The following is a 50,222-nucleotide window of genomic DNA, read 5'->3' on the forward strand; positions in this document are numbered from 1 at the left end:
GCCCAGCAGCGCCTGGCCGTCGTCGGCAAGACGATCAACGACCTGTTCGGCGCGGTCACCATCGTCATCCCCGGCGGCTCCTACACCCTGGCCACCGAGCACAGCCCCTTGCCGCTGGCGCTGCACAACGGCCTCTCCGTCCCCATCCGGGTGCGGCTGCAGGTGGACGCCCCGCCCGGGTTGACGATGGTGACCGCGCCGAACAGGTCGTTGATCGTCTTGCCGACGACGGCCAGGCGCTGCTGGGCCATTCCGTTGCGGGTGTCGGGCGGTTCGGATTGGCTCAGCGCGCGCAGCATGTCTTCGCGCAGCGGCGCCGTGTACTGGATGCCGGTCAGCCCGGTGCGCTCGTCGGTGCTCAGCGCGGAGGTCAGGCCCCACAGCCTGCCGACCTGGCCGGCCACCGCGGCGGTCACGTCGTCGCCGAATCGGCCGCGCGCCGAGGTGTAGGCCCCGGCCGGCTCGGACTGCTCGGCGCGGGTCGAGGCCTCGGTGATTACCGCCGGCAGCGGTCGCGGTACCGCAAGACCGGACCGGATGGTGGTGGTGAGCGCGGTCAAGATCACGTGTGCGTCGTCGGCCTGCAAGTTCCACGTCGCGGGCGGGACCAGGATCTGGGTGCGGGGCGCGTCATCGTGGCGCAAGGCGTGCCAGAACATGGAGCCCAAGGCGTCCTGGCGGCGTGCGGTCACCGAGTCATGCGCGAGCCGAACCGTCAGCGACGAGTCCAGGTAGGTGGGGACGGCGGGGGAGCTTCCCGCCCCCGCCAGCGCGGCGCCCACCGCCGGGTCGAACGGCGCGACCACGACTTGGGGGGACAGCCGTCGCGGCGCGGTGTCGACGGTGGCCTCGGCGGAGCCCTGCGCGTCCGCGGCGGACAAGTCGGCGGCGGCGATGGCGACGGAGCTTTCGTTGGCGCCGATCAGGTTGACCGCGCGGTTGGTCAGCGGGCCGTCTGGCAGCAGCGTGGCGCCGCGGACGGAGGCCACGTCCAGGATGCGGTCGACGATGCTGTTGACATCGGTGGTGGCGGTGGCGCTCAGGCCTCGGTCGTTGACGCGTTGCAGGGCGTCCAGGTCGGCTTGCGCGTAGGGAAGCGGCGCCACGCAGGTGCGGTGCGCGAGGGCGCGCAGCCGGTTGAGCCACTCGGCCGCGGCGGCCTGTCCGGCGCCCGGATGGGTCGGGGTGCCCGGAAGTTGCGCGGGGCCCTCGGGCGAATCGGACACCACGTAGCCCGCGGTCATCGCGTTGACGGTGACGAGCAGGTCGGGGTCGACGGCCAGGCACAGCGCCCGGCCGACCGCGCCGTCCGGGTCGACGTCGTGGCTGGTGGCGACCTCGGCCGCGGACAGCAAGATGTCGAGCCGGCCGCCGCTGGCCAGGGAGGTGGCCAGGTCGTCGTCGACCAGGCGCACGGGAATGGTGCCGCCGGGCACGCCGGGCGCCAGCCGGGGCCGGTCGGCCAGCGGCCACAACATGGTGATCCACACGGGTTTGGAGGTGTCGGGCGCGACGGCGGAGCCCAGGTCGCCGGCCTGGTCGGGGGGCACGCCGACCACGGGCAGTAGGAACCGCGCGTTGTCGAGGCGGGCGGGGGCGCCGTAGTCGGGTGTGCCGTTGACGTTGACCAGGACCGGGTAGATGCCGGGCTTCTCGATCCCCAAGGACTGTTTGGTCAACGAGCGCAGCGGCGCCGACAGGGTGAAGCCGGCTTCTTGCCCGCGTTGCAGTTCGGGAGCGACCGTGAGGAAATCGGCGGCCGGTTGGTATCCGTCGGTGTCGCCGTCCAGGGTGGTCCGCAAGCCCGTGGACGCGGTGATCGCGCCCGCGTGTTCGAGGCGGACCATGACGTCGCGGACGGGGCGGTCGCCGATGTTGGTCACCATGCCGCTGACGGTGACGACGGGTTGGCTGGACGTGGTGACCACGTCTGGGGTGACTTGGTCGATGCGGACGCGCACGAACGGCGTCACGCCCGGCTCGCCGGCAGCCGCGCGCGGCATGACGGGTGCGGTGAGCATCGCGAACCCGGCCACGATGCCGATCACCGCCGCGAGGCGTAACAAGCAGAGTCGCGGCGCCGTCACGGCCCTGGCCCGTGGCCGTTCTTCCGGCTGGTCGCCGGCTTGTCGGCATGCCGGGTGCGCGAGTGCGTCTGCGGGCGGCGCCGGGGAGAGGTGGGTGGCAGCGGTGGCAGGGCGGCGGGGCCGTGGTTTTGCAGTTTGTCGATCAGCTCGTGGGCCACTCGGGCCAGCCGACGTTCGTCGGCGTAGGCCAGCTTCGACGGCAGCTCGTGCATCGGCACCCAGGCCACCTCGGCCACTTCGAGGTCCTCGTCGGACAACTCGCCGCCGGAGAAGCGCATCAAATAGTGGTGCACGGTCTTGTGGACCCGGCGGCCGTCGGTGACGAACCAGTAGTCGATGCGCCCGAGCGCGGCCAGCACGCTGCCGCGGATGCCGGTCTCCTCGGCGACTTCTCTTATAGCGGTCTGCTCTGCGGTCTCACCGAGCTCGATGTGCCCCTTGGGCAACGACCAGAGCATCCGTCCCCGGCGATCGATGCGGCCGATGAGCGCCGCGACCTGAGAGTCACGGGGCCCGTCGAGGCCGTCGATGACCAGTCCTCCGGCGGAGGTTTCGTGCACGGTCCGCAGCCGGTCCGGTCCGCGGCGAGGCGACCGGGATCGGCGCGATTTCGTCGGCGTCGAGTCGGCGGGGGCTTGGCCGTTAGTGTGGTTCTCGGTCGAACTCGCAGCGCCACGACCGCGCCGCCGCCCCCGGCGCCTGCGTGGCTTGCCTTGTTCGCCGTCCGACACCCAAGCGATAGTAGCTGGCACGGCATCCGCTCCCAGGACATACTCGCCGCTAGCGGGGCGCGCGATGGCTCAGGACCGAGTGTGTGTGGTCAGAGTGGGCCGATTGCGTGGGCGATAACAAAAGCGGCACCAAAGATAAGCAGTGAAAGTGGTCCGGACAGGCTGCCGATTAGCATGCCACGTCCGACCTGACCGCATCTGCCCGATGCCCGTGCGATGAGGGCGCTGACGCCGATGTATGCCAGCGTCACCGGCAGAACGATAATCACCAAGGGCCACATGGGCAGAACGAACAGCCACGTGACCAGGTCCACGACGAAGATGTGGGCTATGGCTACCGCGAAAGTCAACGGCCCATAGTGACTGGATGCGCCGACTCGACGTTGCTCTGTCATCGGCGGCCTTCAGCGCAGGACCAAGTATGCGAAAACCGTTCCGCCGGCAAGCACGACGACCGAACAGCTCAGAACGCTGATGCCGAGGCCGCGACTACGGGGTGAAGTCGACCTCAGCAACGCGGCGCCAATCAGCAGCGACGCCAACGTCGTCAGGACGGTGGCGGTCAGCATCCATGCGCGCTCACCGGCGTATGCGCTGTGGGTTTCGAACGGCCACTTACCCAGCAGCCACATCGCGATGAGCAGCGCGGCCAGAATCAGTTGAACGACGAGTGGCGCCGACCATGTCGCCGTCCGCCAAGCGCGGGCATCGAAGAAATTCACTTGCTCAGGACTCGACATACTGTTCGCCGACCGCTTTGCAATGTGCCGCATTGCCCCAACGTTCCACCCTTCCCGTGGCGCGTAACGCTACTAGCGCCGGCCGGCCGGTCAATTCACCTCGGACGCGTGCGAGGCTCCTCACACGGGCTGTTGGGCCCCGGCCGACTACGCTGATCGAACGTGTCCGAAGCCGATGTCGAGCTGCTTGCCGCCGCCGCGGTCGCCCTGAACCAACACGCGCCGATGCTGCGCGAGCTGGGCGCGGCATTCGAGGCCGCGGGCCACGAGTTGTACCTCGTCGGCGGCTCGGTGCGAGATGCCGTGCTGGGCAGGCTCAGTCCCGACCTGGACTTCACCACCAACGCCCGCCCCGAGCAGATTCAGCAGATCCTGCGGCGCTGGGCCGACAACTTGTGGGACACCGGCATCGACTTCGGCACCGTCGGTGTGGGTAAGGGCGACCACCGCCTGGAAATCACCACGTTCCGCGCCGACGCCTACGACCAGGTCTCGCGCAAACCCGCGGTGCAGTACGGCGAACGCCTCGAAGACGATTTGGTGCGCCGCGATTTCACGGCCAACGCGATGGCCGTGCGCATCACGCCCGACGGGCCGGGTGAATTCCTCGATCCCCTCGGCGGTTTGGCGGCGCTGCGCGACCGGGTGCTCGACACCCCGGCGGCGCCGTCGGTGTCCTTCGGCGATGACCCGCTGCGGATGCTGCGCGCGGCGCGGTTCGTCTCGCAGCTCGGCTTCGCCGTCGCCCCGCGGGTGCGCGACGCGATCGAGGAGATGGCCCCCGAGCTGGCCCGGATCAGCGCCGAGCGGGTGGCCGCCGAGTTGGACAAGCTGCTGCTCGGCGACGACCCGGTGTCCGGCATCGACCTGCTGGTGCAGACCGGCATGGGCGACGTGGTGTTGCCCGAGGTCGGTGGCATGCAGATGGCCATCGACGAACACCATCAGCACAAGGATGTGTACCAGCATTCGCTGACCGTGCTGCGGCAGGCGATCGCCCTGGAGGATGACGGCCCGGATCTGGTGCTGCGCTGGGCCGCGCTGCTGCACGACATCGGCAAGCCGGCCACTAGGCGGCACGAAGCCAACGGCGGCGTGAGTTTCCACCACCACGAAGTGGTCGGCGCCAAGATGGCTCGAAAGCGGTTGCGGGCGTTGAAGTATTCCAAGCAGATGGTCGACGACGTCTCTCAGTTGGTGTATCTGCACCTGCGGTTCCACGGGTACGGCGAGGGGAAGTGGACCGATTCCGCGGTGCGCCGCTACGTCACCGATGCCGGGCCGCTGCTGCCACGGCTGCACAAGTTGGTGCGCGCCGACTGCACTACCCGCAACAAGCGCCGGGCCGCGCGGCTGCAGGCCAGCTATGACCGGCTGGAGGCGCGGATCGTCGAGCTGGCCGCCCAAGAAGATCTGGCCCGCGTGCGTCCCGACCTCGACGGCAACCAGATCATGAAGCTGCTCGACATCCCGGCCGGCCCGCAGGTCGGCGAGGCGTGGCGCTTTCTCAAAGAGCTGCGCCTGGAGCGCGGGCCGTTGACGGCCGACGAGGCGACCGCGGAACTGCTGAGCTGGTGGCAATCACGGGGGAACCCGTAGCGGCGGTCTCACGTCCCATCTTTCGTGGACTACTGCATGAGTGGCGACGACGGCACGGCGGACATGTGGCACCGCGACCTCGACCTTGACCTGGACGGCGATGGTCGGCTGGATGCCTTCGGGCTGGACCTCGACGGCGATGGATTGCGCGACGACGCGCTCGCGGATCTCGATGGCGACGGCATCGCCGATCACGCGGTGCTCGACCTCGACAACGACGGCACCCCCGAGGCGTACTTCACCGACGACGGGTCCGGGACGTGGGGGATACCCACGGACCAGGGACGCCAGCTCCGGTGGTTCGGGCTCGATGGCGTCGAGCACACCGGCGGCCCGCTGGTCGATTTCGACGGCCATGGCCGCGCCGACGACCAGCTCTTCGACATCGACGGCGACGGACTGGCCGACCGGGTGTTGTGCGCCGACGAAGGCGGCGTCACCGGATACGTCGACACCGACGGCGACGGCAAGTGGAATGTGCGGCTGAGTGACAGCGATGGGGACGGCTTGGCTGACGGTGCTAGTGCGCTATAGGGGGTGACCGCGCCAGCGGTGAATTGACCAGTTCCGCCGGGCTATTTAGCCTGGTCAATAGTGGCGCGACATGCGATTGCGTCTCGCCGAATCGGATTCGAGAGGGGTGGCAATGTTCGTCGACACAGCGTTATTGCACTCCGGAGGCAACGATTCGCATCGCGCGGGGGGACACGCGCAAGAGGGAGCCGACCAGCTCGCGCGGGGACCGCTGGGGGCCGGGATGTTCGGCGACTTCGCCGCGGCCGATTCGTTCCATTCGGCGATCAGCGCCGCGCACTCGCAGCACGTGCAGACCCTGCAGGGCCACAAGCAGACGCTGACCGATGTCGGCGCGAAGGCCCATCACGCGGCCAAGGGGTTCACCAGCATGGACGAGAACAATGCCGGCGATATGCAGGCATTGCGGCCGGGGGCCGGTACTTCAGCGCCGCGCATCTGATCGCTTCAGCCACCGGTGGCCCGGTTGCGGGGAGCACTGTTACCGCAAGGGGATCGTATTGATGCGGTCTCTTTGGTGTTGGTCTGCAGTGCACGTGGATAATTCAACGGAACGGCTCGTATGGGCTGCGGCAATGTGGGGAGGGTTGCATGGGGGATCTGCCTCCAAACTTCGGCGGGGAACCGCCAATTGCCCCGCCGCCCGCTCAGTGGCAGCCGCCCTATCCGCCTCAACCTTCGAAGCGTCCACGTATATGGCCGGCGATTGCACTGGCATCCATCGCCGTCCTATTGGGCGCTGTCGCCCTAGTTGTGGCGGCGACACGGTCTACGAATGACTCCGCGCCGGGCTCACCGACCACGTCAGCGGCACCGACGCACACTGCGGCGGAGTCGGCTGCCGCGCACAAGAAGCTCTGCGACGTCTACAACGTGGCCGCGCGTGCCGTCCAAATCGATACCAACGGCGATAATCCGGCTTTGGCTGGCGTGGCCACTGTTAATGCAGCACTAATGCTCGAACAGGCGATCGACTCAGCTCCGGCCTTAGCTCCCGGCGATCGTGTAGCCGCTCTGACACTCGCTAGCGCATACACAAATGCCACGGCCATGGGAAGCCAACTGCAGCGCACCGACCCCGCCTGGCAGGCAGTAGTCGACGATGTCAATGCAAAGGACGCTGCGATGAAGAGGGTTTGCGGTGGCGGGTAACCACGTCCTCAGATGCACCAATAGCTAGCTCGGCTTCGAGGCGCAACGGGCCTATTGGGTGTTCACGTCGAATCGTAGCCGTAGCCGGACGGAGAGCCGTCCCAGTGGCCTTGTCCGATTGACCGCCCACCGGGCTAGAGCCCAAACGGGCGGCCCGGCTCAGCGATGAGGTAGAGCATGAGCGCTTTGAAACATGACCGCCCTGGTAGCCATCACGATTCATCGCCGCTGACCGAACCGTGGGCCTTAAGACGCGACATCTCCGTCAACTGGTGAATTGCTCGCCCCGTGGTTTGCCTGTTCCACTATGGAGTGGAAAGGGGCATACACAATCAGGGAACCGTGACCATTAGGTTCCGTTGACTTCGAGGAGCGCCGCATGGCGGGGAACCAGACTTGGGGGCCTGGTGAGGGTCCGGCAGCCCAGCCGCCCATTGCGAATTGGCCGCCGAACTATTTGGGCAGACCAGCGTCCCGGTCGCACCCCTGGCTGGCGATCGCCGTGGCGTTGACAGGTGCTACAGCTATCGCCGCTCTAATAGTGGCCCTTGCGCGACCGACCGCTACGAGTCCGTCGGCAGCCGCTACAGCACCAACACCTGGCCCTACGGAAGTCGCCGCCGCTCAACAGCAACTATGCAACGTCTACAAACTGGCGGCTCAGGCCGCCCAGGTCGACACGGCGGGAACAGATAAGGCGCTAGCACGCATCGCAACAACCAATGGCGCCCTGCTGCTTGAGATGGCGGCGGCTAATCCTCTTCTAGACACCAAGCACCGGGACGCGGCGCACGCTCTTTCGATGGCATACGGAACCCTAACAGCGAAGGGCAGCGCCGGAGTTGCGACTGATGTCGATTATCAGGCGGCACTTAACGATGCAATTGCGAAGGATGCCGCTATGAATAAGGTATGCAGTGGCGGTTGACCTTCCGCCTGGTAAGTGGACCGCGGCGTTGATTGGGCCGTGGTGGCCGATGCCGTCAACAACCCTGCGCGGCGCCGCTCAGCATTGGAACCAGGCATGCTTGGAACAGCAATGGTTTTCGGAAAACCTGCGCGGTCAGTGGATGACGGTAGCGGCACATAATCAGGGCCGTACGGCGGACGATCTCATATCCAGATACCAGGATGGCGAAAAGTTTCACCTGGACCTCGCCGAGAAGTACCAGGCGAAATCGGGAGCCTTCAATTCGGCAGCTGATGCCATCGACTATCTACGAAGTCGGTTGGCAGACATAGCGAATGCGGGCAACAAAGAGATCGACGAGATCCTCGCATCGAAGAAGCCGCTGCCGGAGCAGGTCGCAGAGGTGCAGGCCGTTCAGTTGCGCTGCAACGGCGATGCGGCGAATGCCAGCCTGAACGCGGTCGACAAACTCACGACGGCGACTCAGAAGATTCTCGACGCTGAAGGTGTCGGTGGCGACGCGCGAACTTGGGCCGGTGAACACGGCTTCAGCATCGAGAGCCCTTCATCGCCGCGCCCGCTTAGCGAGGGGGACTTCGGAGCGCCGCAGCCCGGATCGGGATTCGGCAAGGGCGTCGGGCATGCCGGACCGGTGTCAGGTGGTGACGGTCCGATGGCCGCAACGCCGGGGTTCGGCGGTGGTTCCGGTCACGGTGGCCCGGTACCCGGTGGAGGCGGTCCGACAGCGACACCGGCAGGGTACGGGACTGGGTTTGGGCACGGAGGTCAGGTAACAGGTACGAGCGGACCGGTCGTCTCGCCTGGCATGGCGACGGTCACTAGTCCGGCGCCGGGTGGTCCTTTAATGAATGCGCCGATTTCCGGCGCCGGCAACATGTCACCCGCCGGACTTGGGCAAGGAGCGCCGCCCAACCTGGCGCAATCGTTCGCGTCCGGCATGGCCTCGGGGCAGCCGGCCGGGGCCGGCGCGCAAGGGATTTCGTCGGGCGCAATAAACGCGATGGAATCCGGGGCGGGTACGCCTCCACAGACCGGACCACCGGCAGGGACGCCGCCGGTGGCGCCGACCGCACCTAGCGCCGGTGTCTTCGTTCCGACGGGCACTCCGGTTGACGCCCCCCCGCCAGCCGCTCCCGCACCGCCGACCACTGGGGGCGCCACCCCGGTAACCCCAGTAATGACGGGGGGATCTTGGTCGGGATCGGCAGCGCCGGTCGCTGGCGGCCCAAGCGTCCCCGCTGGACCGCTGCCCGCCTACGGCTCCGATTTGCGCCCATCAGTCGCGGCCCCCTCTGCAATGCCGTCAGCCCCGACGGGACCCGTCTCGGGCGCGCCGGTCGCACCGTCCCCGGCGTCGTCCCCGTCCGCGGGCGGACCGGTGGTTTCACCGGTGGAACGCGCGGCTTCAGGAGCCGCCGCCGGGCAGGCGGGCGCGAACTCGTCGGGCATGGTCAGCGCGTCAGCAATGTCCGCGGCAACCGGTGCGACCGCCGGCGCGGTATCCAGTAGAGCGGCCGAGCAGCAGCGGCTGCAGCGGATCGTCGATGCGGTGGCCCGCCAGGAGCCGCGACTTTCGTGGGGGGCCGGACTGCGTGACGACGGCACCACCAGCCTGTTGGTGACTGACCTCGCCGGCGGGTGGATCCCGCCTCACGTCCGGCTTCCCGCCCACGTGACCCTGCTCGAGCCGGCCGCGCGCCGCCGCGATGCGACCGTGGTGGACTTATTGGGGGCCGTAGTCGTCGCTGCCGCTCACGAGCACAACACCTACGTCGCCGAATCGGACCCCGAGGCTCCCACGCTCAGCGGTGATCGACCGGCCCGATCAGCCGCCCCGCGGGTAGACGAACTCGGACCAGCCCTGGTGGAAGCCGTGCGTCGTCGTGATGGCCTACCGCGAATTGCGCAAGCCATTGCCGCGCCGGCCGTACGGAAGACCGGCGTACTTGAAAAGGAAACCGAACTCCTGCGCAACTGCATGGTCGAGATTCAGAATTCGGTGCTCACGGCGTACCCGGATTACGCCCCGGCCGCTGTCGGGGATTGGATGCTGCTTGCGGCAATCGAGGCTCTGATCGACGGGCATGAATACCTCGCGAATTACCACATGGCGTGGTTCGAGGTAATCAGCCATCAGGCTGGCGCATAGGGCACCGAGGGGCATCCGGCCTCCGACGTGAATACCGATCCGAGCGCGGTGTGCCAAAATGGTGCAATAGCCAATCAGGTGCGGCAGTTGGCACCAGGCGGTTCTACACGGGGCGGAGGTGACAGGCAATGACCGGCGATGGCACCGTCAAAAATGCTCCAGCCGTAGTGGGGGGCTTAGTCGGCATGCCTGAAGCGCCAACGCCGATGCCGTTTCCCCAGTCAGTCGGTGGAACCAGCCCGACCGATGGTTGGCGGGGAATCGTTGAATCCGCCGCGAACGCCGGCGTTCCCAAGGACGCGGCAGACGCCGCAGCCGCAGACGCAGACCGCCGCGCCCACGCCGCCGATGCGGCCGCGAAATTCCCTGCGAACGAAGCTGAATCACAGCAGCAAATGCAGAACATCGGTCAGCAAGCCCCGCAGATGATGCAGCAGATGCTGCAAAGCATCACGGGCGCCCTCGGCGGCGCGGTCGGTGGCATCATGCAGCCGCTGACGCAGCTGCCCCAGCAGGCGATGCAGGCCGGCCAGAGCGCCATCCAGCCGCTAATGAGCGCCGTGCAGGGCGGCGCTCACGGAGCCGGGCTCGCGAGCGACGCGCATCTCGTCGACAGCGTCGGCCCGGGCTCCGGGGCCGGCGGCGGCGCAGGCCTGGGCGGTGGTGGCGGAGGCCTCGGCGGTGGTGGCACCACCCCCGCCAGCTCTCTGGGTCCGCCACCCGTACCGACGTCGTCCCCGCCGACGACCCCCGCAGGGGCGGCCAAGCCGGTCATGACCCCGCCGGTCAGCGGCGCCCCGACCGCTGGGGGCCCGACCGGCATGGGCGGCATGGGAATGATGCCGCCCGGCGCGATGGGTGCCCACGGCGAAGGCAGCAAAGAGAAGCCGCCGGAGAAGCGGATCTCCGCGCCGGGCGTGCCCAACGGCCAGCCCGTCAAGGGTCGCCTGACGATGCCGCCGACCCCGCCCGGGCCCAAACCCGGTGAGGACAAACCCACCGTCGTCACCAACCGGCCGAATCGCCGAATCGTGATCATGCCAAGCGAGGACGAGGCAAAGGAATAGGCGGCACCGCAAGCCATTCCCACTCGGGCGAAAGGTGAGTGGTCGGCCTACGCGCCCGGCAGTAGGGTCGCTACGTAATCGCTCGTTATTGACAGCGCGACTGCCTATTCGTGCATGCTATTGAGTACGGATTTCGCCGGGCAGAGGGTGTGGGAAAAAGGGGACCAGGGTGGGGCAGTCGTCGACTGATCCGCTGACGATGCACGCGGTGGCGGTCTTGGCCCGTGGCCATGGCCTGTTCGCCGGTGACACCATCGCCGCTCCGGTCCACCCCCCGCGGGAGCACGCCCGGGTCAGAACCGAGGGCCTCCCGAGACCTGCGGCGACGAGGTCGGCGAACACCCTGGACGAAGCCCGCCGCTCCGGCGACACCGACCGGGAGCTGGCACAGATCCTGGCGACCGCGCGGGCCGACCACGCGCAGGCAAGCACGGCGACCCGCGCGGTCTTGGAAGACGCGAAGGCCGACGCCACGCCCGCCGATACCCCGATGGCCCGCCGCGAGGCGATGGCGCGGATGGCCGCGAGGTTGCGGACCCAGCACCGGCACATCGCTGGCTCGCGCCGGCGGGCACGACTCCTGGCGCTGCGGCTAAGGCGGCTGCGCTACCGACAAAGGCGGGCGGCGATGCGAGGGGACCGGGGAAGCGGGCGGGCGGCGGTCCTGGCGGCGATCCGTAAAGCCTTGGATATCAAGGGCATTCACGACCCAGCGGCGCGTGCCCGCTGGGAGCGCGGCATGGATCTGGTGGCGCGCCGCGAGTCCAACTACAACGCCAACGCTGTCAACGACTGGGACTCCAACGCGGCGCGCGGGACGCCGAGCAAGGGCGCCTGGCAGTTCATCGGCCCCACCTTCGCGGCGTATCACCAGCCGGGAACGTCCCGCGACATCCACAATCTGGTGGCGCAGGCGTGCGCGTTCATCAACTATGCGATGGGCCGCTATCACGTCGCCGCGGACGCGTCGAACTTGGCCGATCGGATTCAGCAGGCCGATCCACGCCGATCACCTAAGGGGTATTGAGCATGCCGCTGAGTTTGTCGAACCGCGACCAGAACTCCGGTCACCTGTTCTACAACCGACGGCTGCGCGCGGCGACCACCCGGTTCTCGGTGCGGATGAAACATGACGACCGCAAGCAGACCGCCGCGCTGGTGTTGTCAATCTTGTTGGTGACGATCGGCGCCGGTTGGATGATGCTGCTGAACGTGCTCAAACCGACTGGCGCAGTGGGTGAATCGGCGATCATCGGGGACCGCGATTCCGGCGCGATCTACGCCCGCATCGACGGCCGCCTCTATCCCGCCCTGAACCTGACGTCGGCCCGGCTGGCCACTGGAACGGCGAACCCGCCGACGTGGGTCAAGCGCAGCGAGATCGCCAAGTATCCGACCGGCCCGCTGATCGGCATCCCGGGTGCGCCGGCGGCGATGCCGGTGAATCGCGGCGGGATTTCGGCGTGGGCCGTCTGCGATACGGCGGGGCGCCCGCGCAGCGGTGAGAAGCCGGTCGTCACGTCAATCGCGGGCACACTCGACGGCGGCGGCCGCGCGGCCCCGCTGGCCGACGATGCCGGCGTGCTCGTGACGTTCGAGGGCAACACGTATGTGATCTGGGGCGGCAAACGCTCGCAGGTCGATCCGGCCAGCCGGGCGATCACCCTCAGCCTGGGCCTGGACCCCGGAGTGACGTCGCCAGTGGAGATTTCGCGCGCGCTCTACGACGGACTCCCCGCGACCGAGCCGCTGCGTGTCCCGGATGTGCCGCAGGCGGGCGCACCGTCGACGTGGGTCTCGGGGTCGCAGGTGGGCGCGGTGTTGCAGGCTCAAACCGCCGGCGGCGGCAAGCAGTTCTACGTACTCCTGCCCGACGGGGTGCAGAAGATCACGAGCTTTGTCGCCGATCTGCTTCGCAGCGCGAACTCCTACGGGTCGACGGCGCCCCGCGTGGTAACCCCCGACGTCTTGGTCAACATCCCCCAGGTCAATTCGCTGGCCGTGGACTACTACCCGACAAAGCGGCTGAATTTCGTTGACACAGCGGCGAATCCGACCACCTGCGTCGGGTGGGAGAAGGGCTCCACGGATCCACAGGCCCGCGTCGTGATCTATAACGGGCGGGGTCTTCCGGTGTACTCGTATCTGGATGACCGGATCGTGCACCTGGTGCGCGACGACCGCGACCCGGCATCGGTGGTCGCCAACCAGGTGCTGGTGCTGCCGGGGGCGGCCAACTTCGTCACCTCGACCAGCGGGGTCGTCACGTCCGATTCCCGCGAATCGTTGTTCTGGGTCTCCGATAACGGCGTGCGGTTCGGCATCGCCGCCAACGACGACACGATGCGGGCGCTCGGGCTCGATCCGGCTTCCGCGGTGCAGGCGCCGTGGCCATTGCTGCGGACTTTCGCTGCGGGCCCGGCCTTGTCGCGCGAAGCGGCGCTCGTGGCGCGTGACACGGTGCCGGCGCTGGGCAAGGCGGCCGTGGTGACGACATCGAAGGCGGGAGGCTAGGGGATGTCCAAGAAAGCGTTTCCCATCAACCGGGTCAAGCTCGAGCCGCCGAAACCCGTTCGGGTAGCACCGAATGCGCCGATCGCCCTGCCCGAGCGCGAGCCCCGCAACATCTGGGTGATGATCGGGGTGCCGGCGCTCATCGTGGCACTCATCGGCACCATCGTCATGCTCTACGTGTCAGGCGTCCGCAGCCTTTCCACGGGGTTCTTTCCCTTGATGGGTATCGGCGCGTTCAGCATGTTGGCGTTCTCCGGCCGCTTCGGACGCGCGCGCAAGATCACTTGGGGCGAAATGGAAAAGGGCCGCCGCCGCTACTTGCGCGACCTCGACACGAACCGCGACGAGATCCAGACCGCGGTGTGCGCGCAGCGGGAATGGCAGAACGCGCTGCACTCCGATCCGCGCGGGCTCGGGGCCATCATCGGTGGGCCGCGGATGTGGGAGCGCGGCCGCGGTGACGTGGATTTCTTGGAGGTGCGGCTGGGCACCGGGGTGCAGCACGCGCCGGACTCGGTGTTGTCGGTGACGTGGCCCGACATCGCCTCCGACGAAGAGCTCGAACCCGTCACCGGACAGGCCCTGCGCGATTTCATCTTGGAGCAGCGCAAGATTCGCGATATTGCCAAGGTGGTTAACCTGCGCTCGGCGCCGGGTTTCAGCTTTGTCGGCGACGACCTGGACCGGCTGCGGTCGCTGATGCGTTCGGTGTTGTGCTCCCTGGCGGTATTCCACAACCCGCGCGACCTCAAATTAATGGTGGTCACCCGCAATCCCGAGGTGTGGTCGTGGATGGTGTGGCTCCCGCACAATCTGCACGACGAGCTGTTCGACGCGTGCGGCTGGCGGCGCCTGGTGTTCACCACACCTGAGGAGCTCGAGGAGACCCTCGGGGCCGAGCTGCACATGAAGGGAAAGCGGGGCGCGTGGACGCCCCCGGCGCCGGCGAGCCCGACCGCGATGGGATCGGCGCTCGAAACGGGCGCCGACACGGTAGATCTGGGACCGCACCTGGTGATCGTCGACGACAACACCGGCAGCCCCGACGCATGGGAAAGCGTGGTCGGCCAGGTAGGCAAGGCCGGAATCACATTGCTACGCATCGCATCCCGAGTCGGCACCGGCGTGGGTTTCGCGCAGGACCAGGTGTTCGAGATGGGCGAGCGGCACAGTGCGCCCGTCAACGGTGAAGTCAAACTCGGCCGCAACGGCTTCGACGCGGACGGTGAGGACGGCCGCCCGGCGCCCCTGCTGCGGGTGCGCGACAAGTTCTTCGCCCACGCCGACCAGCTGTCGATCCACCGGGCCTACCGGTATGCGCGCGCGATGGCGCGGTGGTCGCCGACCACGCGTAGCGAGATCGCTGATTCGACCGGCGGCGCCACCGAGCTCCTGCGGGCGCTGGGCATCGTCGATCCCCGCCAATTGGACGTCGACCGGTTGTGGGCCGAGCGGCGTGGCCGCGGTGACGAGAGATGGTGTGAGATCCCCGTCGGTGCGAAACCCACCGGCGAGCTGCAGAACATCATCATTCGCGCGAAAGACTTCGGCGGCTTCGGATTTCACTCCGTGGTCATCGGCACCAGCGGCTCGGGAAAGTCGGAGTTCTTCCTGTCGCTGGTCTACGGCATCGCGCTGACACACTCGCCGGAGACGTTCAACGTGATCTTCGTCGACATGAAGTTCGAATCGGCGGCCCAGGACATCCTGGGCCTTCCGCATGTGGTGGCCGCCCTGTCGAACCTCGGCAAGGACGAGCGGCACCTGGCCGAGCGGATGCGCCGGGTCATCGACGGCGAGATCAAACAACGCTACGAACTGTTCACCTCGGTGGGCGCGCGCGACGCCAACGACTACGAAGAGATACGGCTGGCAGGACGGGACCTGCCGCCGGTGCCGGTCCTGCTCGTCATCGTCGACGAGTATCTGGAACTCTTTGCCAATCACGAGAAGTGGATCAACCTGATCATCCACATCGGTCAGGAAGGCCGTGGCGCCAACGTCTTCTTCATGCTGGGCGGGCAGCGGCTGGACCTGTCGTCGCTGCAGAAGGTGAAGTCGAACATCGCATTCCGGATCGCCCTGCGCGCGGAGTCCGGTGACGACAGCCGTGAGGTGATCGGATCGGACGCCGCCTACCACTTGCCGTCGAAGGAGAACGGCTTCGCCCTGCTGAAGGTGGGGCCGCGCGATCTCGAACCGTTCCGCTGCTTCTATCTCTCGGCTCCCTTCGTGGTGCCGAAGGGCAAGGAGGTAGCGACGACCGTCGACATGACCCTGACCAAGCCGCGGCTGTACAACTGGCAGTTCCAACCGCTGGAGGAATCCGACGCCGCGGCTCTGGAAGCGGCTGCCGCCGCGGACACCGAGCCTGACGAATTCCTCTACCACGATGACGGTTTCAAGCGGAAGAAAATCGTCGACGTCCTGCGCGAGTCGTTGCACGACGTTCCACACCGGTCGCCGCGCCGGCCATGGCTGGAGCCGCTGGAGGACCCCGAGCCCGTCGACGTTCTGGTGTCGGCCTACCGCGGCAAGCCTTGGCATGTCGACTACGGCCAGAACGCAGGCCTGATGTTCCCGGTGGGCGTCATGGACATCCCCGAGGAGTCCAAGCAGATCGTGCACGCCGTCGATGCGCTGCGCAGCAACGTCATCGTGGTGGGTGCCAAGCAACGCGGCAAGACGACCACCCTAATGACGCTGATGTGTTCGGCCGCAACGATGTACAGCCCGGCACGCGTGACGTTCTTCTGCATCGGCGGCGCGACCCTGGCTCAGGTGGCGTCACTGCCGCACGTCACCGACATCGTGTCGCCGAAGGACGCGGAGGGCATCGAGCGGATCTTGAGCAGCATGGACGCGCTGATCGACGCGCGTGAGGACTCGTTCCGGCGGCTGAAGATCGACCTCGACGGCTTCCGCGAGCGCCGGTTCGCGCCGGGCAGCGACGGGCTGGGCGGGACTGATCCCAACGATCCCTTCGGCGATGTGTTCGTGGTGGTGGACGACTACGACGACGTGTACTCGAAAGACACCGTCCTGGGCGACCGCATCATCTCGTTGAGCAGCCGCGGTCCCGAGTACGGGGTCCACGTGATGTGCAGCGCCGGCGGCTGGATCCACGGGCAGCGGCAGAGCCTGTTGCAAAACGCCACGGCGCGAATCCAATTGCGCCTGGCCGACCCGAGCGAAAGCCAGATGGGGCATTCGTCGCTCGAGTCGCGCGACGCGGCCCGGCGGACGCTGAACCGTCCGGGCTTCGGTCTGACCGACAGCCTGCACGAGCTGCGGGTCGGGGTCCCGGCGCTCGCCGATCCGGCCACCGGCGCGCCGGTGAGCATCGTCGATGTCGGCGCGCGGATCGCCGACGTCGCGGGCGTGACCAAACATGCTACCTTGCAACGGCTTCCGCAGCGGGTCGAGTTGCGGGCGATTCTGGAGTACGACGCCGCGCATCGCGGCGCTGACGACCTGTCGATCGCATTCGCAATCGGTGAGCGCCACGAACTGGGCCCGGTCCCGCTCAAGCTGCAGGAAAGCCCGGGCTTGATGATTCTGGGCCGCCAGGGCTGCGGGAAGACACTGTCGCTCGTGTCCATCGGTGAGGCGATCATGAGCAGGTTCGGCCCCGAGGAAGCCCAGCTGACGCTCATCGACCCGAAGACGGCCCCGCACGGTCTGCGTGATCTCAGCGGACCTGGCTATGTGCGCGCGTACGCCTATGACCAAGACGAGATCGATGAGGTGATCACCCAACTCGCACAACAGATCCTGCTGCCCCGGCTGCCGCCCAAGGGTTTGAGCCAGGAGGAGCTGCGCGCGCTCAAGCCGTGGGAAGGTCCCCGGCATTTCGTGCTCATCGACGATGTCCAGGACCTGCGCCCGGATCAGAGCTACCCGCCCAAACCTCCGGTGGGGGCGGCGTTGTGGAAGCTGATGGAACGGGCGCGGCAGATCGGCCTGCACGTGTTCACCACCCGCAACAGTGCGAACTGGGCGACGCTGCAGATGGATCCGTGGATGCGGTTCCAGAACTCGGCGAAGGTGGCGCAGCTCTACATGGACAACGACCCGCAAAACCGGATCAACCGGATGGTCCGCGCCCAGGCGCTCCCACCGGGACGGGGCCTGATGGTGGGCGCCGATGGCGACGTCGAAGGCGTGCTGGTCGGGCTTCCATCTACGGTGATCCAACAGCAGTAGCCAGCGGAACCGGCTGCCGTTCAACCACTTCCGCGTCGGAGTCGGCACGAGGACGGGGCGAACGCGGCCACCAGAACCAGCGGCCCAGCAGCGCCACGATGGACGGCACGATGAACGCCCGCACGACCAGGGTGTCCAGCAACAGCCCCACCGCAATAGTCGTGCCGATCTGGGCGATGCTGAGCACGCTGCTGCTGAGCAACGCCAGCATGGTGAGGCCGAAGACGATGCCGGCAACGGTGACCACACCGCCGGTGCCGCCGAAGGCGCGAATGATGCCGGTCTTCAAGCCCGCTGCCGCTTCCTGTTTGATGCGCAACGCCAGCAGCAGGTTGTAGTCGGCGCCGACCGCGATCAGGGCGATGAACGCGATCGGGGCGACGGCCCAGTGCAGATCCTGATGCAGCAGGTGCTGCCAAATCAGCACGCTGGCACCGATAGCCGAAGCGAACGAGGTGACGACGGTCCCCACGACAACCAGGCCCGCGACCGGGCTGCGCAGCATCGCCGTGACGATCAGAAAGATGAGCACCAACGCGGCGCCCACGAGCAACTTGGTGTCACCGGCGACGAAGCGCTGCAGGTCAGCCGTCACGGGGCCGACGCCGGCAAGGTCGACCTCCACCGGCGTGAGGGTGCCTTCCTTGGTGGCCTCCTTGATGGCGGTGCGTACCTGGTCCGCCCGCTTGGCTCCGTCGCCGCCCCACTCCGACCCGTCTCCGTAGACCAGCAGGTAAGCGGCGCGGCCGTTCTCGGAGATCAGGTGACCCAACGCGGCGGTGTATCGCGGATCGGTCAACGCGCGCTGCGGCATGTAGAAATCCGCCGCCGCACTGCCCTGAAATTGCGTCGCTATCTCGTTCAGGTAGTCGGTCAGCTGACGCATCTGCGGCCCGAGAGTGTCGGTCAGGCCCAAAAGGTCGTGGGTCGCCGAACGGGCTTGGCCCAGCGCGTCTTTCATCGAGCTCACGCTCCGCGGCAGGCCGGCCATCGCGGCGGCGGCCGTGCTGGAGCCGCTGGTCAGTTTCGCGGCGCCGGCATCGAGGCGCGACGACGTCTCGACCAGGCTGTCGACCGGCTCGAGCACGCGGTCCACCGTCGAGCAGATCGGATTGGCGGCGCAGTCGGGCGTCCGTCCGACGAAGTCCCGTAGCGGGTCGAGGTAACCCGACACCGTTGTGACGTTGCGCCGCAGCCCGTCCATGCCGGAACGCATGTCGTCGGCGGCGCCCGACATGTCCGTCAACCCCGCACTGCCACCGCGCAATCCATTCCCGAGGCCGTCGACAGCGAGCTGTGTCTGAGCCAGGGCGGCGTCCAGCTCGGAGACCCGCTTCAGGCGCTGTGTCAGCGAGTCCATGGTGTCGTCGAACTGATGGCCGAGGACACCGGCCTGATAGCTCAACGTCGCCTGTTCGGGGACCTTGCCGTCGGGGCGGCTGGCGGACTGCACCGCACGTACGCCCGGTACGGCCATGATGTGGCGCGTGATTCGTTCGATGGCGATCAGGCCGGCCGGGTTACGCAGGTCGTGGTCGGCCTGGACCGCGACAACGTCGGGCAACAGGGAGTTGGCGGCGAAATGCCGGTCCGCGCTGAGATAGCCGCGGTTGGAGTCGGTGGCGGACGGCGTGGCGGCGGGTTCGTTGAAGCCGACCCGCATGCCGGTCAGCGGTAACGCGATCAGCAGGGTCAACCCGCCGGCGGCGACCAGGATCGGCCCGGGCCAGCGCGCCACCGCCGTCCCCACGCGGCGCCAGCGCCGTGCCGTCTTCGACGGGCGCGGTTCGAGATAGCCCCGGCGGATGGCCAGGCTCATGAGTGCGGGCGTCAAGGTCAGCGCCGCGACCATGGTCGCCAAAATGCCGATGGCACAGGGCAACCCGGCGCTCCGGAACGAGCCCACCTGGGCGAACACCAGACAGGCCAGTGCCACTGACACGGTCAGCGCCGACCCGATCACCACAGGCGCGGTTGACCGGTAAGCCTCGGCTAACGCCCGGGTCGTCGCGACGCCGCGGCGGCGGCTCTCGTGGTAGCGGCCGACCAGGAAGATCGCGTAGTCGGTGCCGGCACCCAGGGTCATGGCGGCCATCAACGCCACCGAAAACAGCGACACCTCAACCACATTGGACTGGCCGAGCGCGGCGACGACGGCGCGGGCCAGCGCCAGGGCGAGCCCGACCGACACCAGGGGAATCGCGGCCGCGATCGGCGACCGGTACACGGCGAGTAGCAAAAGCAGGATGAGACCGATGGTCGCGGCGGTGATGCCGAGCATCTGTCGATCGATCGCGGAGAACTCGTCGACGATCGTGGCGCCGGGCCCGGTGACATGGACTTCGAGGCCGGCCGGGGGTGAGAGCTGGTGGACGGTGGCGCGGACGGCATTCACCGAATCGCGCGCCTGGGCGGTCCCGAGCATTCCGGCCAGCCGCACCATGACGCTGACGGCGCGCCCATCGGAACTCTGCGCGCCGGCGGCGGTGGCGGGCTGCGACCACAGGTCGGTCACCGCGTACACGTGTCGGTGATCGGAGCCAAGCGCCGTCGTCAGCGCGTCATAGAACTGACGGTCGCCGGGTGTCAGCTTCTGATTGCGTTCCAGCACAACATAAACGAAGTTGTTGCTGGGTGTCTGATCGAACAGCTGGGCGGCTCGCGAGGCGGCGACCGCGCTCGGCGCGTCCGTCGGCATGAATGACCTGGCGTGTGAATCGACGACTCGCTCCAGTTGCGGGAACGCCAGGTTGGCGGCCGCGGCCGCCAGGACCCACAGGCCGACGATCAGAACCGCGTAGCGGCCGGTGAGCCGGCTCAGTAATCCCCGTCCGTCATGCAACGGTCTGCCGATCGCCGGTCGGTCCGCCGAAAAGGCCCACGGCGACGTGCTCGCCCCGGGTCAGGGAGCGTACCCGCAGCGACCTGCGGGAGCCGACCCGTAGCAGCGCGTGCAGACCAGGCTCGGCGGCCTCGAGATCGGCCCGCACCTGTTCGGCCGCCAAACCCTCGTGCGCCGCCTGATCGAGCTTGGCCACCAGCATGGTGATCCAGCGCTGTCCCAGCGAAAGGAGCAGCCCCTCCTCGTCACCGAATAGCCGGGCCACCTCGGATGAGTTGGCGACCAACGCAAGTGCCCCCTCGGGGTCGGCCTCCGCGGCCTTGATCACTTCGGCCATGAAGGCCATCCGGTCGTGCAGCAGTGTCCATGTCATGACTGAAACGCTAGGAAAGCGGTCGCCCGCTGCGCGTCGTGCCGAAGTGCAGTCTTCGCCTCCTACCACGGGCGGAGGCGATTGCCGCCCACGGCATGATGTGGTCGGGCGGCGCGCTCTCTTAGGATTGGACAATGTTGCGTACCGCAACGGGGTACTTGCGCGAACAGCTTCGCCGGCGAGGCGAGCTCATTCCCGTCGGTCTCACCTGGACGTCGTTCATCGCCGTCGATGTCAGCCATATCGGCGGCGCGGTGATCGCGATCCTGCAGCGCCCGTCCGGCGACCTCCCCGTCGGACTGGCCGCGTTCGCCGTGTCGATCGCACCGACGCTGGTGTTCTTCTTCCTGAACACCAAGCTCAGCCCGGTCTTGATGTGGGCGACCTGGATGACCGCCACCGCCATGATGCTGTTCGCTACGTCGACACCGATTCACGCCGATTTCGCCCCGGCTCTCCTGGTGCTGCTGGTGTTGTCTATTGCCACATTGAGCTCCATAGCGGTCGGCTTGTTGTCCGCCGCGTCGGCGGTGGCGTTGCTGCTCGCCGCCTCTGGACTGCACCGCCTGGACGCGGTGGGGCTGTACCTGGCTTTCGTCGGGGCCGGGTGGCTGCTCGGTTACGTGATGCGCAGTCAACGGTTGCTGCTGGCCGAACAGATCGAGGCGCAGAAGATGCTGGCCGAGCACGCCGCCGCCGACGAGCGCCGGCGCATCGCCCGCGAAGTGCACGACGTCATCGCCCACTCGCTCAGCATCACCTTGCTCCACGTGACGGGTGCGCGACGTGGACTGCAGGAGGACCGTGACGTCGACGACGCGGTCGAGGCGCTCGAGCAGGCCGAGCGCCTGGGCCGGCAGGCGATGGCCGACATCCGGCGCACCGTCGGACTGCTGGACGGCTCGCCCACGAAACCCGCGCAGACCACCCCCGAACCCGGCATCGACGACGTCGGCGTCCTCGTCGCGGATTTTCAGCGCGCCGGCCTGGACGTCGCGCTGCGCGTCGAGGGTTCCGCTGAACGCGTCTCGCCGGCGGTCGGTCTCGCGCTGTACCGCATCACCCAAGAATCGCTGACGAACATCGCCAAACACGCGCCGGACTCGAAATCCACAGTGGCGCTGAGTGTCTCGGTAGCGTCGGCGAGTCTCGCGGTCGACAACCGGTTACCGGTGGCGATCGCCGCCCCGCGTTCCGCCGAGGGGCGCGGGTTGCGCGGCATGCGCCAGCGCGTCGAGCTGCTCGGCGGGGCCATCGATGCCGGCCCGACCCACGACGGGTGGTCGGTGCGCGCCGACATACCGCTGCACGAAGGTGACACCGGCTGGCACCCGTGGTGGTGCAAGGCGTGATCCCACATACCCCGGAGACCCCTGAGGTCAGCGTCCTGCTCGTCGACGACCAGGACCTGGTGCGCTCCGGGCTGCGCCGGATCCTGCGTCGCAAGGACGGTTTCGTCATCGTCGCGGAATGCTCCGACGGTGACGAGGTGCCTGCCGCGGTGGCCGAGCACCGGCCCGACGTGGTGGTGATGGATCTGCGCATGCGCCGGGTCGACGGCATCGAGGCGACACGCAGGCTCGGGGGCGCGCCGCCGGTGCTGGCGCTGACCACATTCAACGAGGACGAGCTGCTGTCCGAGGCGCTGCGCGCAGGGGCGGCCGGCTTCGTGCTCAAGGACTCGTCTGCCGAGGAACTGATCCGCGCGGTGCGTGCGGTCGCCAAAGGCGACAGCTACCTGGATCCCGCGGTCACCGCTCGCGTGCTCACCACGTACCGCAAAGCCGCCCCGGGTCCGCGTGGCACCGCGATCGGGGAGTTGACCACCCGCGAGCTCGACGTCCTGACCTTGATAGGCCGGGGCCATTCCAACGCCGAGATCGCCGACCAACTTTGCATCTCCGGCGTCACGGTCAAAAGCCATATCGGCCGGATCTTCGGGAAACTCGACCTGCGCGACCGCGCCGCGGCGATCGTCTACGCCTACGACAACGGCATCGTCGTCCCGCGCTGAGGGATCTAGAGCGGCGCGCCCTGCTCGGCCAGGTTCAGCAGGCCGTAGGCCATGCACATCAGGAAGTTCAACACCACGAGGACCAACCCGGCGAACATCAGCGAGCGGGTGCCCTGCCGCTTCAGCCGCTTGTACCGCGCGGTGCGTGTTTCACGCTCGAGCCGCAGCGCGATCAGCGCGAAATGGATGTCCATCGCTTCGTGAGCCGCCAGGGGCGCACCCGCCAGCATCTCCCGCACGCGGTCGGGCGCGGCTCGGACGCCGACGCGCTCCAAGTTCTGGCACATTCGCCGCGCGCGTCTTCGCGCGAGCGGTTGATATCGCATCTGTAGCTGATGCGCGAGTTGCCCTCGGTCGTCCCCCCACGGGTTTGACGGGGTCATCACGAAACGGATTCTAAATCGCATCGGACCGATTACGGCGTGTCTACACGAATTATGTTGGCGGCGGTTGATCCGTCGGGCCGCCGGTCATTCGCTCCGACGCGGGTAGGTCCAAATAACGCTCAAGGTTGCGGTGCATGTTGATCACGCGCCGTTCCTCGCTGGACAGCACCAGATGGGTGAAACCCGGCTGATGCATGCCGCGCTGCAGGCCCGCGAGCACCTGGATGTCCTGGGTGAGCACCACGCCGGGCTCGGCCTCACCGGCGGTCACCCGGACATCGGTCGGCTTGGCGCGTGCGGCGCCGGGCGGCATCCGCGTCATCAAGAACATGACCAGCTCGCCGTGATCGGGGTCAGGTCCGGGCCGGGAGCACATCACTGTCAGGTGGTCCGCGTTGGCGAGCAGCGTCATGTTGGGGAAGACGTTGTACTGGTGCAGGCGGGTGATCCGGTCCGTGTCCGCCCAGTCGAGGTCCACCCCGCGGGTGGCCGCGAACGCCCGGGTGTGTGCGGCGATCAGATCCTGCACGGTCTCACCCGCTTGGTGTCCGGGGAAGGGGGTGCCTTCGGCGGCCCCCATGAGCGCGCCCTGCGTGTAAACGTAAGCGTCCCAAACCTCTTCGTCGCTCAGCGCGCCGTCGAAGCGTGGGCTCTGCACCCCGTAGGGCTGGTCTGATTTTCCGGTGTGACCCCAGATTTGTTGTGGCGCATGGATGTCGTCGACGCAGCGCAGCAATTCCGGGTGCAGCGTCTGAATGTGGTAGGTCTCGCTGTAACCGTCGGCGATCGTCTTCCAGTTCGCGTCGACCTCCACGGTCAGCGTGGCATAGCAGCGGAAGTCGCTCAGCCGGCACCACGCGATGTCGTCGGGCACCGCCTCGAGGTACTCGAGCAGCGGCATCGCGTCGAGGTCGGGATTGACGAAAACCAGTCCCTCCCAGGTGTCCACCCGGACCGGCACCAGCGGGAAGTCGGACATCTTCAGCGACCCGAAGCCCTTGCGGTTGGGTACCCGCCTGAGCGTGCCGGCCAGGTCCCAGGTCCACCCGTGATAGCCGCACTTGAGCTCGCGCAGCCCCGAGCCCGATCCCACGCACACGGAGTTGCCACGGTGGCGGCAGGCGTTCTGGAAGGCCCGCAGCGCCCCGTCGTCACCGCGTACGATCAGCACACCGTATGGGCCGCAACGGTATTCGAAATAATCACCCGGCTCGGCGACGTGGTCGACCATGCACGCCAGCTGCCAGACCTTCGGCCACATCCGCTCGAACTCCAGAGCGGCGAACGCGGGGGAGTAATACCGGTGCGCGGGCACCCGGGCCGGGCTTTCCGGCGGGGTGCCGATGGCGTCCTCGTCGCGGGCGCGGGTTGGATTGCCGGCGGACGCGTTCATGCGTGCAGCCTTAACGCGCTCCGCGCACCAAGCGGCCGGGACGCGCACCGGTGTCGACGTCGTGGCGCCGGGTCACGGTCCCGCTGACGATGGTGGCCGCGTAGCCGCTCGCCCCCTGCAGGATTCGGTTGCCGCCGGCGGGCAGGTCGAAGGCCATGGCCGCGGGATGCAGAGTCAGGGCATCCATGTCGATGACGTTGATGTCGGCCTTCTTGCCCGGCTCGATGGTGCCGCGATCGGTGAGGCCGAACAGGTGGGCGGTGTCGCGGGCCTGCTTGCGGATCACGTACTCCAGCGACAGCTTTTCGCCGCGGCGCCGGTCCCGCGCCCAGTGCGTGAGCAGGAACGTGGGATACGAAGCGTCACAGATCATCCCGCAGTGGGCGCCGCCGTCGGAGAGACCGAGCACGCCGGCCGGGTGTAGCAGCATCTCCCGGATCGCGTCGCAGTTGCCGTCGGCATAGTTGTACAGCGGCAGCATCAGCATGGCGGTTGCGTCCTGCTCGAGCATGAGGTCGTACAGGGTGGACAGCGGGTCCTCGCCGCGCGCCTTCGCGATGGCCGCGACGGTACGGTCCGGGGTGGGCTCGTAGTCGGGCGGGTTGCCGAGTGCGTAGAGGCGGTGCAGGGAGTGCTGCACCAGGGCGAACATCCCGTCGAACAACAGGGTCGGGTCGGCGGCCAGGTCGTCGTCGGCCAGGATGGCGGCCTTGACCGCGGGATCGGCCAGGCGTCGCGCGAGTTCCTCGCGGCTGCATTCGGCGGCCAGACGGCGATAGGTGGGCCGGTGGCTGAAGCCGTGATGGCCCTGGAATCCGATCATCATGCCGAACGGCCGGGCCGCGACCTGCGGGTACAGCCGGGCACCGCCGGCGTGCGCGTCGGCGGAGAGGTCGAGCATCTCGCGCCACAGGTTGGGGTCGGCGTCCACTTGAATAAGAGCGAAGGAGACCGGCCGGTCGATCTCGGCGCTCAGTCGGCGCATCCAGTCCAGTTCCTTCTTGGGGGCGACGATGTCCTCGCCCGCGGCGCCTTGCGGTGCCAGCTCGAAGACGGCCTGACCGCCGGTGGCCATGGCGCGCCCGAGGCCGAACAGCTCGTCCTCGGCGGCGTAGGTGCCGGGGACCGGTTCGCCGTCCATCGCGCGGTGCCCCATCGTGCGGGAGGTGGAAAATCCGAGCGCGCCGGCCTCGATCGCTTCCCGAACCAGCCGGCCCATGGCCTCGATGTCCTCTGGGGTGGCCGGCTCGTTGCGCGCCCCCCGCTCGCCCATCGCGTAGGCGCGAACGGCGCCGTGGGCGACCTGGCTGCCGACGTCGACGGCGAACTTGTGCTTGTCGATCGAGTCCAGGTATTCGGGATAGGTTTCCCAGCCCCAGGTGATGCCCTCGGTGAGCGCTGTGCCGGGAATGTCCTCCACGCCCTCCATCAACTCGATCAGCCACTTCTCGGTGCCGGGGCGCACCGGCGCGAAGCCGACGCCGCAGTTTCCGGTCACGATCGTGGTGACGCCATGGCCGCTGGACGGCTCGAGCAGGCTGTCCCAACTCACCTGGCCGTCGTAGTGGGTGTGGATGTCGACAAAGCCCGGGGCCACCACCAGGCCCGTGGCATCGATGGTTTCGGCGGCCTCACCGCCCATTTCGGGTTGATCGGTGCCGCGGCGGACCACATCGACGATCTTGCCGTCCTTGATGCCGACGTCGGCGCGATAGCGCTCCGCGCCGGTGCCGTCGACGACGGTGCCACCAACGATCTTCAGGTCGAACATGAGACTCTCCTTGCCGCCAGCGGCTGAAGACGCAAAAGACCCGCAGCATTACGCTACTGGAAGTAGCGTAACTCTTGGCGCGGTCACCGCAATAGGTTCGGCGAAACTCGCTTGCCCTAAAGCGAACTCTTTAGCGCCGCGACCGTTTCCAGATCGTCGAGCGCTTCTACACCGCGCCGCAGCCCTTCCATGGCAACCTCTTCGGCCTGCAGGCCGCCCAGGCCCGCGGTGATCAGCGGCGCGACGTACGCGTACAGCGCGGCCTGGCGAAAGCGCAGCCAGAGTTCGTCGCGGTCCAGTTCGGGCCCACCCGCCGCGGCGAGCGAGCGGCGGTAGTCGTCGAGCAGTTCGCGCTGGGTCGTCTGGCGGTCTTCGGGCGTCAGGCTGGTGATCAGCGTGTAGGCCAGTTCGCGTGACGGGTGCCCGCGCCGCACCGCCTGCCAATCCAGCAATCCGGCCTTACCGCCGTGGAAGTACATGTTGCCCGGGTGCGCATCGCCATGCATGACGGCGTGTGGGGGAGTGTCGATGAGGGTGGCGACGGCCCGGTAGTTGTCGGCGATGAAGCGGCCGCTTTCGAGGGGGATCTCGGTGCGCTCGGCAAGGCGCTTGATCGAGGCGCGCATCAGCGATCCGGTCAGCAGGGAGGTGACGTCGCCGGACGGCGTGTAGAGCCAGCCCAACGGGCCGCGCCCGTCGCGCGGGAGTCGGTTCCAGAACGTGGCGTGCAGGTCGGCGAGCAGCTCGACGATCAGGCTGGCCTGCTCGGGCGAAAGCGGGTGCAGGGTGTCGGGGAACTCGCACGAATCGGCGGGAAGGTCCTCCAGCACCAGCAGGTAGCGCCCCGTCCACGGGTCGAACGCCGTGCCATAGGCATACGGGGTCCCGACCACCTGCGGCGCGAGCTGGCGGTAGAACCGCACCTCGGTGTGTCCGAGCCGGCCCAATTCACCCATCAACCGGGTGGCCGCCGTCTTCGCCGCGAGCTTGACGAACACCGAGTCCGGGACGTTCTTTCCGGTCAGCACCAGCCGCGCCCGCGACGACGTCCCCGCGTCGCTGTCCAGGACGCGGACCGTCCTGACGGCGGTGCCCATCACCTTGGAGAGCACTGCAGCGTCGAGGTCCCGCACTCGCCGGGGCAACCCCAATCGGCCGCCGACCACCGCGTCGGTGGCGACCCGGCCCACGCCGCGGCCCAGGTGAGCGGCCAAGCCGGCAGCCGAAATCGCCCGCGTCACGGGGTTATTCATATTTTTCGTTTCTTGGTGCGGACGTGTCACCCGCACCGCGAGTCGTTCGGACATCGCGGCACGGGGTCAGACAAAAATACCCGAACGTCTGGGCATCAGACAATAAGGCGTTATTGTCTGATCTCCGGTACCAGGGCGCGCACCACGAATTGGTCGACGAACTCGCGTTGGTCGGCGACCGGGCGGTACCGCCAAGAGGGCGCCAGGAGAAACATGGTCGCCGTGTGCAGCCATTGGACAACCGACCGTGGGTCGAGATCGGCGTGCAGACGGCCGGCCGACTTCCAGCGATCCAGCAGCGGTTGGTAGTGCCGCAACAGCGTCTCCACGATGGGCTCCGAACCCTTCTGGAGCGCCGTCGCCACGGCCGTGCTCTCGGCGGCGAACAGCGCTTCATTCAGTGGATCGCCGTCCACCGACTCGACGCGGGCCAGCACCATCTCGGGCACCGACCGCACTGGATCGTCGGGGGCGGCCAGCGAGCGGACCAATTCGCCGAGCGCATGGTCGACCCGTTTCAGGATCAGGGCCAGCAAGACGTCGTCGCGGCCGGGGAAATACCGGTAGACCGTGGATCGCGACACGCCCGCCTCGTCGGCCACCTCACCCATCCGGAACTGAGTGTTGCCGCGCCGCGCGATGCAGCGGCCCACGGCATCCAGGATGCGCCTGCGGGCCTCCTCGTCATCGAGGATCGCGCGGTCGTCGCCCCACCGGCGACTCGGTTCCATGGCGCAGATGTTACGGGGTCAGTTCCCCATGACAACGAATTCCATTGCGGACCAAGCACATCGGATGCAAGTCGGGGACCGCGGGGTCAAGCGTTCCGGCGTTGCGTCAGATCGGTCCAGGTCAAGGTGACGCGGGTGCCGCGCGGGGTGCGGTCGATGGCCACGTCGTCGGCGAGTGTCTCCATCAACGGGATGCCGCGTCCGCGGCGTTGCTGCTGGTAATGGGCCGGAAGTTGCTGACGCCAACGGCCGCGATCGTCGACAGTGACGGACAAGGTGTCGGACTGCCGGTCATAGGCCGCGCTCACGTCCAGCGTCCCGCGCCGGGAAGCCTCGCAATAGGCGAATTCCGCGGCGTTGGCGATGGCTTCGTTCACCGCCAGCAGGACGTCGCTGAACCGGTCGGAACTGAGCGTGGAATGCGTTTCGAGCCAGATCCCGAACTCGGCTCGGGCGCGAGCAGCGCTGCGCGGGTCAGCGGCGACGCGATTCCGCGCGAAGCGGGATCGGTCATCGATATTCGACACGTCATGCGGTTGAGGATCAGAGCGCCCCATCGTTCCCAGTTGTGCCCCCATCTCGAGGTTCACCCACCAGCAATGCCGCTCAGTGCGTCGTCTAGCGAGCTGTAGAGCGCGAGCACGCTGTCGATTCCCATCAGTTTGATCGGTCTGCTCGTCGCCGAGCCGTTGGCGACGACCGCGAATTGTGTCGGCGGCTCGGTCTCCGCCTGCGCGGTCACCAGAACGGTCATCCCGGCTGACGCCAAGAAGTCCACTTTCGACAGGTCAACGATCAGCGCGGCGGGTTTGGTCGCCAGCGCGGTCTGGATGGCCTCGGCCAGATGCGGCGAGCTGAGCATGTCCACTTCACCCGAGACGGTCAGCACGACCGCCTGATCTACCTGCTGTTTTCCCACTGAGAAAGCGGTCGGATCGATTGGATCACCAGTAAATTCGCCCATGGTCTATCACTCACATTCGGTCCCTGGTGGGACACCGTTAGCTCTTAAAACAGCCACTGCCAACACCGGGGGCTGCTTGTTCAACCCCACGGAAAGCGCTTGCCCTTCGGAGGAGACACACTCCGTTGATTCGCGCTCTAGCTACAGATGCAGCCGCAGATTGTTTATTCGATGGTATGACACGCGGGGAACGACACCCAAAACGAGTGAACGAATCGCGTCGGCGCGCCGTCCTGTGAGTGTGTGCGACGCCTCCCGCAGAAGTTGCGCATGGCATTGGCCCATGCGTGAATTGCCTGTACCGGATTCGTGTCCAGCTCGGGCCCACTGGCCTGCCCAAACGCGGAAGGACGGTCGGCGTGGAGCCCGGTGATCGCGGTGGGGAGCCAGACGACCTCGAGCCGGCCGGCGCCCGTCCCGACGCGGTGACACGCCGGCGCGCACTGCTGGGCATGGGGGCGGTGGCCGGCATCGCCGCGGTCGATGTCGGTGGCTTCGCCTACGCAGGCGGTTGGCTGCGACCCGGCGCTCTGACACCGCCCCGGTTCGCCGACCGCTTCGAAAACGTCTACGGGCGCCACGACGGTTTTCGCCGGAATCACGCCAAGGGGCTCAGCGCGGTCGGAACATTTACGAGCACCGGGGCGGCGGCGGCGATCTGCCGGGCCGCGGTCTTCCGGCCGGGAACCGTGCCGGTGATCGGCCGGTTCTCGCTGTCGGGTGGCCTTCCGGATCAGGCGGACGCGCCGACCACGGTGCGCGGACTGGGCTTGCTCTTCCAGGGCCCCGATGGCCAGCAATGGCGCACCGCGATGGTCAACATCCCCGTCTTCCCGGACAGCACGCCGCAGGGCTTCTACGACCGGTTGCTCGCGTCCAAACCCGTGGCGGCGACGGGCAAGGCCGACCCGGAGAAGATGGCCGCCTTCCTCGATCGTCATCCCGAGACGGTCGCGGCGATGAAGGTCATCAAGCAGGCCCCGCCGAGCGCGGGGTTCGCCGACAGCGCGTTCCACGGCCTGAACGCGTTTCATTTCACCAACGGCGCCGGGGCGACCGTTCCGGTGCGCTGGGCCGCCGTTCCGCAGCAAGCGCCGGCCGCGCCGGCGTCACCGGCCGGCAAGGACTACCTGTTCGACGACCTCATTCGCGCGCTTGCGCAGCGACCACTGAATTGGCGCCTGGTGCTCACCGTCGGCGAACCCGGTGATCCGACCCACGACGCCACGAAACCCTGGCCGCGATCGCGCCGCACCATCGACGCCGGCACCATCACCGTCACGGCGGTGCAGACCGAGGTGCCCGGCAACGCCCGCGACATCAACTTCGACCCGCTGGTGCTGCCGGACGGCATCACCGCCTCCGACGACCCGCTGCTGGCCGCGAGGTCGGCCGTCTACGCCCGCTCGTTCACCCGCCGCGCGGAGGAACCCAAGACGCCCAGCGCGGTCGACGTTTCCCGGGTGCTCCGGTGACGGCCGGGGCCGCCGCGGCACGGTTCGCGCTCCCGTCCCGCCTGCTGCACTGGCTGATGGCGCCCATGGTCATCGCGCAACTGCTCATCGGCGTCACCATGGTCGCGGCGCTGAGCTACTACCCGCTGCTGCTGGCCATCCATCGGCCGCTGGGCGTGCTGATCCTGGCGTTCGCCGTGGTGCGGCTGGCGAATCGGCTCAGGCACCGGCCCCCACCGTTTCTGGCCACGATGAGTCGCGCCGAACGGCGCATCGCGACGTGGTCGGAATACCTGCTCTATGCCCTGCTGCTGGTGCAGCCCCTCACCGGGTGGGCCATGTTGTCGGCGGCGCGGTTCCCGGTCACGCTGGTGGGGCCGCTGCGGCTGCCCGGCATCGCGCCGCACAGCATCGACGTGTTCGCGGTGCTGCGCGAGTGCCACGGCGCTCTGGCATTACTGCTGTTTCTGACGTTCACCGCCCACATGTGCGCGGTGCTCTTTCACACGCTCGTGCTGCGCGACGGGCTGCTTGACCGCATGGCGCTGTGGCGCGCCAGGCCCGCCCCGGCGCGGCCAGAGCAAGCCGAGCTGTAACGACCTGCCTCCCCGGGCTGCGATCGGCCGAATATGATCGGCACGATTAGCGCAGGGTGCTGGGCACCGCGGGCGCCGTGACCATATGCCGACCACGAAGGAGTGGGGAACTTCCATGCCGAACGAGAAGCAAGCGGAGCGGATGACGTCGGGCAAGGGGTTCATCGCCGCGCTCGACCAGAGCGGCGGCTCGACGCCCAAGGCGCTGCGGCTCTACGGCATCCAGGACGACGCGTATTCCTCCGAAGAGGAGATGTTCGACCTCATCCATCAGATGCGCTCGCGGATCATCACCTCCCCGGCGTTCACAGGGGACCGGGTCCTGGCCGCGATCCTGTTCGAGCAGACCATGGACCGCGAGATCGAGGGCACCCCGTCCACCACCTATCTGTGGGAGACCAAGGGCGTGGTGCCCATCCTCAAGATCGACAAGGGCCTGGCCGAGGCGTCAGACGACGTGCAGCTGATGAAGCCGATCCCGGGACTGGACGAGCTCCTGCAGCGCGCCGTGAGCAAGGGTGTCTTCGGTACCAAGGAACGGTCGGTGATCGGCGGCGCCAACGCCAAGGGCATCGCCGCCGTCGTCGCCCAGCAGTTCGAGCTCGCCCACCAGGTGCTCTCGCACGGTCTGGTGCCCATCATCGAGCCCGAGGTCACCATCTCGATCGCGGACAAGGCCGACGCCGAGCGCATCCTGCGTGACGAGATCACCAAGCAACTCGAGAACGTGCCCGACGGGCAGCGCGTGATGCTCAAGCTGAGCCTGCCGACCGAGGCCAACTTCTACCGCCCCCTGATCGACCACCCGAAGGTGATGCGAGTGGTCGCCCTTTCCGGCGGCTACTCGCGCGAGGAGGCCAACGAGCTGCTGGCGAAGAACCACGGGCTGATCGCCAGCTTTAGCCGCGCGCTGACCGAAGGGCTCACCGTCGACCAGTCCGACGAGCAGTTCAACGCCACGCTGGACAAGGCGATCCAATCGATCTACGACGCGTCGGTCGCCGGCTGAGCCCACCGATGGCGGCGACCCGCGTTCGCCCGGCTTCGCCGCGCTCGCGATCGCCGCTAGTAGCGGTGGTCGGCCATCCGGGGCGGGCCGTCGCCGGCGTCACGTTCGTCCGACACCACGGCGGGCACCATCTCGCTCGTCACCAGCCCGTCGTCGCGAGTCAATTCGTCGATCACGTCAAAGGATTCGGCGATGTTGGCCGGGGTGTCGACGACGATGGTCACCACCGGGACGCGTCGGCGTAGCGAGAGGAACTTGTCCCCGTGCGGTCGATGATCACCGTGGTAGCCCCAGATGCCCCGCACCACCGTCGCGCCGTCGGGCGCGTTTCGTTGACGAAGCCGCTGCACGATCGCGCGGTGAATCGGCACCCCGTCGCGTAGGGCCGACTCGGACGTGTAGACCGTCAACTTTTGGAACAGTGGTAGACCCCGTTCGTCGACCCCCGGGAGCGCGTGCGGCCGTTCCAGAAGTTCGCCGTCGCGTTTGCACACGCGGATCCGCTCGAGCGTGACCATGGGTTGCCGAAGCAGCCCCATCAGCTCCGGCAACACCTCGCCGATGCGCTCGCCGGATCCGACCGCGACGATCATCATCGGGACGTTGGCGTTGCGCCCGAAGAAGCGCGCACGGTGCCGCTGCCCATCGGTGACGCCGTCGACGCCCAGCAGCACCGATGCCCCGGCTATCCGGCGCCGGTGCAGCACATCGCAGATCGCGACGTAGGCGGGGGCGCCGTTGACGCGCTCCTTGCGGCCGACGTAGACGGTCAGCTTGACGGCTTCCCGCAATTCGCCGGGAAGCCGCAGCGCCCCGTCGTCGCGTAGCAGCCGCGCCCGCTCCAAGGTGACCAGGCCCCGCTGCTTGATGGCGAGCACCGGGTCGAGCAGGGCCTCGATCTTCGTCCTGGTATCGACAGCGACGATCGCGACGGGTGGGTCCTCGGACAATGTCAGCGACTCGTCGGTTCTCAAGTGGCGCCCGGAACCGAAGCCTCCGATGCCACGCAACACCACGCCACAGGCGATGCGTTGCCGGGCATAGAGATCGAGCAGCACATCGGACACAAAGCCCTCGTCGGTCCGCCGCCGCTCGGCCAGGTAGGTGGTGAGCTTCAGGCAGTCTTCGTCCATGTCCGCTCCAGTCGCTTTGCGGCGATCCTACTAGGTTGGGACCTCAAGCGCCGCAACGGTGTTCGACGCTGTTCGGCTCACCGCAGGGTTTCGGTCGGCACCGCGTAGCGGTCCTGGTAGGCGCGCACCCGCTCGCGGACCTCGTCGGCCTGCAGGCCGGTGTCCGACCAGGTGTAGCGGCCGCGCCCGCCGTCACCGGGGTGGGCGGCAAGGAACTCACGCATCTTCTGCTCGGCGTCGGGTCGCAGCTCGCGGTCGAGCCGCTGGTAGATGTCTTTGATCGTGGTCCACGGGTCGTTGATGAAGTCGGCGTACTGCACGTCGATCACGCGGTCCGCCGGCACCGCCCCGCAGTCGCGCAGGGCCATCTCGCGCTCCAGCCCGACGACGATCTCCTCGTAGGACTGGGCCGCGCACTCGGCGATGCTGGACTCGTCGCTGCACATCCGGCGCAGGTGGTGGGTCAGTGCGGCAATCGACGAGATGACGTTGAGCGGGTCGCGATGGGTCTGCACGATCAACGCGTCAGGGTATTCGCCCAGCAGCGTGTCGAGCTGCCACAAATGTGCCGGGGACTTCAGCAACCACTGTCCGGGAACGCCGGATTGCAAGTGCTGCAGGAAGATTCGGTGAAACCGGTAGGCGCCCGTGTGGTCGGCCTCGTAGAGCAGCCAGCGGTAGTAACCGGGCAGGCGGTACTGCACCGAAAAGATCATGCTGACGAACTCTGCGGCCGTGATGCGCACGCACTCCTGGCCGACGAGGGCGCCCATCGGATGAAAGGCCAGAAACCCCGGCATGATCTGCTCGGACATCTCGATGGCGGCCTGCGCCTGCGCGATGCGCGGATCGTCGTGATAGGTCTCCGGCTGCGGAACGGGGCAGGGCTCGTCGACCTCCCAGGTCAACGGGGCGCGCAGCGCAGGGTCCTGGGCGAGCAGGTCGTAGAGGATCGTGGTCCCGGTGCGCGGCTGACCGACGATGAATATCGGTGCCGCAACCGGTTTCGTCGCGACCTCGGGATGCTGCTTGCGCCAGGCGATCACGCCCAGGCGATTCTTGAGAGCCCGCATGATGTCGAGGTAGGCGATTTCCACACCGATGTCCGACAGCCGCGCGTCGTTGATCAGCCCGTCGGTGAGGCGGTGGAGGCCTGGCCGCCACCCCTCGGCGCCGAAGTCGTCGCTTCCGACTTCCTCGCAGGCGGTGGCGATCAGCCGTTCGGGGGCGAATCGGTCCTTCAGTGTCATACCGGCTCCTCACATCGGCGCACCGCCACTGCCACGTCGGGAGGGCTTGGGTTGTCCAGCCAGCGCAGGACGACAAAGCCGCGGTGGCGGCCACCGGTGTCGAGCCAGTGGCCCACTCCGAAGTCCTTCGCGGAGATCGCGATTCGCACCCGGCCGTCCCCATCGGGTGCGACGCCGCGGTTCGTCACCGAGCCGTGCCGGGCACGCGGTTCCAGGCACTCGTGCCAGATGCTTTCCAGCGTGACGTTCCAATAGCGGGTGTCGGGGGGAGCGATGTCGAGGACCAGTGCCTCGTCCGGTTCGAGCCGGTAGGTCCCGATCATGTACAGGTTGTCCGGGGTGGTGTCAGCGGCGCCGAGGTTGGCGGCCTCGGCGGTCAGCAACGTGTTCGGCAAGTCGAGCAGTTCCGGCTTGATGGTGCGGTGCAGCGTCGCGAGCTTCATCAATGACCACGCCATTGCGGTGAACTGGTCGGCGAGCTCGCCGTCCGTCAGCGGCGCGAGTGGGCGGGGGTTCAACGCCTCGATCCGCAGCGTGGCCAGCTCTTCACGCGCGCGATCACCGATGTACTCCCGCACCACCACCGACGAGGCGTCCTCGGGAATCTTCACCCATTGCGCACCGGCGAGATCGTCCGGTTCGTCCGCGGACAGCACGAGCGCGAATTCGCCTGCGTCGAGGGCCAAGTCGACGTCGCTGACGTATGCCGCCATGCGGCGCGGCGTCAGCCCCGTCCCGGCCAGGATTTGCAGCCCGAGGTAGGCGCTGGTGCCCCGGGATCCGGTGATCCGGTAGCTCCGGTCCCCACGAATCATCGCCAGGTAGTAGTTGCCATCGGGGTTGGGACCGCCGACCATGCGGTTGTCCGAACACATATCGAAGAATGAGGGCCGCTCGGCATCCGACTCGACCGACATCTGCGCGCACAGGGAAGCGACGCGGGCGATCAGCCGGAGCCCTTCGAGCAGTTCCCGCTCGGACTCGGCGTCCTCGGTCACGACCTTGGTGACGTCAGCAAGCATCTGCTGGACGAACTGCCAAGCGGCGCGCGCCCGCTGACTGGACGAATCCGCCTCGTGAGACATCGTCTCATGCTAAGACTATGTCTTACAGTTCGGGGTTGATTCACGGGAAAAGGTGGGGAATGGCTGCGACGGCCTCGCTGGCCGAACGGAAACGGATGGCCATGCGTCAGCGCATTGCCGCCGCCGCCGCTCAGCTGGTCGCCGACCGCGGTTTGGCGGGCACGACGGTGGACCGCATCGCCGACGAGGCCGACATCGGGCGGGCGACCTTCTTCCGCTACTTCAACTCGAAGGAAGACGCCGTCGCCGAGGGCATGACCGTCCATTGGCTCGACCGGATCACCGCCGCCCTGGCGGCCCAGCCCGAGCGCCTGAGCGCCACCGATGCGGTGATCGGCGCCTTCTCGGAGCTCGCCGACGGGTTCGCCGACATCGAGGGCCAGGTTCGCGAATTGGCCATCCTGACAAGGTCTTCCGACACACTGGACGCGTGGACACTGCACATCTACGTGCGGTACGAGCGTGCGATCGCCGACCTGATCGCGCCGCGGCTGACGCGACTTGCCCCGCAGGACCCAAGACCCCGGTTGATCGGCGCGGCGGCGATGGCCACCGTGCGGATCGCCCTCGATGACTGGCTCAGCCACGGGGGCTCTCTTCCGGACCGCGTGAGTCAGGGGCTAAGAGCGATCACGATCAGGTGATCAGCGATTGAGCGCCTCGACGATGAGCCGCGTCGTGCGCTCGGCTCGGCGCCGCGAGTAGTGCTGGGCGCCGGAAAGGATCGGGTACACCACACCGCCGACGATCGCGTCCGCGGCCGATTCGGCCAGGGCGGCGGCGATACCGTCGGCGAGCAGCCGGGCCCGCACGCTCTCGTGCAGCGGCGCGCTGAATCCGGCACGCAGTCTGACGGCGGTGTCCTCGTGTTCCATGCAGGCGACGGTCAGGGTCCGCAACATCGCGGAACCGCGGGCGGTCGTCAGGCTGGTCACCAGCCTGCCCACCCAGCCCACCAGGTCGGCGGCCAGGTCACCGGTATGGGACACCGACGCCAGCAACTGATCGGCGTCCTCGAGCATGACGTCGGCGACCAGCGCCGGGCGGCTGGGCCACCACCGGTAGATGGTCTGCTTGCCCACCCCGGCCCTGGCGGCGACGGCCTCGATGGTCAGACCGTCGAAGCCGCGCTCGAGAAGCAGCTCGCGCGTGGCGGTGACGATCGCCGTGCGCGACTTCTCGCTGCGCCGCCTCGGCGTGCCCACCTGGGTGAGATCGCTTGGCATATGGTGATCCTCACTGCCGCGGTGGCCCGCTTTACATAGCCTGACTACCCCCGGTAGTCTGCCACAAGACGAGACGGTCCGTCTTGTAAGTCCCGGAAGGATCAGTCGGTGCGGCCAACCATAGTCACCTCTCGGCCGCCATCGTGACCCTGGGACTGAGTCCGGAGCAGCAGGAGCTCAGCGACGCCGTCGGGCAGTTCGCCGACCGGCACGCCCCGATCGCCGCCACCCGCGACAGCTTCGAGGACCTCGCGGCGGGGCGGCGCCCCGGATGGTGGGATGCCCTCGTCGCCAACGGCTTTCACGCCGTACATTTACCCGAAAGCCTGGGCGGCCAGGGCGGCCGGCTGATCGACGCGGCCTGCGTTCTGGAGGCGGCGGGCAAGGCGCTGTTGCCCGGGCCGCTGTTGCCGACGGTTGCCGCGGGGGCCGTCGCGTTGCTTGCCGATGCCACGCCGGCCGCCGAAGCATTGGTGCGCGACCTGGCCGCCGGCGTCATCGCGGCCGTAGTGCTTCCCGACGACGGCGACTTCAGGGCACGGTCGGACGGCGGGGAATGGCGGATCACCGGGGCGTCGGAGGTAACCGTCGGGGTCTGCGCGGCGGAAACGGTCCTCGTCGCCGCCCGAGCGGAAGACAACGACGTGGTCTGGGTTGTTGTCGACACCGAAAACCCCGCGGCGACAGCGGAGCCCGTCAACGGCACCGACCTGGTCGCGGACGCCGGCATCCTGCGACTCGACGACTATCGTGCGGCCGAGTCGGAAGTGCTCAGTGGGATCGACCCCGACCGCGCGCGGTGCGTCACCGTGAGTCTGGTGGCCAGCGCGATGGCCGGCATCGCGCAGTGGTGCGTCGAGGCGGTCACCGCGCATCTGCGCATCCGCGAGCAGTTCGGCAAGGTGATAGGAACCTTCCAGGCGCTGCAGCACAGTGCGGCGATGCTTTTGGTCAACAGCGAGTTGGCCACCGCGGCGGCCTGGGACGCGGTGCGCGCGGTCGATGAATCGCTCGACCAGCACCGAATGGCGGCCGGTGGCGCGGCGACGATCGCGGTCTCGCCGATCCCGGACCTGGTGCTCGACGCGCTGACGATGCTCGGCGCCATCGGTTTCACCTGGGAACACGACGTGCACCTGTACTGGCGGCGGGCCATCAGCCTGGCGGGATCGATAGGTCCGGCGAATCGCTGGGCGCGCCGGCTGGGCGAGCTTACGTGCGCCCAGACGCGCGACATGTCGGTGAATCTCGGCGACGCCGAACCCGCCTTCCGGTCCTGGGTCGCCGAGACGCTGGATGCGGCAATGCAGTTGCGCAACGACAAACCGGCACCGCACGGCGACTACCCGGACCAGGCCTCGGGGCCCCAGCGCACGTTGATCGCCGATGCCGGCCTGATGGCACCGCACTGGCCGGCGCCCTGGGGCGTCGATGCGGGTCCGCTCAAACAGCTCATCATCGACGAAGAGTTCGCCAAGCGACCCGGGCTGGTCCGGCCGTCGCTGAACATCGCCGAGTGGATCCTGCCCTCGGTGCTGGCCGCGGCACCGAAAGACCTGCAAGAGAAGCTGATTCCGCCGACCCAACGCGGCGAGATCCATTGGTGTCAGCTGTTCAGTGAACCCGGTGCCGGCTCCGATCTCGCGTCGCTGGCCACCCGGGCGACCAAGGTGGACGGCGGTTGGCGGATCAACGGCCACAAGATCTGGACGTCGCTGGCGCAGTACGCCGACCTTGGCGCCCTGCTGGCGCGCACCGACCCCGAAGCCAGCAAGCACCGCGGCATCGGTTACTTCATCCTCGACATGCGGTCGCCCGGCATCGAAATCGAGCCGATCAAAACCGCAACCGGGCAGGCGCACTTCAACGAGGTGTTCCTCAACGACGTCTTCGTTCCCGACGAGATGTTGCTGGGCGCCCCCACCGACGGCTGGAGCCTCGCTATCGCCACCATGGCCGAGGAGCGTTCGGCCATCGGCGGATACGTCAAGTTCGACCGCGCCGTCGCGCTCCGCCGGCTCGCGGCGCAGCCCGGACCCGACCGTGACGACGCGTTGCGCGCGCTCGGCGAGCTCGATGCCTACGCCAACGCGATCAGGGCGCTCGGGGTGCGGGAGACCATCCGGCTGCTCGACGGCCAGGCGTCGGGTCCGGCGTCCAGCATCGCCAAGGTCGCGATGAACGTGCTGCTGCGGCGTACCTTTCAAGCCACGTTGCAGTTGACCGGGCAGGTCGCGATGGTCGATGATCCCGACGCAGCGGTCGTGGAACCCTATTTGCATCTCCCCGCCGAATTGCTCGGCGGGGGAACCCGCGAGATTCAGCTCAACATCATCGCGCAGATGATCCTCGGACTCCCCCGAAAGTAGGACAGCCCATGGGATTACGCGGAGAAGCGGCGATCGTCGGTTACGTCGAGTTGCCGCCCGAGCGGCTCAACAAGGCCTCCCTTGCGCCGTTCGCGATCGAACAATGGGCGGAACTGTCGGCGGCCGCGCTCGAGGACGCCGGGCTGCCCGGCGATGTCGTCGACGGGATCGTGGCGTCGCACCTGGCGGAGTCGGAGATCTTCGTGCCCTCCACCATCGCCGAATATCTCGGCGTCGGAGCGCGATTCGCCGAGCACGTGGACCTCGGTGGAGCCAGCGCGGCGGCCATGGTCTGGCGGGCGGCCGCGGCGATCGAGCTGGGCATCTGTGACGCGGTCCTATGTGCACTGCCGGCGCGGTACATCATCCCGTCGTCGAAGAAGAAGCCCAGGCCCATGGTCGACGCGATGTTCTTCGGTTCATCGAGCAACCAATATGGCTCCCCTCAGGCCGAATTCGAGATTCCCTACGGCAACCTCGGCCAGAACGGGCCCTACGGGCAGGTGGCCCAGCGCTATGCGGCCGTCTACGGGTACGACGAGCGGGCGATGGCCAAGATCGTCGTCGATCAGCGGTTCAACGCCAACCACACCGAGGGCGCGATCTGGAAGGACAAGCCGCTTACGGTCGACGACGTCTTGGCCAGCCCGGTGATCGCCGACCCGCTGCACATGTTGGAGATCGTCATGCCCTGCGTCGGGGGCGCCGCGGTGGTGGTCGCCAACGCGGATCTCGCCAAACGCGCGCGCCACCGGCCGGTGTGGGTCAAGGGATTCGGCGAGCACGTGCCCTTCAAGACCCCGACCTATGCCAAGGACCTGCTGCACAGCCCGATCGCGGAGGCCGCCGACACCGCGTTCGCCATGACGGACCTGAGCCGCGAGCAGATGGACATGGTCTCGATCTACGACTGCTACACCATTACCGTGCTGCTGTCGCTGGAGGACGCGGGCTTCTGCGAGAAGGGCAGGGGCATGGAGTTCGTCGCCAACCATGACCTCACCTTCCGCGGTGACTTCCCGCTCAACACCGCGGGCGGGCAACTGGGCTTCGGTCAGGCCGGGCTGGCCGGCGGCATGCACCACGTCTGCGACGCCACGCGCCAGATCATGGGTCGCGCGGGGGCGGCGCAGGTCGCCGACTGTCACCGCGCCTTCGTGTCCGGCAACGGCGGAATCCTGTCGGAACAGACCACGCTGATTCTCGAGGGGGACTGATCACAGATGGCCACCTTCGAGCGCCCGATGCCTGTCAAAACCCCTACCAGCACGCCGTTTTGGGACGCGCTGGCGCAGCACCGGATCGTCATCCAGTACTCGCCCTCGCTGGGGAGCTACGTGTTCTACCCGCGGGTGCGGGCGCCGCGCACGCTCGCCGATGATCTGGAATGGCGAGAGATCTCCGGCATGGGAACGTTGTATTCCTTCACCGTGGCCCGCCGGCCGGTGAGCCCGCACTTCGCCGATGCCGTGCCGCAGCTGCTGGCCATCGTCGAATGGGACGAGGGGCCAAGGTTTTCCACCGAGATGGTCAACGTCGACCCAGCCGACCTGCGGGTGGGCATGCGGGTGAAGCCGGTGTTCTTCGACTACCCGGAGCACGACGTCACGATGCTGCGGTACGCGCCCGCCGACTGACGCCGACCAATGTGCGGCCAGTTGCGCAGTCGCGGCGGGACTATTAGTCCCTGTAGTACCCGCGCTTTGGCCACAAAATGCGGGTGCGGCCTGCGCACTCCGTCGTTGCAGTGCAATTGTTTAGCCGCGGTCGCGAACCGGCGGACGCGGTTGACACTGTGATCGACGCCATTGTCTACTAGTCACTATATCGGCGAGGAGTGCGGCATGAGCAAGGACGATCTGATCCTGATCAGCGTGGACGATCACATCGCCGAGCCAGCCGACATGTTCGACGCGCACGTTCCCGCGAAATACAAGGACCGTGCCCCCCGGGTGGTCGTCGAACCCGACGGCATCCAGCAGTGGTATTACGGTGAGGTCCGCGGGCGGAACATGGGCCTGAACGCCGTGGCGGGAAAGCCGCGGGAGATGTACAACATCGACGCCTCCCGCTACGACGAGATGAGGCCCGGGTGCTTCAACGTCGACGAGCGGGTCCGCGACATGAATGCCGGCGGCCAGCTGGCCGGCCTGAACTTCCCCAACTTCACCGGCTTCTCCGGGCAGGTCCTCAACCAGGGCCCCGACCGCGACACCAACCTGGTGATGATCAAGGCCTACAACGACTGGCACATCGACGAGTGGTGCGCGACCTACCCGGGCCGCTTCATTCCCTGCGGCATCCTGCCGCTGTTCGACGTGGCCGAGGCGGCCAAGGAAGTCAACCGCCTCGCCGGGAAAGGCTGCCACGCGGTGACGTTCTCGGAGAATCCAGAGGCGTTGCAAATGCCCAGCATTCACACCAAGTATTGGTATCCGCTGTTCGAGGCGGTCTGTGAGAACAAGACGGTGCTGTGCACGCATGTCGGCTCCGCGTCGCGCTCTCCCCAGGTGTCGACGGACGCCCCACCCAGTGTGCAGATGACGGCGTCGTCCATGATGAGCATGTTCACGTTCACCGAGCTGATCTGGGCCGAGTTCTGGGCCGACTTCCCGGAACTGAAGTTCTCGCTCACCGAGGGTGACGTCGGCTGGATACCGTACTTCCTGTGGCGGGCCGAGCACGTCTACAACCGCCACTCGGGGTGGACGCTGGCCAAGTTCCCGCCCGGTTACAGTGGACCGGCCGACGTGTTCAAGCGGCACTTCTACACCTGCTTCATCAGCGACAAGGTCGGCGTGCGCAACATGGACTGGTTCAACGAGGACATGCTGTGCTGGGAGTCCGACTTTCCCCATTCCGACAGCAACTGGCCGTTCGCGCCCGAGGACGTCATCGCGACCATGGGGCATCTCGACGACGCGGTGATCGACAAGATCACACACGAAAACGCCATGGCCGCCTACTCATTCGATCCGTTCCGGCACATCCCCAAGGAGCACGCCCGCGCCGGGTATCTGCGCGCCCAGGCCACCGACGTCGACGTGGTGACGCACGTGGGGCGCCAGGCGAGCCAGCGTGACCGCGACGCGTGGACCCGGATGACCCAGTTCGCCCTGCAGGCGCAGGTGACGGCGGAAGCCGGGGGCATTGCGGGCCGCGCCACCACCCTGGGCAACTGAACGTGTCACCCCGAGCACCGTTCGAGGACTGGCGTGTGCTGGAGTTGTCCAACGGAATCGCGGTGTCCTACTGCGGGAAGATGTTCGCCGACGCCGGTGCCGATGTGGTGAAAATCGAATCGCCGGATGGTGATTCCATACGCCGGCGGTCGGCCGGGGGGCCACCCGGGGCGCTGTTCGGCTATCTTGCCGCGGGCAAGAAGTCGGTGACCGACAGCGGCGGTGCGGAGGTCGCCGCGCTGCTGGCCGGCGCCGATATCGTCCTCACCGACTTGACCGACGGGTGGACCCTCGACGAAATAGGTTCGCATACCGGCCCTTCCGCCGTCGTGGTCGCCGTGACGCCATTCGGCACGACGGGCCCCTACGTCGACGATCGGGTGGTCGCCAACGAGTTCATCCTGCAGGCCCTGTGCGGCTCCACCGCCGGCCGCGGCTGGCCGGAGGACGAACCGGTGCAGGCCGGCGGCCAGCTCGGTGAGTGGCTGGCGGGGACCTTCGCCGCCGCGGTCGCCGCGGCGACCACCCGGCACGCGCGCCGTAGCGGGCGAGGCGAAGTCATCGACGTGTCGACGTACGAGGCGATGGTGATCGCCATGGGCGGCCTGTCTTCCATGTCGGCCAGCGTGCTGGGCGCGGATTCCCTGCTGGGACAGCGCAGTTTGGAGCTGCCGTCGATCGTTCCCACGGCCGACGGCATGGTCGGCTTCTGCACCATTACCGCGCAGCAGTTCCAGGACTTCCTGGTGCTGATCGACCGCGCCGACCTACTCGACGACGCCGAGCTGGCCTCGTTCGACGGCCGCGTTGCCCGCCGCGACGAGTTCGTCTGCATGGTCACGCAGTGGACCCAGTCCCGCACCACGCAGGAGATCGTCGACCTCGCGGTCGCCTTCCGAATCCCGGTCGCCCCCATCGCCACACCCGAGATGTTGCCCGCCATCGACCATTTCGTGGACCGCGGCGTGTTTGTGGAGTCCGGCGCCGGCGTGCTGCAGCCCCGGGTGCCGTATCGCAGCGATGCGATGGACACCAGGCCGCCCGGGCGGGCCCCGCGACCCGGCGCAGACAACGGCCGCGTCTCCTGGCCGCCACGACCCTCCCCGCCGCCGGCCGCCGACACCGGCGCGCTTCCGCTGGCCGACACCCGGATCACCGATTTCACCGCCTTCTGGGCGGGCCCGGTCGCCACCCAACTGCTGGGCACGCTGGGTGCCGACGTCATCAAAGTCGAGGGCGTCCGCCGGCCGGACGGCATGCGCTTCTCCGCCGGCCGCCCGCCCAGCTGGGACCAGTGGTGGGAATGGGGCCCGGTCTTCCTGTGCAGCAACAACAACAAGCGCGGCGTCAGCGTCGAGCTCAGCACCGACGCGGGACGGGCCATCGCGCTGGAGCTCATCGCCGCAAGCGATCTCGTCATCGAGAACTTCTCGCCCCGCGTGATGACGAACTTCGGTCTGGGCTGGGACGCCGTACACGCGGCCAACCCTCGGGCCGTCATGGTGCGGATGCCCGCCTTCGGCCTCGACGGGCCGTGGCGCGACCGGGTCGGTTTCGCCCAGACGATGGAGCAGGCCACGGGCATGGCGTGGATGACCGGACATGCCGACGGCCCTCCGGTGATCCCCCGCGGCGTGTGCGACCCGATCGCGGGCCTGCATGCGGCCTTCGCCGCCGTGGCGGCGTTGGTGGTGCGCGACCGCGACGGAACCGGGATGCACGTGGAATCGACGATGGTGGAGGCGGCACTGAACGTGGCCGCCGAAATGCTGGTGGAGTACTCGCGCAACGGAATCGAGATGCGCCGCAACGGGAATCGAGGCCCCGGTGCGAGCCCCCAAGGGGTTTACCGCTGCCGGGGCGAGGACGATTGGGTGGCGCTGGCCGCGACGGACGACGACGCCCGCGCGGCACTGGCCAGGCTGCTGGCCCAACCGGATCTTCGCACCGGTGACTGGCTGGAGCACCCGGACGAAATCGACAAGCTCATCTCGGATTGGACCGCACGGCGGACGGTGGCCGAAGCGGTCGAAACGCTGCGCGGCGCCGGGGTTCCCGCGGCGCGCGTCACGCCGGCCCCGGAACTCCTGCGTGACCCGCACCTACACGCGCGGGGCTTCTGGGAAACCGTCGACCACCCCGTCGCCGGTTCCTTCCTCTGCACCGGCATGCCGTTCGCATTCCTCGGCAGGCCGCGGCGCTGGATCCGCCGGGTACCGCCGCTGTACGGGCAGCACACCGGCGAGGTCCTGACGGACCTGCTTGGGCGCAGCGAAGAAGAGTTGTCCGCGTTGCGGCAGTCGGGGACCATCAGTGCCCGGCCGACGGGCCTGTGACATGGCGGTCACCCTCTGTGTTCCGCCCCGGGACGGCGAATTGTGCGCACCGGTGCGATTTTTGGTGCGCGAGGACTCGGTGGTGATGGAACTGACCGCTCGGCACCGCATCACCAGCGTCGAATGGGACGAGCGCGAGCACGCGGTGGCGATGGTCGTCGAGATCACCGACCCGCAGACGGCCCGGCCCGTGGACGTGCGGATCGATGTGGTCGATGCCGGCGCGGCGCCCGCCGACGCCCGAACCACCAGGATCGGGGCGATCACCCGCGACGGTCGACCGTACGACGTCGTCGGCACCTATCTCGGTGTCGTGGCGGACGAGAACTAGACGCGAAGGATCACGAAAGTGGCAGGGACGAAACGCAGCGCCGCGATCGTCGGGGTGCACAACACCCGGCAGGGCCGCCGCCTGGACGGCGAGACCTCACGCAGCCTGGCGCTGGCGGCCATCCGCGGCGCACTCGATGACGCGGGGCTGCGCCTCGAAGACGTCGACGGGGTCAGCGCGGGGCCGCTGTCCACCGCCCTCATCTACGACCTGCGGCTGGGCCCGGCCTGGCAGGGCCTCGCCTTCGGCGTGGGCATGATCACCGAGGCGGTCACCGCCATCGAACACGGCATGGCGGACGTGGTGGTGCTGGTGGCCGCCCAGGCCGGCGAGTACCGCGACCACGAGGCCACGGCGCCGTGGACTCGCCCCGAGAACGAATTCGTCGCGCCGTGGGGCATGTTCACCACCGCCGAGTTCGCACTCATCGCGCGCCGGCACATGCACACCTACGGCACGACGCGCGAACAACTTTCGATCGTGGCCGCGACCATCCGCAACAACGGATCGCGCAACCCCGAAGCCGTCTACTACCAACGCGGGCCCTTCGCGCCCGACGACATTACCGCATCCCGGCCCATCGCCGACCCTTTTCACCTCCTCGACTGCGCCACCACCTCCGAAGGCGGATGCGCACTGGTCATCGCCAACGTCGAAAAGATCGACCGCGCAAGCCAACCCATCTACGTGCTGGGCAGCGGCGCCGACTTCCACGGGCCGTCCTACCAGCACCCGCCGGCGTGGGATCTCGCCGGCCGGCGGGACCGAAAAGGCGGATATGTCAATGGTGTGGTCGGCAGGCGCGCGGCCGAGCGTGCGTTCGCCCACGCGGGGCTGCGGCCCGACGACGTCGACGTGCTGGAACTCTACGACCCCTTCTCGTTCGAAATCATCCGCCAGCTTGAGGCTTTCGGGTTCTGCGGCGAAGGGGAGGGCGGACCGTTCGTCGCCGACGGCCACATCGCCATCGACGGCAGCCATCCCATCACGACCGACGGAGGAACCATGTCGTTCAGCCACGCGGGCTCCAATCCGCAGATGATGCAGCGCGCCGTCCGCGCGGTCCAGCAGCTACGCGGCCAGGCGGGCGAGCTTCAGGTTCCCGACGCGCACATCGCGTTGTGCAGCAACGGGGGAGCGGGGGCCTTGTTCACCACACTGCTGATCCTGGGGGACGAACCGCGGTGACGTCTGATGCCCTGCGCCCGCAAACCGGCCCCGTGCCCCACGCGAGTAGCCACCTCAGCGTCCCCTTCTGGGAGGGTTGCCGGTCCGGAGAATTGCGGTATCAACGCTGCGAGGCTTGCGGCCTGGCGAACTTCCCGCCGACCGAGCATTGCCGCCAATGCCTTTCGGCGCATGTGCGTTGGGAGCGCAGCGCCGGGCTGGGCGAAATCTACAGCTGGACGGTGGTCCACCGGCCGGTGACTGCGGAATTCGAACCGCCCTACGCACCCGCGATCGTCACGCTGGACGAGGGCTACCAGATGCTGACCAACGTCGTCGGGATGGCGCCGGAGGAGCTGCGGATCGGCATGCGCGTGCGCGTGCGGTTCCACGCCGTCGGCCCCGATGTCACGCTGCCGTACTTCACCGGCCAGAAGTAGGCCGGTCATGAGCCCCCGGCGCACCAGCAACGGCCTCCCGGTGACCGCCTATCTCGTGCTGGGTGTGCTGGCCGCCAACGACGAGCAGCTCACCGCCGGCGAGATCAAGATGCGCGCCGAGCTGTCGGTGGGCCACTTCTACTGGTCTCCGTCGGTCAGTCACGTACGGCGCGAGCTGAACCGCTTGTTGGCCCGCGGCATGGTGAGCGAAATCGGCGCCCAATCCGGCAAGCGGGCGATCACGCTCTACGAGACCACCGATGCCGGGCTCGACGCGCTGCGCCGGTGGGTGCAGCACTTCCCGGGCGACGACCAGGTCGTCATCAAGCACCCCGTCATCCTCAGAACCTGGCTGGCCCGCGGCGAGGACCCCGAACGCATCGTCGACACGTTGGACCGTCATCTCGAGGCGACCCGGGCGCGGCTGGACGAGGCGTTGTGGTCGCGGCAGCGGTCGCGCGAACTCGGCATCAGCGACGACCCGGACCAGCGCTTCTCGTTGGCGGTGCTGGACTACGCGATCCGCGGTTTGTATGCGGAGATCTCCAACATCGCGCAGTTGCGCGACGAGATCTCCTCCGGCACAACGCGGGATCCGGTCAGGCGGGTCCGACGGACGAAGGGCCAGATCCGACGGCGGGTGTCCGGGAGTCAGAGCTAGGCGTCGCGACGGCATAGGCGGTGCCGCGCGGTTCGCGTTCCCACAGCACTTCCCCCGCGGCGATATCCGTTCCCTCGGCGATCAATTGTCGCTTGAGCACCTTGTGGGTGGCGGTGCTGGGCAGGTCGGTGGCGATGCGAACGTAGCGCGGGCGGGCCTTGGGCGACAGGTCCGGCTGAGCGCCGAGGAACGCTTCGAAGGAATCGGGGTCGAGGGTGTGCCCTTCGTTGAGTACGAGCGCGGCCATCACCTGGTCGCCGACGCGCTCGTCCGGGACGGCGTACACCGCGACGCGGTTGATTGAGCTGTGACGCAACAGGATCCGCTCGATCGGCGCCGCGGCAAGGTTCTCCCCGTCCACCCGCATCCAGTCGGCGGTGCGGCCGGCCAGGTATATCCAGCCCTCGGAGTCGCGGTAGGCGAGGTCACCGGACCAGTACATGCCGTGGCGCATGCGCTCGGCGTTGGCGTCCGGGTCGTTGTAGTAGCCGGTGAAAAAGCCCGAGCCGGCGGTATTGACCAACTCGCCCACCGCCTCGTCGGCGTTGACCAGAGCGCCGTCGGCGTCGAAGCGCGCGACCGCGCACTCGGTGACGGTGTCGCTGTTGTAGATCGCCACCCCGTCGATCCCTTTGCCGATCGAGCCCTTCGGCGTGCCGGGTTCGCGGATCACGATGACCGCGTTCTCGGTGGAGCCGAAGCCGTCTTCGACTTGCACGTCGAAGCGCCGCGCGAACTCCTCGATGTCCTTGTCGTTGGCCTCGTTGCCGAACGCGACCCGCAGTGGATTGTCGGCGTCGTCGTCGCGTTCGGGCGTGGCCAGGATGTAGGCGAGCGGCTTGCCGACGTAGTTCATGTACGTCGCGCCGTAGTGGCGGACGTCGTCGAGGAAGCTGCTGGCCGAGAATTTGGCCGGCACGATCGCGGCGCCGGAGACCACCGCGGGCGCCCAGCCCGCGACGACCGCGTTGGAGTGGAACAGCGGCATCGACACGTAGCAGGTGTCCTGCCCGGAAAGCGCAAAGCGCTCAACCAGGTTGACGCCGGCGAACGTCGCCATCAGGTGTGACACCTGCACCGCCTTCGGGTTCCCGCTCGTTCCCGACGTGAAGATCATCATGAACGGGTCCATCGCGGTCACCTGCCGGTGCGGCACCAGTTCCCCGGCATCCTTGACGAATTCGGTCCACTGCGGCGTCGAGCTGTCGAGGATCTGCGTTCCCTCGAGGTCCAGCCCGTCCAGCAGCGACCGGTGTTCGGCGTCGGTGACGAGGAACTGGCAGTGGGCGCGCCGGACGTCGGCCGCGAGTGCGTCGCCGCGCCGGGTGGTGTTCAGTCCGCAGAGGACGTAGCCGCCGAGGCCGGCCGCCGCCATCTGGCTCAGCATCTCGGGGTTGTTTCCCAGCAGGGCGCCCACGTGCATCGGCCGGTCTCGGTCGGCGGCCGATATCAAGGCGGCGGCCCGTGCCGCCGCAGCCGCCAGGTACTTACTCCAACTCCACTGCAGGGCACGGTGTTTGACCGCGACCCCCGGATCGGACAAGCGCTTGCGCAGTAGCGCCTGAATCGTGTCCTCAGTCATCGGTCTCAAATCACCTTCACTATGCCTGGCCTGCGAGACGAGACGGTCCGTCTTATGGTAGCGGCGGCGGGTCGCCGTCCCGTTATCCGCCCACCATCATCAGGCCGCCATCGACCGCCAGCAGCTGACCGGTGATGAATCCCGAACCGGGACCGGCCAGAAAGACCAGCATCGGGCCGAGATCCCGCGCGGGATCGCCCAACTTTCCACCCATCGGAATCATCATCTGCATCTGCTGGTCGATGAATGCGCTGGCGTCGGGACCGAGGAACTCGCGCAGCCGGTCGGCGCCGGCCGTCTGCACCGCCGGCGCCAGCGCGTTGACCGTGATCTTGTCGGGCGCCCAGGCCTTGGCGGCCGACCGCGTCCACGCCTGGACCGCACCCTTGGTGGCGGCGTAGACCGCCGAGATCGGGCTGCCCATCACGGCTTCCGACGAGCCGAAGTTGATGATCCTGCCGCCCTTGGGGTCCTGGTCCTTCATCACGGCGTAGGCGGCCTGATTGGTGAGGATGGTCGCCTTGACGTTGGTGTCCAACAGGAACGAGATCTCGTCGACGCCGATGTAGCCGGGAATGCCGGCCTGCCACAGCCCCGCGGCGTTCACCAGCACGTCGAGTCCGCCCAAGCCCTCGGCGGCATGCCGCACCATTGCCGAGACGGCGTCGGCGTCGCGCACGTCGCACTGCAGCCAGCTGGCCGCGAGGCCATCCGGCGGCGGCGTCTGGTGATAGGTGGCGGCGACCTCTGCGCCGGCCGCGCTAAGGGCTCCCACGGCGGCCGCGCCGATGCCGGTCGCTCCGCCGGTGACCAGGATCCGCCTGCCCCGCAGCGGTGGCGTCATAGCTGACATGCGCAAGACGCTACCGCCGGCGGGGCGGGTGGTTACGTGCGCACCGCGATCGTCGACAACAGGTCGGCGAGCCGGTCCGGCTGGTCGATCATCGAGAAGGTCCTGGCGCCG

43 protein-coding genes and 1 pseudogene are annotated in these 50,222 nt (G+C 67.8%); 23 read left to right on the forward strand and 21 right to left on the reverse strand.

Features of this window, described 5'->3' with window-relative positions:
• Positions 1–83: 83 nt before the first annotated feature.
• The 4 genes and pseudogenes from A5711_RS07385 to A5711_RS07400 form a co-directional block, all read right to left on the reverse strand.
• Positions 84–2,087 (reverse strand): annotated as a pseudogene (locus tag A5711_RS07385) (hypothetical protein); the annotation flags it as partial.
• A complete protein-coding gene (locus A5711_RS07390) occupies positions 2,084–2,818 on the reverse strand; it encodes an NUDIX hydrolase (protein ID WP_067945029.1) in 735 nt (244 codons plus the stop codon). The pseudogene A5711_RS07385 and the gene A5711_RS07390, both read right to left, overlap by 4 nt.
• Before the next feature lie 89 nt (positions 2,819–2,907).
• Positions 2,908–3,099, reverse strand: coding sequence for a hypothetical protein (locus tag A5711_RS26135; RefSeq protein ID WP_082973825.1), 192 nt, complete (start codon positions 3,097–3,099; stop codon positions 2,908–2,910).
• Between the two features lie 123 nt (positions 3,100–3,222).
• A complete protein-coding gene (locus A5711_RS07400) occupies positions 3,223–3,450 on the reverse strand; it encodes a hypothetical protein (protein ID WP_067945101.1) in 228 nt (75 codons plus the stop codon).
• 270 nt (positions 3,451–3,720) lie between these two features.
• Here A5711_RS07400 and A5711_RS07405 point away from each other — a divergent pair, with 270 nt between their 5' ends.
• The 3 genes from A5711_RS07405 to A5711_RS07415 all read left to right on the forward strand — a co-directional run bounded on the left by A5711_RS07405 (position 3,721) and on the right by A5711_RS07415 (position 6,133).
• Positions 3,721–5,157: a CCA tRNA nucleotidyltransferase gene (locus tag A5711_RS07405; RefSeq protein WP_067945034.1), complete on the forward strand. Its 1,437-nt coding sequence runs from the start codon at positions 3,721–3,723 to the stop codon at positions 5,155–5,157.
• 24 nt (positions 5,158–5,181) lie between these two features.
• Positions 5,182–5,691 (forward strand): pullulanase, encoded by a 510-nt coding sequence (locus tag A5711_RS07410; protein WP_067945036.1) that lies wholly within the window; start codon positions 5,182–5,184, stop codon positions 5,689–5,691.
• 112 nt (positions 5,692–5,803) lie between these two features.
• A complete protein-coding gene (locus A5711_RS07415) occupies positions 5,804–6,133 on the forward strand; it encodes a DUF2563 family protein (RefSeq protein ID WP_067945038.1) in 330 nt (109 codons plus the stop codon).
• Between the two features lie 1,927 nt (positions 6,134–8,060).
• On the opposite strand, the gene A5711_RS27490 is transcribed toward A5711_RS07415, so the two are convergent.
• Positions 8,061–8,297 carry a hypothetical protein gene (locus A5711_RS27490; RefSeq protein ID WP_231987436.1) on the reverse strand — a complete coding sequence of 79 codons (237 nt, stop codon included), beginning with the start codon at positions 8,295–8,297 and terminating at the stop codon, positions 8,061–8,063.
• Positions 8,298–9,239: 942 nt separating this feature from the next.
• On the opposite strand from A5711_RS27490, the gene A5711_RS27495 reads away from it, so the two are divergent.
• From A5711_RS27495 to eccCa, 5 genes are all read left to right on the forward strand, one after another.
• On the forward strand, positions 9,240–9,923 hold the full coding sequence (locus tag A5711_RS27495; RefSeq protein ID WP_231987437.1) for a DUF5631 domain-containing protein: 684 nt from the start codon (positions 9,240–9,242) through the stop codon (positions 9,921–9,923).
• Positions 9,924–10,183: 260 nt separating this feature from the next.
• A complete protein-coding gene (locus A5711_RS07430) occupies positions 10,184–10,990 on the forward strand; it encodes a hypothetical protein (RefSeq protein ID WP_067945103.1) in 807 nt (268 codons plus the stop codon).
• A 199-nt stretch (positions 10,991–11,189) separates the two neighbouring features.
• Positions 11,190–12,017: a transglycosylase gene (locus A5711_RS07435; RefSeq protein ID WP_067945044.1), complete on the forward strand. Its 828-nt coding sequence runs from the start codon at positions 11,190–11,192 to the stop codon at positions 12,015–12,017.
• 2 nt (positions 12,018–12,019) lie between these two features.
• Positions 12,020–13,504, forward strand: coding sequence for a type VII secretion protein EccB (gene eccB, locus A5711_RS07440; RefSeq protein ID WP_067945046.1), 1,485 nt, complete (start codon positions 12,020–12,022; stop codon positions 13,502–13,504).
• 3 nt (positions 13,505–13,507) lie between these two features.
• Positions 13,508–17,710, forward strand: coding sequence for a type VII secretion protein EccCa (eccCa, locus tag A5711_RS07445; RefSeq protein WP_067945048.1), 4,203 nt, complete (start codon positions 13,508–13,510; stop codon positions 17,708–17,710).
• Here eccCa and A5711_RS07450 read toward each other — a convergent pair.
• The gene (locus A5711_RS07450) at positions 17,688–20,552 is read right to left on the reverse strand and encodes an RND family transporter (RefSeq protein WP_067945050.1); all 2,865 of its coding nucleotides are present in this window, start codon (positions 20,550–20,552) and stop codon (positions 17,688–17,690) included. The two genes, eccCa and A5711_RS07450, sit on opposite strands and share 23 nt — an antisense overlap.
• On the reverse strand, positions 20,545–20,925 hold the full coding sequence (locus A5711_RS07455; protein WP_067945052.1) for a hypothetical protein: 381 nt from the start codon (positions 20,923–20,925) through the stop codon (positions 20,545–20,547). Before A5711_RS07455 ends, A5711_RS07450 begins: the two co-directional genes overlap by 8 nt.
• Positions 20,926–21,059: 134 nt before the next feature.
• On the opposite strand from A5711_RS07455, the gene A5711_RS07460 reads away from it, so the two are divergent.
• Entirely contained in the window at positions 21,060–22,277 is a 1,218-nt protein-coding gene (locus A5711_RS07460) for a sensor histidine kinase (RefSeq protein ID WP_067945054.1), read from the forward strand.
• Complete coding sequence (locus A5711_RS07465) at positions 22,277–22,939, forward strand: response regulator transcription factor (protein ID WP_067945105.1); 663 nt, start codon at positions 22,277–22,279, stop codon at positions 22,937–22,939. Before A5711_RS07460 ends, A5711_RS07465 begins: the two co-directional genes overlap by 1 nt.
• 5 nt (positions 22,940–22,944) lie before the next feature.
• On the opposite strand, the gene A5711_RS07470 is transcribed toward A5711_RS07465, so the two are convergent.
• The 7 genes from A5711_RS07470 to A5711_RS07500 all read right to left on the reverse strand — a co-directional run bounded on the left by A5711_RS07470 (position 22,945) and on the right by A5711_RS07500 (position 29,437).
• Positions 22,945–23,226 (reverse strand): hypothetical protein, encoded by a 282-nt coding sequence (locus tag A5711_RS07470; RefSeq protein WP_156673170.1) that lies wholly within the window; start codon positions 23,224–23,226, stop codon positions 22,945–22,947.
• Between the two features lie 148 nt (positions 23,227–23,374).
• The gene (locus tag A5711_RS07475; RefSeq protein WP_067945056.1) at positions 23,375–24,718 is read right to left on the reverse strand and encodes an SRPBCC family protein; all 1,344 of its coding nucleotides are present in this window, start codon (positions 24,716–24,718) and stop codon (positions 23,375–23,377) included.
• 10 nt (positions 24,719–24,728) lie between these two features.
• On the reverse strand, positions 24,729–26,489 hold the full coding sequence (locus A5711_RS07480; RefSeq protein ID WP_067945058.1) for an amidohydrolase family protein: 1,761 nt from the start codon (positions 26,487–26,489) through the stop codon (positions 24,729–24,731).
• Between the two features lie 116 nt (positions 26,490–26,605).
• Positions 26,606–27,742, reverse strand: a complete 1,137-nt coding sequence (locus tag A5711_RS07485; protein WP_067945060.1) for a phosphotransferase — start codon at positions 27,740–27,742, stop codon at positions 26,606–26,608.
• A 110-nt stretch (positions 27,743–27,852) separates the two neighbouring features.
• Positions 27,853–28,473: a TetR/AcrR family transcriptional regulator gene (locus tag A5711_RS07490; protein ID WP_067945062.1), complete on the reverse strand. Its 621-nt coding sequence runs from the start codon at positions 28,471–28,473 to the stop codon at positions 27,853–27,855.
• Positions 28,474–28,559: 86 nt separating this feature from the next.
• Positions 28,560–29,000 carry an ATP-binding protein gene (locus A5711_RS07495; RefSeq protein ID WP_082975675.1) on the reverse strand — a complete coding sequence of 147 codons (441 nt, stop codon included), beginning with the start codon at positions 28,998–29,000 and terminating at the stop codon, positions 28,560–28,562.
• A 59-nt stretch (positions 29,001–29,059) separates the two neighbouring features.
• Positions 29,060–29,437 carry an STAS domain-containing protein gene (locus tag A5711_RS07500; protein WP_067945065.1) on the reverse strand — a complete coding sequence of 126 codons (378 nt, stop codon included), beginning with the start codon at positions 29,435–29,437 and terminating at the stop codon, positions 29,060–29,062.
• A gap of 359 nt (positions 29,438–29,796) precedes the next feature.
• Here A5711_RS07500 and A5711_RS07505 point away from each other — a divergent pair, with 359 nt between their 5' ends.
• The 3 genes from A5711_RS07505 to A5711_RS07515 all read left to right on the forward strand — a co-directional run bounded on the left by A5711_RS07505 (position 29,797) and on the right by A5711_RS07515 (position 32,496).
• Positions 29,797–30,912, forward strand: a complete 1,116-nt coding sequence (locus tag A5711_RS07505; RefSeq protein ID WP_369827287.1) for a catalase family peroxidase — start codon at positions 29,797–29,799, stop codon at positions 30,910–30,912.
• Complete coding sequence (locus A5711_RS07510; protein ID WP_082953253.1) at positions 30,909–31,487, forward strand: cytochrome b; 579 nt, start codon at positions 30,909–30,911, stop codon at positions 31,485–31,487. The genes A5711_RS07505 and A5711_RS07510 overlap by 4 nt, the downstream gene beginning before the upstream one ends.
• A gap of 115 nt (positions 31,488–31,602) precedes the next feature.
• Positions 31,603–32,496 (forward strand): fructose bisphosphate aldolase, encoded by an 894-nt coding sequence (locus tag A5711_RS07515; protein WP_067945067.1) that lies wholly within the window; start codon positions 31,603–31,605, stop codon positions 32,494–32,496.
• Between the two features lie 56 nt (positions 32,497–32,552).
• Here the strand turns inward: A5711_RS07515 and A5711_RS07520 are convergent, their stop codons facing one another.
• The 3 genes from A5711_RS07520 to A5711_RS07530 form a co-directional block, all read right to left on the reverse strand.
• Positions 32,553–33,629 carry a DUF190 domain-containing protein gene (locus A5711_RS07520; protein ID WP_067945070.1) on the reverse strand — a complete coding sequence of 359 codons (1,077 nt, stop codon included), beginning with the start codon at positions 33,627–33,629 and terminating at the stop codon, positions 32,553–32,555.
• Between the two features lie 77 nt (positions 33,630–33,706).
• Complete coding sequence (locus A5711_RS07525) at positions 33,707–34,879, reverse strand: sulfotransferase (RefSeq protein WP_067945072.1); 1,173 nt, start codon at positions 34,877–34,879, stop codon at positions 33,707–33,709.
• On the reverse strand, positions 34,876–35,964 hold the full coding sequence (locus tag A5711_RS07530) for a DUF1214 domain-containing protein (protein WP_067945074.1): 1,089 nt from the start codon (positions 35,962–35,964) through the stop codon (positions 34,876–34,878). The genes A5711_RS07525 and A5711_RS07530 overlap by 4 nt, the downstream gene beginning before the upstream one ends.
• Before the next feature lie 59 nt (positions 35,965–36,023).
• Here A5711_RS07530 and A5711_RS07535 point away from each other — a divergent pair, with 59 nt between their 5' ends.
• On the forward strand, positions 36,024–36,608 hold the full coding sequence (locus tag A5711_RS07535) for a TetR family transcriptional regulator (protein WP_067945075.1): 585 nt from the start codon (positions 36,024–36,026) through the stop codon (positions 36,606–36,608).
• Here the strand turns inward: A5711_RS07535 and A5711_RS07540 are convergent, their stop codons facing one another.
• A complete protein-coding gene (locus A5711_RS07540) occupies positions 36,609–37,190 on the reverse strand; it encodes a TetR/AcrR family transcriptional regulator (RefSeq protein WP_067945077.1) in 582 nt (193 codons plus the stop codon). It abuts the gene before it with no gap.
• A gap of 143 nt (positions 37,191–37,333) precedes the next feature.
• On the opposite strand from A5711_RS07540, the gene A5711_RS07545 reads away from it, so the two are divergent.
• From A5711_RS07545 to A5711_RS07585, 9 genes are all read left to right on the forward strand, one after another.
• The gene (locus A5711_RS07545; protein ID WP_067945078.1) at positions 37,334–39,559 is read left to right on the forward strand and encodes an acyl-CoA dehydrogenase; all 2,226 of its coding nucleotides are present in this window, start codon (positions 37,334–37,336) and stop codon (positions 39,557–39,559) included.
• A gap of 8 nt (positions 39,560–39,567) precedes the next feature.
• Positions 39,568–40,776: a thiolase family protein gene (locus tag A5711_RS07550; RefSeq protein ID WP_067945080.1), complete on the forward strand. Its 1,209-nt coding sequence runs from the start codon at positions 39,568–39,570 to the stop codon at positions 40,774–40,776.
• Between the two features lie 6 nt (positions 40,777–40,782).
• Positions 40,783–41,196: a Zn-ribbon domain-containing OB-fold protein gene (locus A5711_RS07555; protein WP_066951239.1), complete on the forward strand. Its 414-nt coding sequence runs from the start codon at positions 40,783–40,785 to the stop codon at positions 41,194–41,196.
• Between the two features lie 207 nt (positions 41,197–41,403).
• Positions 41,404–42,741 carry an amidohydrolase family protein gene (locus A5711_RS07560; RefSeq protein ID WP_067945082.1) on the forward strand — a complete coding sequence of 446 codons (1,338 nt, stop codon included), beginning with the start codon at positions 41,404–41,406 and terminating at the stop codon, positions 42,739–42,741.
• 2 nt (positions 42,742–42,743) lie between these two features.
• Positions 42,744–45,077 (forward strand): CoA transferase, encoded by a 2,334-nt coding sequence (locus A5711_RS07565; protein WP_067945084.1) that lies wholly within the window; start codon positions 42,744–42,746, stop codon positions 45,075–45,077.
• A gap of 1 nt (position 45,078) precedes the next feature.
• Positions 45,079–45,408, forward strand: coding sequence for a hypothetical protein (locus A5711_RS07570; protein WP_067945086.1), 330 nt, complete (start codon positions 45,079–45,081; stop codon positions 45,406–45,408).
• Between the two features lie 18 nt (positions 45,409–45,426).
• The gene (locus A5711_RS07575; protein ID WP_067945090.1) at positions 45,427–46,596 is read left to right on the forward strand and encodes a thiolase family protein; all 1,170 of its coding nucleotides are present in this window, start codon (positions 45,427–45,429) and stop codon (positions 46,594–46,596) included.
• Positions 46,593–47,015 carry a Zn-ribbon domain-containing OB-fold protein gene (locus A5711_RS07580; protein WP_067945091.1) on the forward strand — a complete coding sequence of 141 codons (423 nt, stop codon included), beginning with the start codon at positions 46,593–46,595 and terminating at the stop codon, positions 47,013–47,015. Before A5711_RS07575 ends, A5711_RS07580 begins: the two co-directional genes overlap by 4 nt.
• Before the next feature lie 7 nt (positions 47,016–47,022).
• Positions 47,023–47,676, forward strand: coding sequence for a PadR family transcriptional regulator (locus A5711_RS07585; RefSeq protein ID WP_067945094.1), 654 nt, complete (start codon positions 47,023–47,025; stop codon positions 47,674–47,676).
• Here A5711_RS07585 and fadD1 read toward each other — a convergent pair.
• From fadD1 to A5711_RS27500, 3 genes are all read right to left on the reverse strand, one after another.
• The gene (gene fadD1 / locus A5711_RS07590; RefSeq protein WP_067945096.1) at positions 47,615–49,258 is read right to left on the reverse strand and encodes a fatty-acid--CoA ligase FadD1; all 1,644 of its coding nucleotides are present in this window, start codon (positions 49,256–49,258) and stop codon (positions 47,615–47,617) included. The genes A5711_RS07585 and fadD1 overlap by 62 nt on opposite strands.
• An 82-nt stretch (positions 49,259–49,340) precedes the next feature.
• Complete coding sequence (locus tag A5711_RS07595) at positions 49,341–50,102, reverse strand: SDR family NAD(P)-dependent oxidoreductase (protein ID WP_067945099.1); 762 nt, start codon at positions 50,100–50,102, stop codon at positions 49,341–49,343.
• Between the two features lie 41 nt (positions 50,103–50,143).
• The coding region (locus A5711_RS27500) for a hypothetical protein (RefSeq protein ID WP_231987438.1) at positions 50,144–50,222 on the reverse strand (79 nt) is incomplete at its 5' end.

Origin of the sequence: Mycobacterium sp. E2238 (assembly GCF_001672665.1) — a bacterium.
Classification (GTDB): domain Bacteria; phylum Actinomycetota; class Actinomycetes; order Mycobacteriales; family Mycobacteriaceae; genus Mycobacterium.

Bases quoted from the DNA above. Each gene is read 5' to 3' on its own strand.
- A5711_RS07485 (WP_067945060.1), bottom strand. From the start codon at position 27,742: ATGAATAACCCCGTGACGCGGGCGATTTCGGCTGCCGGCTTGGCCGCT.
- A5711_RS07490 (WP_067945062.1), bottom strand. From the start codon at position 28,473: ATGGAACCGAGTCGCCGGTGGGGCGACGACCGCGCGATCCTCGATGAC.
- A5711_RS07525 (WP_067945072.1), bottom strand. From the start codon at position 34,879: ATGACACTGAAGGACCGATTCGCCCCCGAACGGCTGATCGCCACCGCC.
- eccCa (WP_067945048.1), top strand. From the start codon at position 13,508: ATGTCCAAGAAAGCGTTTCCCATCAACCGGGTCAAGCTCGAGCCGCCG.
- A5711_RS07535 (WP_067945075.1), top strand. From the start codon at position 36,024: ATGGCTGCGACGGCCTCGCTGGCCGAACGGAAACGGATGGCCATGCGT.
- A5711_RS07500 (WP_067945065.1), bottom strand. From the start codon at position 29,437: ATGGGCGAATTTACTGGTGATCCAATCGATCCGACCGCTTTCTCAGTG.
- A5711_RS07520 (WP_067945070.1), bottom strand. From the start codon at position 33,629: ATGGACGAAGACTGCCTGAAGCTCACCACCTACCTGGCCGAGCGGCGG.
- A5711_RS07570 (WP_067945086.1), top strand. From the start codon at position 45,079: ATGGCGGTCACCCTCTGTGTTCCGCCCCGGGACGGCGAATTGTGCGCA.
- A5711_RS07455 (WP_067945052.1), bottom strand. From the start codon at position 20,925: ATGACATGGACACTGCTGCACGACCGGATGGCCTTCATGGCCGAAGTG.
- A5711_RS07460 (WP_067945054.1), top strand. From the start codon at position 21,060: ATGTTGCGTACCGCAACGGGGTACTTGCGCGAACAGCTTCGCCGGCGA.
- A5711_RS07585 (WP_067945094.1), top strand. From the start codon at position 47,023: ATGAGCCCCCGGCGCACCAGCAACGGCCTCCCGGTGACCGCCTATCTC.
- eccB (WP_067945046.1), top strand. From the start codon at position 12,020: ATGCCGCTGAGTTTGTCGAACCGCGACCAGAACTCCGGTCACCTGTTC.
- A5711_RS07475 (WP_067945056.1), bottom strand. From the start codon at position 24,718: ATGAACGCGTCCGCCGGCAATCCAACCCGCGCCCGCGACGAGGACGCC.
- A5711_RS26135 (WP_082973825.1), bottom strand. From the start codon at position 3,099: ATGTGGCCCTTGGTGATTATCGTTCTGCCGGTGACGCTGGCATACATC.
- A5711_RS07595 (WP_067945099.1), bottom strand. From the start codon at position 50,102: ATGACGCCACCGCTGCGGGGCAGGCGGATCCTGGTCACCGGCGGAGCG.
- A5711_RS07530 (WP_067945074.1), bottom strand. From the start codon at position 35,964: ATGTCTCACGAGGCGGATTCGTCCAGTCAGCGGGCGCGCGCCGCTTGG.
- A5711_RS07555 (WP_066951239.1), top strand. From the start codon at position 40,783: ATGGCCACCTTCGAGCGCCCGATGCCTGTCAAAACCCCTACCAGCACG.
- A5711_RS07550 (WP_067945080.1), top strand. From the start codon at position 39,568: ATGGGATTACGCGGAGAAGCGGCGATCGTCGGTTACGTCGAGTTGCCG.
- A5711_RS07470 (WP_156673170.1), bottom strand. From the start codon at position 23,226: ATGTGCCAGAACTTGGAGCGCGTCGGCGTCCGAGCCGCGCCCGACCGC.
- A5711_RS07515 (WP_067945067.1), top strand. From the start codon at position 31,603: ATGCCGAACGAGAAGCAAGCGGAGCGGATGACGTCGGGCAAGGGGTTC.
- A5711_RS07435 (WP_067945044.1), top strand. From the start codon at position 11,190: ATGCACGCGGTGGCGGTCTTGGCCCGTGGCCATGGCCTGTTCGCCGGT.
- A5711_RS07415 (WP_067945038.1), top strand. From the start codon at position 5,804: ATGTTCGTCGACACAGCGTTATTGCACTCCGGAGGCAACGATTCGCAT.
- A5711_RS07540 (WP_067945077.1), bottom strand. From the start codon at position 37,190: ATGCCAAGCGATCTCACCCAGGTGGGCACGCCGAGGCGGCGCAGCGAG.
- A5711_RS07400 (WP_067945101.1), bottom strand. From the start codon at position 3,450: ATGTGGCTGCTGGGTAAGTGGCCGTTCGAAACCCACAGCGCATACGCC.
- fadD1 (WP_067945096.1), bottom strand. From the start codon at position 49,258: ATGACTGAGGACACGATTCAGGCGCTACTGCGCAAGCGCTTGTCCGAT.
- A5711_RS07480 (WP_067945058.1), bottom strand. From the start codon at position 26,489: ATGTTCGACCTGAAGATCGTTGGTGGCACCGTCGTCGACGGCACCGGC.
- A5711_RS27495 (WP_231987437.1), top strand. From the start codon at position 9,240: ATGTCCGCGGCAACCGGTGCGACCGCCGGCGCGGTATCCAGTAGAGCG.
- A5711_RS07560 (WP_067945082.1), top strand. From the start codon at position 41,404: ATGAGCAAGGACGATCTGATCCTGATCAGCGTGGACGATCACATCGCC.